Annotated in this window: 39 protein-coding genes and 1 tRNA gene; 21 read left to right on the top strand and 19 right to left on the bottom strand. The window is 62.1% G+C overall.

What is annotated here, in order from left to right; all coding sequences use genetic code 11:
- Positions 1 to 408, bottom strand: a 408-nt coding sequence (locus EWM57_RS16380; RefSeq protein WP_129922239.1) for a hypothetical protein, incomplete at its 3' end; no start/stop codon positions are given.
- Positions 409 to 458: 50 nt separating this feature from the next.
- Entirely contained in the window at positions 459 to 2,126 is a 1,668-nt protein-coding gene (locus EWM57_RS16375; protein WP_242510107.1) for an ABC transporter substrate-binding protein, read from the bottom strand.
- 82 nt (positions 2,127 to 2,208) lie between these two features.
- On the opposite strand from EWM57_RS16375, the gene EWM57_RS16370 reads away from it, so the two are divergent.
- Entirely contained in the window at positions 2,209 to 2,889 is a 681-nt protein-coding gene (locus tag EWM57_RS16370) for a metal-dependent hydrolase (RefSeq protein WP_129922237.1), read from the top strand.
- Between the two features lie 96 nt (positions 2,890 to 2,985).
- A complete protein-coding gene (locus tag EWM57_RS16365; protein WP_129922236.1) occupies positions 2,986 to 3,792 on the top strand; it encodes a ParA family protein in 807 nt (268 codons plus the stop codon).
- Between the two features lie 159 nt (positions 3,793 to 3,951).
- On the opposite strand, the gene EWM57_RS16360 is transcribed toward EWM57_RS16365, so the two are convergent.
- Positions 3,952 to 4,611 carry a hypothetical protein gene (locus tag EWM57_RS16360; RefSeq protein WP_129922235.1) on the bottom strand — a complete coding sequence of 220 codons (660 nt, stop codon included), beginning with the start codon at positions 4,609 to 4,611 and terminating at the stop codon, positions 3,952 to 3,954.
- A gap of 475 nt (positions 4,612 to 5,086) precedes the next feature.
- Between EWM57_RS16360 and EWM57_RS16355 the strand changes: the two genes are divergently transcribed.
- From EWM57_RS16355 to lepB, 4 genes are all read left to right on the top strand, one after another.
- Entirely contained in the window at positions 5,087 to 6,046 is a 960-nt protein-coding gene (locus EWM57_RS16355) for a ParB/RepB/Spo0J family partition protein (RefSeq protein WP_129922234.1), read from the top strand.
- A gap of 20 nt (positions 6,047 to 6,066) precedes the next feature.
- Entirely contained in the window at positions 6,067 to 6,735 is a 669-nt protein-coding gene (locus tag EWM57_RS16350; RefSeq protein ID WP_129922233.1) for a DUF5683 domain-containing protein, read from the top strand.
- Positions 6,732 to 7,451, top strand: coding sequence for a 4-hydroxy-tetrahydrodipicolinate reductase (gene dapB / locus EWM57_RS16345; RefSeq protein WP_129922232.1), 720 nt, complete (start codon positions 6,732 to 6,734; stop codon positions 7,449 to 7,451). The genes EWM57_RS16350 and dapB overlap by 4 nt, the downstream gene beginning before the upstream one ends.
- 149 nt (positions 7,452 to 7,600) lie before the next feature.
- A complete protein-coding gene (lepB, locus tag EWM57_RS16340) occupies positions 7,601 to 8,797 on the top strand; it encodes a signal peptidase I (RefSeq protein WP_129922231.1) in 1,197 nt (398 codons plus the stop codon).
- Between the two features lie 176 nt (positions 8,798 to 8,973).
- Here the strand turns inward: lepB and EWM57_RS16335 are convergent, their stop codons facing one another.
- A complete protein-coding gene (locus EWM57_RS16335; protein WP_129922230.1) occupies positions 8,974 to 9,639 on the bottom strand; it encodes a uracil-DNA glycosylase in 666 nt (221 codons plus the stop codon).
- Between the two features lie 120 nt (positions 9,640 to 9,759).
- Between EWM57_RS16335 and apaG the strand changes: the two genes are divergently transcribed.
- Both apaG and EWM57_RS16325 read left to right on the top strand, forming a co-directional pair.
- Positions 9,760 to 10,146 carry a Co2+/Mg2+ efflux protein ApaG gene (gene apaG / locus EWM57_RS16330; protein WP_129922229.1) on the top strand — a complete coding sequence of 129 codons (387 nt, stop codon included), beginning with the start codon at positions 9,760 to 9,762 and terminating at the stop codon, positions 10,144 to 10,146.
- A gap of 77 nt (positions 10,147 to 10,223) precedes the next feature.
- The gene (locus EWM57_RS16325; protein ID WP_129922228.1) at positions 10,224 to 11,054 is read left to right on the top strand and encodes an O-methyltransferase; all 831 of its coding nucleotides are present in this window, start codon (positions 10,224 to 10,226) and stop codon (positions 11,052 to 11,054) included.
- An 80-nt stretch (positions 11,055 to 11,134) separates the two neighbouring features.
- On the opposite strand, the gene kdsA is transcribed toward EWM57_RS16325, so the two are convergent.
- Entirely contained in the window at positions 11,135 to 11,959 is an 825-nt protein-coding gene (gene kdsA / locus EWM57_RS16320; RefSeq protein WP_129922227.1) for a 3-deoxy-8-phosphooctulonate synthase, read from the bottom strand.
- Positions 11,960 to 11,969: 10 nt separating this feature from the next.
- On the bottom strand, positions 11,970 to 12,569 hold the full coding sequence (locus tag EWM57_RS16315; RefSeq protein ID WP_129922226.1) for a methyltransferase domain-containing protein: 600 nt from the start codon (positions 12,567 to 12,569) through the stop codon (positions 11,970 to 11,972).
- 118 nt (positions 12,570 to 12,687) lie between these two features.
- Between EWM57_RS16315 and EWM57_RS16310 the strand changes: the two genes are divergently transcribed.
- Positions 12,688 to 13,635, top strand: coding sequence for a hypothetical protein (locus EWM57_RS16310; RefSeq protein ID WP_129922225.1), 948 nt, complete (start codon positions 12,688 to 12,690; stop codon positions 13,633 to 13,635).
- A 120-nt stretch (positions 13,636 to 13,755) separates the two neighbouring features.
- Here EWM57_RS16310 and cphA read toward each other — a convergent pair whose 3' ends face one another.
- The 5 genes from cphA to EWM57_RS16285 all read right to left on the bottom strand — a co-directional run bounded on the left by cphA (position 13,756) and on the right by EWM57_RS16285 (position 21,037).
- The gene (gene cphA, locus EWM57_RS16305) at positions 13,756 to 16,395 is read right to left on the bottom strand and encodes a cyanophycin synthetase (protein WP_129922224.1); all 2,640 of its coding nucleotides are present in this window, start codon (positions 16,393 to 16,395) and stop codon (positions 13,756 to 13,758) included.
- Positions 16,396 to 16,636: 241 nt separating this feature from the next.
- A tRNA-Cys gene (locus EWM57_RS16300) sits at positions 16,637 to 16,707 on the bottom strand.
- 207 nt (positions 16,708 to 16,914) lie between these two features.
- Complete coding sequence (gene rpsA, locus EWM57_RS16295) at positions 16,915 to 19,017, bottom strand: 30S ribosomal protein S1 (protein WP_242510106.1); 2,103 nt, start codon at positions 19,015 to 19,017, stop codon at positions 16,915 to 16,917.
- A gap of 266 nt (positions 19,018 to 19,283) precedes the next feature.
- Positions 19,284 to 20,252: a glycosyltransferase family 2 protein gene (locus EWM57_RS16290; RefSeq protein WP_129922223.1), complete on the bottom strand. Its 969-nt coding sequence runs from the start codon at positions 20,250 to 20,252 to the stop codon at positions 19,284 to 19,286.
- Between the two features lie 23 nt (positions 20,253 to 20,275).
- Complete coding sequence (locus EWM57_RS16285) at positions 20,276 to 21,037, bottom strand: class I SAM-dependent methyltransferase (protein ID WP_129922222.1); 762 nt, start codon at positions 21,035 to 21,037, stop codon at positions 20,276 to 20,278.
- Between the two features lie 337 nt (positions 21,038 to 21,374).
- Between EWM57_RS16285 and EWM57_RS16280 the strand changes: the two genes are divergently transcribed.
- Positions 21,375 to 22,244, top strand: coding sequence for an alpha/beta fold hydrolase (locus tag EWM57_RS16280; protein WP_129922221.1), 870 nt, complete (start codon positions 21,375 to 21,377; stop codon positions 22,242 to 22,244).
- A gap of 96 nt (positions 22,245 to 22,340) precedes the next feature.
- Here the strand turns inward: EWM57_RS16280 and EWM57_RS16275 are convergent, their stop codons facing one another.
- The 6 genes from EWM57_RS16275 to tsaD form a co-directional block, all read right to left on the bottom strand.
- Positions 22,341 to 23,405 (bottom strand): fatty acid desaturase family protein, encoded by a 1,065-nt coding sequence (locus tag EWM57_RS16275; RefSeq protein ID WP_129922220.1) that lies wholly within the window; start codon positions 23,403 to 23,405, stop codon positions 22,341 to 22,343.
- Between the two features lie 154 nt (positions 23,406 to 23,559).
- Entirely contained in the window at positions 23,560 to 24,786 is a 1,227-nt protein-coding gene (locus tag EWM57_RS16270) for a DUF3298 and DUF4163 domain-containing protein (protein WP_129922219.1), read from the bottom strand.
- 83 nt (positions 24,787 to 24,869) lie between these two features.
- Positions 24,870 to 25,364, bottom strand: coding sequence for an HNH endonuclease (locus EWM57_RS16265; protein ID WP_129922218.1), 495 nt, complete (start codon positions 25,362 to 25,364; stop codon positions 24,870 to 24,872).
- 133 nt (positions 25,365 to 25,497) lie between these two features.
- The gene (locus EWM57_RS16260; RefSeq protein WP_242510105.1) at positions 25,498 to 26,301 is read right to left on the bottom strand and encodes a C40 family peptidase; all 804 of its coding nucleotides are present in this window, start codon (positions 26,299 to 26,301) and stop codon (positions 25,498 to 25,500) included.
- 121 nt (positions 26,302 to 26,422) lie between these two features.
- Positions 26,423 to 26,896: an SsrA-binding protein SmpB gene (gene smpB / locus EWM57_RS16255; protein WP_129922217.1), complete on the bottom strand. Its 474-nt coding sequence runs from the start codon at positions 26,894 to 26,896 to the stop codon at positions 26,423 to 26,425.
- 94 nt (positions 26,897 to 26,990) lie between these two features.
- A complete protein-coding gene (gene tsaD, locus EWM57_RS16250) occupies positions 26,991 to 28,001 on the bottom strand; it encodes a tRNA (adenosine(37)-N6)-threonylcarbamoyltransferase complex transferase subunit TsaD (RefSeq protein ID WP_129922216.1) in 1,011 nt (336 codons plus the stop codon).
- Between the two features lie 199 nt (positions 28,002 to 28,200).
- Between tsaD and EWM57_RS16245 the strand changes: the two genes are divergently transcribed.
- The 11 genes from EWM57_RS16245 to EWM57_RS16195 all read left to right on the top strand — a co-directional run bounded on the left by EWM57_RS16245 (position 28,201) and on the right by EWM57_RS16195 (position 43,180).
- Positions 28,201 to 32,775: a translocation/assembly module TamB domain-containing protein gene (locus tag EWM57_RS16245; RefSeq protein ID WP_129922215.1), complete on the top strand. Its 4,575-nt coding sequence runs from the start codon at positions 28,201 to 28,203 to the stop codon at positions 32,773 to 32,775.
- A gap of 208 nt (positions 32,776 to 32,983) precedes the next feature.
- Positions 32,984 to 33,877: a cell division protein FtsX gene (locus EWM57_RS16240; protein ID WP_129922214.1), complete on the top strand. Its 894-nt coding sequence runs from the start codon at positions 32,984 to 32,986 to the stop codon at positions 33,875 to 33,877.
- A gap of 74 nt (positions 33,878 to 33,951) precedes the next feature.
- The gene (locus EWM57_RS16235) at positions 33,952 to 34,275 is read left to right on the top strand and encodes a DUF3098 domain-containing protein (RefSeq protein ID WP_129922213.1); all 324 of its coding nucleotides are present in this window, start codon (positions 33,952 to 33,954) and stop codon (positions 34,273 to 34,275) included.
- Positions 34,276 to 35,106 carry an undecaprenyl-diphosphate phosphatase gene (locus tag EWM57_RS16230; RefSeq protein WP_129922212.1) on the top strand — a complete coding sequence of 277 codons (831 nt, stop codon included), beginning with the start codon at positions 34,276 to 34,278 and terminating at the stop codon, positions 35,104 to 35,106.
- Complete coding sequence (gene truB / locus EWM57_RS16225; protein ID WP_129922211.1) at positions 35,103 to 35,921, top strand: tRNA pseudouridine(55) synthase TruB; 819 nt, start codon at positions 35,103 to 35,105, stop codon at positions 35,919 to 35,921. Before EWM57_RS16230 ends, truB begins: the two co-directional genes overlap by 4 nt.
- Positions 35,922 to 35,965: 44 nt before the next feature.
- Positions 35,966 to 36,919: a bifunctional riboflavin kinase/FAD synthetase gene (locus EWM57_RS16220; RefSeq protein ID WP_129922210.1), complete on the top strand. Its 954-nt coding sequence runs from the start codon at positions 35,966 to 35,968 to the stop codon at positions 36,917 to 36,919.
- 118 nt (positions 36,920 to 37,037) lie between these two features.
- Positions 37,038 to 38,492: a T9SS type A sorting domain-containing protein gene (locus tag EWM57_RS16215; RefSeq protein WP_129922209.1), complete on the top strand. Its 1,455-nt coding sequence runs from the start codon at positions 37,038 to 37,040 to the stop codon at positions 38,490 to 38,492.
- 65 nt (positions 38,493 to 38,557) lie between these two features.
- Positions 38,558 to 39,253, top strand: a complete 696-nt coding sequence (locus EWM57_RS16210; RefSeq protein WP_129922208.1) for a CoA transferase subunit A — start codon at positions 38,558 to 38,560, stop codon at positions 39,251 to 39,253.
- A 129-nt stretch (positions 39,254 to 39,382) separates the two neighbouring features.
- The gene (locus EWM57_RS16205; RefSeq protein ID WP_129922207.1) at positions 39,383 to 40,042 is read left to right on the top strand and encodes a 3-oxoacid CoA-transferase subunit B; all 660 of its coding nucleotides are present in this window, start codon (positions 39,383 to 39,385) and stop codon (positions 40,040 to 40,042) included.
- 131 nt (positions 40,043 to 40,173) lie between these two features.
- Positions 40,174 to 41,322 carry a T9SS type A sorting domain-containing protein gene (locus tag EWM57_RS16200; protein ID WP_129922206.1) on the top strand — a complete coding sequence of 383 codons (1,149 nt, stop codon included), beginning with the start codon at positions 40,174 to 40,176 and terminating at the stop codon, positions 41,320 to 41,322.
- 313 nt (positions 41,323 to 41,635) lie between these two features.
- Positions 41,636 to 43,180: a bifunctional GNAT family N-acetyltransferase/carbon-nitrogen hydrolase family protein gene (locus tag EWM57_RS16195; RefSeq protein WP_242510108.1), complete on the top strand. Its 1,545-nt coding sequence runs from the start codon at positions 41,636 to 41,638 to the stop codon at positions 43,178 to 43,180.
- A 126-nt stretch (positions 43,181 to 43,306) separates the two neighbouring features.
- On the opposite strand, the gene EWM57_RS16190 is transcribed toward EWM57_RS16195, so the two are convergent.
- Entirely contained in the window at positions 43,307 to 44,305 is a 999-nt protein-coding gene (locus EWM57_RS16190; protein WP_129922204.1) for a porin family protein, read from the bottom strand.
- 60 nt (positions 44,306 to 44,365) lie between these two features.
- Positions 44,366 to 45,748 (bottom strand): YCF48-related protein, encoded by a 1,383-nt coding sequence (locus EWM57_RS16185; protein WP_129922203.1) that lies wholly within the window; start codon positions 45,746 to 45,748, stop codon positions 44,366 to 44,368.
- Positions 45,749 to 46,009 lie beyond the last annotated feature (261 nt).

The following is a 46,009-nucleotide window of genomic DNA, read 5'->3' as shown; positions in this document are numbered from 1 at the left end:
GGCAAACGTGCCCGACCAGCCCGCGCTGGTTTTGGTAAGCGTGCAGGGCGGGGTGTCAGAACGGCTCGAATAAGAATAACCCTCGATGGGCATCCAATACACAACGAACTTATCTGCCGCCGCCCCGGCCGGCTTGCCGTAGATAATTACGGTACCTACCGTACCCGTTGCAGGGTTTGTCTCGCTGATTCTTAGCCAGTCGTCCGCCGGGTGAGGCGGCGTTGCGGCCTCGTAGCGGGCGCTGGCGGGGCGGCTAGTAACCACGCCATCCCGGTTGTAGGTAACATAGCCCGGCGGCGCCACCGGCGCCGAGTAGTCGATTTCGGGCGGCAATACCTCTTCGTCTTTCTTGGAACAGGCCGTGAGCAGCGTCGCGGCCGTCAGCAGCAGGGAATAGGGTAGCTTCATAAAGTCAATTAAATTGGGAATAATAGAATCGTTGCTTGAATATAGCTGCTTTATTCCTTGCGCACCCGCTCGAGCACCAGCTGGTTCATTGGGTTGGGAGCCAGGCCGCGGACGTTGTTCTGGGTCAGGCGCACCACCTCGTCGTAGTACAGGGCAATAACCGGGCATTCGTCCACGATGATACGGTCCATCTGCTGGTAGAGGGCGTAGCGCTTTTCCACGTTTTGCTCCAGGTTGGCCTGCTCGTAGAGCTTGTCGTAGGCGGCACTTTTAAAGTGCGTTTTGTTGGGCCCGGCCGGAGCAAAGTTCTTGCTGTAGAATAAGGCCAGGTAGTTTTCCGCGTCGGGATAGTCGCCGAGCCAGCTCTTGGTGAAAAAAGCGGCCCGGCCGTTGTCCACCATTTCCTGCTGAGCCCCGCCCTGATTGATGTCGATGGCGACCTGCACGCCCACGTCGGCCCAGTTTTTCTGCAGGTACTCGCACACTTCCTTGCGCTCCACGAGCGTGCTCAGGTGCAGGGTCAGCGGCTTGCCCGGGCCGTAGCCGGCGGCTTTGAGCAGCTCCCGGGCCTTGGCGGGGTTGTACGAGTAGCCCGGCACCAGCTTAGCGCTGTACGAAGGCAACGACGAGGGCACGAAGCCCGAAATGCCCGGCTGGCCCACGTTGTTGAGGAAATAGGCAATCAGCTCGGGCTTGTTCAGCGCGTAGTTCAGGGCCTGCCGCACCCGCTTGTCGCGCAAAGCCGGGCCCGCGGCGTCCCCGCGCAGGTTGGTCGGGTCGAGCTGGATGCCGAGGTACTCGGTGTTCAGGTAGGGCGTCTTTTCCAGCCGGAACTTTCCCCGGAAGTCGTCGCGCACCTGGCCGTTGGGGTACAGAATAAGGTCGCGGCTGCCGGCCCGAATCCCGCTCAGAAAGTCGAGCTTACCCTGCTGGAAGGTCAGAAACTCAGTTTTGCGGTCCTGGATAAAGCTGATCTGCACCGCGTCGAGGTAAGGCAATGGTTGGCCTTTTTCGTCACGCTTCCAGTAGGTGGGGTTGCGGTGGTAGATGATGGCATTGCCCTCATCCCACTCCTTGAACCGGAACGGCCCCGTGCCCACCGGATGCTCCCGGAAGTCCTTGCCATATTTTTCCACGGCCTCCCGGGGCACCACGTAGGCGTAGGGCATGGCCAGAATGCCCAGAAACGGGATAAACGGCTCCTTCAAATACACCCGCAGTGTGGAATCGTTCAGGGCCTTGAAGCAGGTATCCACCGGCTCCCCGGCAGCATTTTCGAGCACCTTGCCCCGGAAAATCCAGCCGCCGGGGCTGGCGGTGGTTTTATCCAGCAGGCGCTTAAAGCTGTAGACGAAGTCGGGCGCCGTCACCGGCCGGCCCTTACCCCCGGCAAACACCTCCGAATCGTGAAAGCGCACGCCGGGCCGCAGCCAGAACGTGTACTGCCGCCCGTCCCGCGACACCTCGTAGCGCCGGGCCACCGCGGGCTGGGGCTGCAGGGCCGAATCGAGCTCCACCAGGCCGTTGTAGAGCTGAGTCACAGCCCAGATGTTGGCCTGGCGGTTGGCAAAGGCCGGATCCAGCGACGTCAACGATTCGGGCTGGTTGTAGCGAAACACGCGCCGCTCGTCGGTCGGCTGGGCAGGACCCGAGCACCCGGCTAGGGCCGGCAGCAGCAAGGCAACATAAACGGCAGAACGGCGCGCAAACGAAAGCATGGGAACGGGGGAATCACGTATATTTGTAGGACAAAGGTATCCGGTTTGCGGCATGCGCCGCGCCGGACTTCATTGCGCTTCTATGAACCTGACCTATTACGGCCACTCCAGCTTCCTGCTCGAAACCGGCGGCCGCAAGCTGCTTTTCGACCCCTTCATCAGCCCCAACCCGCTGGCCAAGGACATCGACGTGGCCCAAATCGAGGCCGACTACATCCTGCTCAGCCACGGCCACGGCGACCATGTCGCCGACGTGGAGGCCATTGGCTCCCGCACCGGCGCCGAGCTCATTGGCATGGTCGAAGTCGTGGGCTGGTTTGGAGCCAAGGGCCTGAAAGCCACCTACGGCATGAACGTGGGCGGCACCTTGCACCTCCCCTTCGGCACGGTGAAGATGGTGGCCGCCCTGCACTCCAGCTCCATGCCCGACGGCTCCTACGGCGGCATTGCGGCCGGCTTCCTCATTGAGGCCGAAGGCAAAACCGTGTACTTCGCCGGCGACACGGCCCTGAGCTACGAAATGAAGCTGCTCGGCGAGCGGTACAACGTCGACGCGGCCCTGCTTCCCATCGGCGACCATTACACCATGGGCATCGACGACGCGCTGGTAGCGGCCGAGTGGGCCGGAGCCAGCCGCATCATCGGCATGCACTTCGATACCTTCCCGCCCATTGCCATCGACCACGCCGCGGCCCAGGCCAAAGCCCAGCAAGCCGGCAAAGAGCTCACGCTGCTGAAAATCGGCGAAACCATTACCCTTTAAAATTCTGAGTTCTGGATTCTGAATTATGAATTGGCCCGACAAAAGGGCGCCTTTCTGATTCGCAGTTCATGATTCATAATTCATAATTTACATCCCATGGGAAAAATCATTGCGGTAGCCAATCAGAAGGGCGGCGTGGGCAAAACCACCTCGGCGATTAACCTGGCGGCCAGCCTGGCGGCCCTGGAATATCGCACGCTGCTGGTGGACGCCGATCCGCAGGCCAACGCCACTTCCGGCGTGGGCTTCGATCCGAAGGACATCGAGAACAGCATCTACGAGTGCATGGTCGACGGCATCAACGCCCAGGACATCATCCTGCAAACCCAGGTGCTGCCCCACCTCGACCTGATGCCTTCCCACATCGACCTCGTCGGGGCCGAAGTGGAGATGATCAACCTGCCCAACCGGGAGGAAAAGATGAAGGACGCCCTGCGCCCCCTGGCCGACCAGTACGACTTCATCATCATCGACTGCTCCCCATCCCTGGGCCTGATTACGGTGAATGCCCTTACGGCCGCCCACTCGGTGATTGTGCCCGTGCAGTGCGAGTATTTCGCCCTCGAGGGCCTAGGCAAGCTGCTCAATACCATCAAAATCATCCAGAGCCGCCTCAACGAGGAGCTCGAAATTGAGGGCATCCTGCTCACCATGTACGACGTGCGCCTGCGCCTGTCGAACCAGGTAGTGGAAGAAGTAAAGCTCCACTTCCAGCAGCTCGTCTTCGACACCATCATCCCCCGCAACGTGAAGCTGTCGGAGTCGCCCTCGTTCGGCATCCCCGTCATTCTACACGACGCCGAAAGCAAGGGCAGCATCAGCTACCTGAACCTGGCCCGCGAAATCGTGGAGAAAAACGTAGCTGCCAGTGCGCCAGAAGCCGCGGAGGGCGAGGCGGCTTAAGGCTTCCAATTATCATTTCAATAGAAAGGGCCGGCAATAGTTGCCGGCCCTTTCTGCTTACATCAATTGGCAAGTCATGCTGAGCTTGTCGCAGCATCCCTACCGCCTCATTATGAAGTTCAGAAGAGCTATTGTCCACGCCATCTAGCCTATTTGCAGCTAATAAAGCCCTCTTGCCTTTAAAATCGTTTGTTGCTTAAGCTTAAAAAGATCGTCAACATAATTGCCATATATAGCTATTGCAAACCTACCTTTTACCAGATAATAGGGAGAGGGGTACCATTCTTCAATTTGGTCCTTGGTCATATCTGCAACAGGAAAACTAACTTTTTCCTTAAATATTATTCGCTCCGGTTTAACGGTTATCTGTTTTTTGTATGGATGCGTGTAATCTATTACTGAGTACGGACTTGCCCACTCACCGTTTTCAGCCTGATACAAAGCAAAAAACTGGTATTTTTCGTGATATAGCTTACCTGCCTCCCTTGACACAAACAGCAATACAACGTTATGCGCTGAAAAGCCAGGGATACCATAATGGTCAAAAGCAATGAAATCAATTGTATCTTTAGAATATTTTCCATTAATCAATTTTAATATTTTATATTTAGCTAGATACTTACCATCCATACTTATTCTGCGGCGAATCACATTTCTCCCTTTATCAACAATTGTATCCACTTGTTCTGTTTGCTTCGGCGCAAGCTCAACTTTAATTTTTTCACCAATAAAAACAATCAAATCACTATTATGCTTCTGTCCAAAGCCGTTTGCGGCAAAAAATAAATTAAGCAAACAGACAAACACTATTACTTTCATGTATTTTCTTTAAAATCAGCAGTATACAGCCTGTTTAATCACGACTGCCTCAGTTGGATTTTTGCCCTAAACTAGTAAACAAATAGTGTGACCCTGCCCTATCACACCCACAGCCATTGGGCTGTACCGAGTGATAACTACACCCCCGAAGCAGATCCGCTGCGAATTCGTCTATATCACCGCGCCAACCACCCGGTGCTACGCAGCCGACAAAACCTATAACGCGCCTGCCAATGCCTGTAACACTGCCGACATAGCCTATAACGCTGTTGACCGACCTCATAGCATGAGTGCCGCAAGCCATAACGCCTTCAACCCCACTGGCAACTTCCACTACCATCTCATCAACAGGCCTTACGGCCAACGTTCCACGCTTTTTTCGCTTCCGTGGAACATTTTTCCCGCCGCTTCCCGGGGGTTTGTGTATTTTTGACCTCCGCTTTCGCCTGGCATTGGGCGAGGGCAGCTTGTAGGTATGTCTGAGACGAACGAAGAGAAAACGACCCCCGCCGCGGCTCCTGCGGCCCCCAAACGCAAAATTGGCGGCCTCGGCCGGGGCCTCAACGCCCTGATTGAAGGCAGCTACGAGAAAAAGGGCGAGCGGCTCGTGTCGCACCCCATGAACTCGGTGGGCTTCATTCCCGTGGGCCAGATTGAGGCCAACCCCTACCAGCCCCGCACCCACTTCGACCAAGAGGCGCTGCAGGAACTGGCCGAATCCATCAAGGTTCAGGGCATCATCCAGCCCGTCACGGTGCGGCAGCTGGGCACCAACTCCTACCAGCTCATTTCGGGGGAGCGGCGCCTGCAGGCTTCCAAGCTGGCAGGCCTCGACACGATTCCCGCCTACATTCGCAAGGCCGACGACCAGCAGATGCTGGAAATGGCTTTGATTGAGAACATTCAGCGCGAAAACCTCAACGCCATCGAAATTGCGCTGAGCTACCAGCGCCTGGTGAGCGAGTGCAACCTAAAGCAGGAAGAGCTGGGCGACCGGGTGGGCAAGAACCGCTCAACCGTGACCAACTATCTGCGCCTGCTCAAGCTGCCGCCCGATATCCAGATTGGCCTGCGCGACACGGTTATTTCAATGGGCCACGCCCGGGCGCTGATCAACATCGACGACGCGGAGCAGCAGCTGGCCTTGTTTCACCGCATCGTGGCCGAGGAACTCTCGGTGCGCAAGGTGGAGCAGCTGGTGCGCGCCGGCGTATCGGTGCCCAAGAAGGCCGACGCTCCCACCGCCCAGAGCGTGCAGGACCAGCAGATTCACATTCCCGTGGCCGAGCTGCGCCGCACGGAGCGCTACCTCTCCGACCGGTTTGGCAGCAAGGTGCTCGTCAAGCCCGGACCGCAGGGCAATGGGGAGATTAAAATTGCGTTTGACTCGGTAGAAGACATGCAGCGCATTCTGCACATTCTGCAACCAGCCTAAACCTGACTACTTCCCGCACCATGATGGGGCTTCGCACCGCAACGGCCGGACTATTGCTGCTGGCAGCCTTCGCGCTGCCCGAGTCCGCGCTGGCGCAGGCCGAGATGACCGTGGGGCCCGACTCGGCCAAGGTGAATACCACCGCGGCCGTCACGGACTCGTCGCGGCGCACCGAGAAGCTGTTCGGCTTCCGGATGACGCGGCCCAAAAAGGCCGGGATTCTCTCGGCCATCCTGCCCGGCACCGGCCAGATCTACAACCGCAAGTATTGGAAGCTGCCGCTGGTGTATGGCGCCGTGGGCGGCACCATCTACGGCGAAATCTACTACCAGCGCCTGTACTCGGAGTTCAAGCAGGCCGACGCCAACCTCAACGACGGCGACAAGAACACGACCAAGGACGTCGGCCCTAACACCAAAGAGGTGGACAGCGTCAACATTCGGCGGGGCCTGATTCTGTACCGGACTCCGCGCGACCAGTTTTACTTCTACATCGGCATTGCCTACGGGCTCAACATCCTCGATGCCGTGGTGGATGCCCACCTCAAGGACTTCGACATCAGCGACGACCTGAGTCTGCACTGGCAGCCCACGATGATCTGGATGCCCACGGCCGTGCCCACGCCCGGCCTGTCGGTTACGCTCAACCTGAATTCCCGGCGCTCGGCGCGCCCTAAGCTTACTCTATGAAACTGCTCCTGATTGGCTACGGCAAAATGGGCCAGGCCATCGAAGCCCAGGCCATTGCCCGCGGCCACCAGGTGGTCGGCATCGTGGACCCTTCCCGGCCCGCTACCCGCATCACCGACTTCGACGCTTCCTCGGCCGACGTGGCCATTGAGTTCACCCACCCCGACGCGGCCTTTGCCAACGTGCTGGCCTGCTTGCAGCAGGGCCTACCGGTGGTGTGCGGCTCCACGGGCTGGCTCCACCACTTCGCCGAAGCCAAGGCGCTTACCCAGCAAACCAACGGCGCCCTGTTTTACGCTTCCAACTATAGCGTGGGCGTCAACCTGTTCTTTCACTTCAACGAGTACATCGCCGCCAAAATGCACCAGTTCGGCGGCTACGACGTGCAGGTCCGCGAAATTCACCACACCCAGAAAGTAGACCAGCCCAGCGGCACGGCCCTGACGGCCGCCGAAGGTATCCTGCGCCACTTCCCGAGCAAAAAATCCTGGCGCAACGAGGCCACCGAGGCCGCCGGGGAGCTAGCCATTCTCTCCGAGCGGGAAGGCCAAGTGGTGGGCACGCACATCGTGACGTACTCGTCGGAGGCCGACAGTATCGAGCTCAAGCACGAGGCCCACAGCCGCGACGGGTTCGTGCAGGGCGCTCTGCTGGCCGCCGAGTGGCTGCCGGGCCGCCAGGGCGTGTTCGGCATGAAGGAGCTGCTGGGGCTGTAGGATTTCTGGTTTTTGGTCGTTCGTTTTTGGTTTTTGGCCGGGATTCCTGAAAAGCCATAAACCAAAAACGAACAACCAAAAACCAATTTCAGATATTACGTTGTTCTAAGGCGGCTCCGGCTGCCGTATCCGTTTCACTTCGCCGACTTATGGCCGTCCAATCCTGGGAGGAGCGCGCTGCCGCCCTCAATAAAACCACCCCGCCTTCCGATCCAAATCAGAAGCCCAAGAGCTTTTTCCGCGAGTGGGGCGACGCCATCCTGTTTGCCGTGGTGGCCGCAACGCTCATCCGCTGGGCCACGTTCGAAGCCTACACCATCCCGACGCCCTCCATGGAGCACTCCCTGCTCGTGGGCGACTATTTGTTTGTGAGCAAGCTGCACTACGGCCCGCGCACCCCGCAGACGCCCCTGCAGGTGCCCCTGACTCACCAGACCATCTGGGGCACGAACCTGAAAAGCTACTCCGACGCCATTCAGCTGCCCTCCTACCGCCTGCCGGGTTTTTCGGAAGTGAAGCGCAACGACGTGGTGGTGTTCAACGTGCCCTTCGAGAATCAGCACCCCGCTGATTTGCGCACCAACTACATCAAGCGTTGCGTGGCCGTGGCCGGCGACGTGCTCGAAATCAAGGAGCAGCAGGTCTACATCAACGGCAAGCCCGCCGTAAACCCGCCCCAGAGCCAGAACCGCTACTTTTTGCAGGTGGCTGAGCCCGTGCGCGACAAGATTTTCCAGGAGCAGGGCGTGACGGACTTCAACAGCCCCAACGGTGTACCCCAGCCTCAGGTCACGGCCATGGGCCCGGCCTACGTGGTAGACATGACGCCCAAAACGGCCGACTACTTCAAGCAGCAGTTCTTTATTAAGGGCGTGGTGCTCGACAAGTCGGAGCCCGGCGTGGGCGAGCCGGACGTATTTCCCAACAACCCCGATTATCCCGCCAGCCAGCCCGACATGAGCGGCACCGGTGCCTTCGCCAAGTGGAACAAGGACAACTATGGCCCCCTGCAATTGCCCAAGCAGGGGCAGACCGTGCAGCTTACGCCCCAGAACACGCCTATCTACCAGAAAATCATCCTGCGCTACGAGCACAACGAGGGCATCACGGTGCAGAACGGCGTGATTCTGCAGAACGGCAAGCCCCTGACCAGCTACACCTTCAAGCAGGACTACTACTTCATGATGGGCGACAACCGCCACGACTCGCTCGACTCCCGCTACTGGGGCTTCGTGCCCAAAGACCACATCGTGGGCAAGGCCGTGATGATCTGGCTGTCGGTGAATCCCTACGCCGACTTCTTCCACAAAGTCCGCTGGAGCCGCCTGTTCAACCTGATTGACTAAAGCTCCCTGGGACTGCCAGTGCGAGCAACGCAAAGCAATCCGTCCTCTGAAATGTGAACAGTTCCTTAACTACAAAAGCCCCGACGTATGCTTACGTCGGGGCTTTTTAGCTTAGGGGAAGTTCTACTCGCAGTTCAGAACGGCTTGCCTCGCGCTGCTCGCACAGGCTTGGAGAGTTACCACTCAATCGGCTTTTCGCCGTGCTGCTGTAGGTACTGGTTGGTTTTGCTGAAGGGCTTGGAGCCGAAGAAGCCCCGGTCGGCGGCAAAGGGCGAGGGGTGCGCCGACTTAATGACCAAGTGCTTCCGCTCGTCGATAACCTCGCCTTTTTTCTGGGCGTAGGCGCCCCAAAGGATAAACACCACGTGCTCCTTGCCGGCGGAAATCTTTTGAATCACCGCATCGGTGAACTGCTCCCAGCCTTTTTTCTGGTGGGAGCCCGGCTCCCCGGCACGCACCGTGAGCGTGGCGTTGAGCAGCAACACGCCCTGGCGGGCCCAGCGGTCCAGGTTGCCGCTGGCGGCAGGCGGCGTGCCGGGCAAGTCGTCCTGGAGCTCCTTGAAGATGTTGAGCAGGGAGGGCGGGGTACGGATACCGTCGGCCACGGAAAACGACAGGCCGTTGGCCTGGCCCTTGCCGTGGTAGGGGTCCTGACCCAGAATTACGACCTTGACCTGGTCGAAGGGGCAGGCATCGAAGGCATGAAAAATGCTCGGCCCGGGCGGGTACACGGTGGCCGTGGCGTACTCCCCGCGCACGTAGGCAATCAGGTGTTGAAAATAGGGTTTTTCAAACTCGTCGGCGAGGACCTTACGCCAGCTTTCTTCTATCTTTACAGACATTTTTGTGGACATTGAGTCAGGTATTTTAGCGGGTTGGGCAAGCCACGGGCGGCCCCTTTTGCGTAGATAAACCAATTCCCGAAAACGGCTGTTAGTTCTCCACCGCTTAGCACAGGAGCCATGAATACCATCACCACGCAGGGCGTGACCGTCAGCGTTACGACCAACTATTTGCCGGATTACTCCAGCCCTAGTCAGGAACACTACGTGTTTGCCTACAAGATTGATATCCACAACGGCAGCGAATATACCGTGAAGCTGTTGCGGCGGCACTGGTACATCTACGATGCCAACGGCGTGGTGCGCGAGGTGGAAGGCGAAGGTGTGGTGGGCCAGCAGCCCGTGCTGGAGCCCGGCGAGTCGCACCAGTACGTGTCGGGCTGCAACCTCAAGTCGGGCCTGGGCAAGATGCGCGGCACCTACCAGATGGAGCGCCTCGTCGACGGCAAGGAATTCACGGTCGACATTCCGGAATTCACCCTTGTGGTACCTTACCGCCTGAATTAGGACTTAGCTGCTGGGCGCTGGCAGTTACACTCCAGCCGCCACTACCACCAGCTAACAACCCGTAACCAACTGCTCCCTTGCTTTTCCAGGCGCTCAGCTACATTCTGTTTTTACTCCGTTCGGGGAATGCGCACGGTCTGCATTCCCCGTTCGTTTTTGAACTATATACCCGCGTTATCCACGACGAAACGCCGGTTGCGGCCTATGGTCCCATCGAGGCGCGCCGGCAGCAGCTGCGTACCGACAACACGACCATCACGGTCCGGGATTTCGGCGCGGGTTCCCACACCGGGGCGGGCCGGCAGCGCCGCCTGCGCGACGTTGCCCGCACCGCCGCCAAGCCTCGCCAGTTTGGGCAGCTGCTGTTTCGGCTGGTGCGCCACTTTCAGCCCCAGGTAGTCCTGGAACTCGGTACTTCGTTGGGACTGACCACCGCCTACCTAGCCGCGGCCAACCCGGCGGCCCGCGTAATCACGTTTGAGGGCTGCCCCCAGACAGCCGCCGTGGCCGCCGATACGTTTCGGGAACTGAGCCTGACCAACATCCAGCAGGTCGAAGGCAACCTCGACGACACCCTGCCCACCGCGCTGGCGGCCCTGCCCGGCCCACTCGACTTCGCCTTTTTCGACGGCAACCACCGCTACGAGCCCACGGTGCGTTACTTCGAGCAGTGCCTGCCCTACCGCACCAACCAGAGCGTGTTCGTGCTCGACGACATTCACTGGTCGGCGGAAATGGCCCGGGCTTGGCGCACCATCCAGCACCACCCGCAGGTGCTGCTCACCATCGACCTGTTTTTCGTCGGCCTGGTATTTTTCCGCCCCAACCAGCCCAAGCAGCACTTCCGCCTGCGCTTCGATAACGTTCTGGATAAGCTGCTGAACCGGGTGAAGCCACTGTCGGCTTAAGTAATTCTTACCAACGAAGAAGGCCGCCGGGCCGGAGGTGCTCCCGACCTGGCGGCCTTCTTCGTTGTCCCCAAACTGCGTTACCGAATAGCTTCGCGCACTTTGGTGAGCTTGATGAGCAGGTCTTCGAGCCGGTCGAGGGCCAGCATGTTGGCGCCGTCCGATTTGGCCGTGGCGGGCGTGGGGTGGGTTTCGATAAACAGACCATCGGCGCCGACGGCAATGGCGGCCTTGGCAATGGTTTCAATGAGGGCCGGCTGCCCGCCGGTGACTCCGCTGGCCTGGTTGGGGCGCTGCAGGGAGTGGGTCACGTCCATCACGACCGGCACGCCGAAGCTGCGCATGGCCGGCAGGTTGCGGAAGTCCACCACCAGGTCGGAGTAGCCGAAGGAGTTGCCCCGGTCGGTCAGAATCACGTTGTCATTGCCCGACTGCTTGATCTTGTCCACCGCAAACTGCATGGACTCCCCGTTTAGGAACTGACCTTTCTTCACGTTGACGACCTTGCCGGTTTGGGCCGCGGCCACCAGCAGATCCGTCTGCCGGCACAAAAAAGCCGGAATCTGGAGCACATCAACGTATTCGGCGGCAAACGCGGCTTCCCCCGACTCGTGGATATCGGTCACGGTGGGCACCCCGATTTCGCGGCTCACCTTGGCCAGGATGCGCAGGGCCGTCTCGTCGCCGATGCCGGTGAACGAGTCGAGGCGGCTGCGGTTGGCCTTGCGGTAGGAGCCCTTGAAGATGAAGGGAATCTGCAGCTTGTCGGTGATGTGCTGCACCTTTTCGGCAATGCGCAGGGCCATGTCTTCGCCCTCAATGACGCAGGGCCCCGCCATCAGGAAAAACTGGCCGGAGTTGGTGTTGCGGAAATGGGGCAGCGTGTTGGCCAAAGAAGTCAGCATACGGAAGGGGTTATTTCTTTTTCAGACAGATGAACAGCTCCCGGCCCTGCCGGGGCGGCAGCGAATTATACGCCGTTTCGAAGTGGTGGAAGTTGAAGTAGGGCGCAAAGTACGCGCGGTACTCTTCCCGGGTGCCGCCGAAGGGAGGCTCGGAACTGGGGCCGAAGTCGGTATCGAACAGCAGCCCCATGAGCGTGCCGCCGGGCCGGAGCAGCTCGGCGCACTTCTGGGCGTAGGCAGGGCGCAGGGCGGGGTCGAGGGCGCAGAAAAAGGTTTGCTCCACAATCAGGTCGTAGGGCGGCTGGGCAGGCAGCGCGAAGAAATCGGCCAGCAACAGATGCTCGGCCGGAAAGCCCGGCACTCGCTGGTGCAGGGCCGCCAGCGCCGCCGGCGCGAGGTCGGCGACGAAAATATTTTTGTATCCTTGCCCGTGCAGCGCCTCAGCTTCATAAGCCCGGCCAGCCCCCGGAATCAGGATGCGGCTGTTGGCGGGCAACTCCAGCTGGCTGAAATATTCGCGCAGGGGGGGCGTTATGGCGCCGGCATCCCAGCCCGTGCGGCCGGCGGCGTAGCGCTCCTGCCAGTAGGCGGCATCCAGCGGCGAATCCATTTCCATGCAGATGTAGTATTTAAGGCTTAAACTTGCCTGGGCAGGCAATCCCTTTATTTTTGCCCAAAGGTAACTCACCCTCCGGATTGTTCCGGCTTCATTCAAAACCCCTCCCGCAATGGAACAAGATCAAAACCCCGAGCCCAAGAACAACAACCGCGTGCTGCTGATTGTGGCCCTGATTCTGGTTTTGCTCGGCATCAATGGCGTGCTGTTCTACATGAACCAGCAGAAAGGCAAGCAAAATGAGCAGCTCACGGCCGATATCAAGGTGAAAGACACCAAGCTGGAGGAGCAAATCAAGCAGTATGAGGCCCTCAAGGCTGATTTTGAGCGCCAGAGCCAGGAAGTCCAGGGCATGGGGTTGGCCAACGATTCGCTCGAAGCCAAGATTGCCTCCATCAACGCCGACCTGCTGAAGCTGCGCTCCTTCAAGGCGGGCAGCTTCTCCATCGCCGAGCAGCGCCGCTTCAAGCAGCGGGCCGCCAACTTCGAAAATCAGCTCCGCAAGAAGGATGAGGAAATTGCCCAGCTTAAGCAGGACAATGAAGCTCTCTACACCGAAACCACCACGCTGAAAGAGCGCCAGAACCGCCTCACCGACACAATTTCGACGGTGGTGCGCTCCAACCAGGAGCTGGCCGAGAAAGTCACCATTGCTTCGCGCCTGCAGGCGGAAAATATCCGCGTGGGCGTCATCAACGCCCGCAACAAGGAGAAAGACGACGAAGACAACGAGTTCAAGGCTAAGCGCGTGGAAAAGGTGAAAGTCACCTTCAATCTGGCCCGCAACGACGTGTCGCCGAAAGAAACCAAGCAGATCATGATGCGCCTGATTGAGCCCGACGGCGCGGCCCTCTATAACCTGAGCACCGGCGGCGGCACGTTCATGATTGACGGCTCCGAGGCCTTCTACACGGCCAAGCAGGATATCGTCTACGACAACACCCGCCAGCCCGTGCAGTTTCTCTACGCCAAGGGTGCCCCCTACAAAACCGGCCTGCACACCGTGGAGCTCTACGAAGGCGGCGTGATGATTGGCAAAACGACCTTCACGCTGAAGTAAGGAGTTAGAAACTAGGGGCTCAGACGTTAGAGCCCTTGTTTTCCCCGCATCCGATAAACAGAAAAGGCCCCGGCTACAACAGCCGGGGCCTTTTCTGTGCTGAGAGCTAAGCACTGAATCTTACTTCAGGGAAGCCTCAAACTCGTCGAGCTTTTTGTGGGTGGCCGTGATGTTCTCGGTGAAAATGACCACCACCGAGCCGGGTTTGGCCGTTTTGAGCACGTGGTCAATCGAATCAGGCTCGTTTTCGATGTAGGTGATGGGCAGGTCGGGCTTGTCGAGGCGCAGGCCTTTTTCCATCAGGGCCTTGATTTCCTCGGCCGTCTTGCCGCGCAGGTCCCGGTCCTGGCGCAGCACCACTTCGTCGAAAATCTGCCCGGCCACACGGGAGAAGCCCAACGTGTCCTCGTCGCGCCGGTCGCCCAGGCCCGACACGATGCCGACCTTATGGGTAGCGGGCGTGGCGTTCAAAAACTCGGCAAACTTCTGAATGCCGGCCGTATTGTGGGCGTAGTCGACGATGACCTCGAACTCCGGAAACTTGTAGATGTTCATCCGGCCCGGCGTTTTGGTGGCCGAGGGAATGAACGTGCGCAGGGCCGTCTTGATGTCGTCGCGCTCGAAGCCGGCCAGATATCCCGCCAGCGCCGCCGCCAGACTGTTTTCGATGTTGAAGCCGGCCCGTCCCCCGAAGGTAATCGGGAACTCCACGGCCCGGTCGATGCGCAGCTTGTAGCTGTTGCGGTAGATGGTCACGTAGCCTTCCTCGTACACGGCAGCCACGCCCCCGGCCTCCACGTGGTCGAGGATGCGGGGGTTGTTTTCGTCCATGCTGAACAGCGCCACCCGGCACTGCAGGCCCTTGGCCATGGCGTACACTAGGTCATCGTCGGCGTTGAGTACGGCCCAGCCGTTTTTGCGCACCGTGCGGGGCAGCACGCCTTTCACGGCCGCCATTTCCTCCACGGTGTGGATGTCGCGCAAACCCAGGTGGTCGGCGGCCACGTTGGTCACCACGGCAATGTCGCAGGTGTGGAAACCCAGGCCGGAGCGCAGCATGCCCCCACGGGCCGTTTCGAGCACCGCGAAGTTCACCGTTGGGTCCTTGAGCACGAACTCCGCGCTCTGGCCGCCCGTGCAGTCGCCTTTCTGGAGCTGCTTGCCCTGAATGTAGATGCCGTCGGTGGTGGTGAAGCCGACCTTATAGCCTTTGCTGGCCACCATGTGCGCAATCAGGCGGGTGGTGGTGGTTTTACCGTTGGTGCCGGTAATGGCAATAATCGGAATGCGGGCCGTGGCGCCGGGCGGAAACAGCATGTCCACGACCGGGGCGGCCACGTTGCGGGCCAGCCCCACGGTGGGCGAAATGTGCATCCGGAAGCCGGGGGCCGCGTTTACTTCAATCACGGCCCCGCGCGACTCATTCAGGGGCACGGCAATGTCGTTGGTGAGCAGGTCGATGCCGCAGATGTCGAGCCCGATGATGCCCCCGACCCGCTCGGCGAGCAGCACGTTGTAGGGGTGCAGCTGGTCGGTAACGTCGGTGGCGGTGCCGCCGGTGCTGATGTTGGCCGTGCTTTTCAGATACACCGTTTCGCCCTCGGGCAGTACCGTCTTCAGGTTCATGCCCGCCCCTTTCAGGATGTCGAGCGTGTGCTTGTCGGCCTTGATACTGGTGAGCACCTTTTCGTGGCCGATGCCGCGGCGCGGGTCCTTGTTGACTTCGTCGATGAGCTGCTGAATGGTGCTCTTGCCGTCGCCGGTGACGGCGGCCGGGGTACGCTTGGCGGCAGCCACCAGCTTGCCGTTGACCACCAGCAGGCGGAAATCGTGGCCTTCGATAAACTGCTCCACAATGACGGCGCGGGAATACACCTGCGCCGCTTTCAGGCCCGCCACGGCTTCTTTCCAGTTCATAATGCGGATGGTGGCGCCCTTGCCGTGGTTGCCGTCGAGGGGCTTGGTCACGATGGGGAAGCCCAGCTCCTCAATGGCATCGCGCAGGCCGTCTTCCGAGTACACCGTGGTGCCGTTGGGCACGGGCACACCGGCATCCTTGAGCATGGCCTTGGTGCGGTTTTTATTGCCGGCAATTTCCACCCCCGCGTGCGAGGTCTGCGAGGTGGTGGTGGCCCAGATGCGCTTCTGGTTCACGCCGTAGCCCAGCTGAATGATGCTGGTATTCTTGAGCTGGATGTAGGGAATGTTGCGCGAGGCGGCCTCGGCCACAATGCTCCAGGTGCTGGGCCCGAAAAACTCGTCTTCCCGGATTTCGTGCAGCTCGGCCACAATGGGCTTGATGTCGACTTTCTCCTTCTTGCAGAGCGCCTCCACAATTTCGACGGCGGCCTCGGCGGCCACGCGGCCGGCGCGCTCCTCCTGGTAGGCAAACACGACGAACTCCACTCCTACTTCCCGGGCCGGGTACGACTTGCCCCAGTACACGGGCATGCCCGCCAAGCGCTGCAATTCGAGCGCCACGTGCTGAATCACGTGGCCCAGCGGCTCCCCGTCGGTGAGCTGCTCCAGCGTCAGGGGTGGGTGCTTCACCGACTGCTTGTTGGAAATGTAGCCGGAGTTGGCTTCCTCAGGCTTGCCCAGACCGGGCAGCAGCTTGGTAAGACGGCCCGCGAGGCCGGGCACGGCATTGGACCACTTGTCGGCATAATCCCCGAGGTCCACCTTCATGACAATAAGCTTAAAGTGCTTCACGGACCAATAGCTGGGCCCGCGCATCGTGCGGAGGTCAATAATCTTCATACTGGGTTTTGGGGTGGAGGTCGACTGGTGCGCAGCTCTGCGCCGAAGCGGTTGTACGCGGAATTGAAATGTAGGGATAATGATTCAGAAACCCGCCGCGGAGCCGTTTTTTCGGGCTTTTGCTAACCCTGTCACGGTCTGGGAATTGGCTTAGCCAACCCGTGGGGCCTAAACGCAAAAAACCCGGTCGGGGCTAATCGACCGGGCAACAGGGCAAAATAGAAAACAGGAACTAAAAAAGAGGTGACGAGCGGATTCGAACCGCTGTAGGAGGTTTTGCAGACCTCTACCTAGCCACTCGGTCACGTCACCGGGCTTGGTTTGGGATGCAAAGCTACGCCACGGAATTGCTTTTACCAAACCGGCTGCTGGTTTTTCGCCGGCTGGGCCGGTAACGCGTTGGGCATCTGAACAAAGAAATTACCGGACCGGGAGCTCGGGGCCCGCGCGGATTACTACTGCGCAAAAAAAGGCCCCGACTTGCGCCGGGGCCTTTCTCTTACGCAAAGGTTAAAAGCACTAGGCTTTCTCCTCGTCCTTCTTGTCAGCGGCTTCGTCGCCGGCAATCAGGTCTTTGGCTTTGTCAACTACGTCGCCAGCTACTTCCTTGGCTTTCTCGAAAGCGGCGGAGTGGGTAGCAGCGTCGATGGCGTCGCCGGCAACTTCCTTGGCCTTGTCGAAGGCGGCGGCAGCGGCACCGGTTACGGCAGCCAGGATACCACCTTCGGCGGGAGCCTCAGCAGCTTCGTCGGCGGCCGGAGCAGCTTTCTCAGCTTTCGGAGCGGCGGCCAGCTTCTGCTCGCCAGCCTGACGCTCGGTGCCCATCATCTTGTCGCGCAGAGCCGACAGAGCGTCCAGGTCGCCGAGGGTCGACTTCTCAGCCGCGGCGGGCTTCTTGAGGTCGCTCAGCTTGCCTTCGCCTTGGGCAGCAGCGCCACCGGCAGGCTTCTTCTTAGTGAACTTCGAAGCGCGGCTTTCTTCTTCCTGCTGCTGGTTGAACACGGCAGTGTGCGACAGCACGATGCGACGGTCATCCTTCGAGAACTCCACTACGCGGAAGTCCAGCTGCTCGCCGTTCTCGGCGTTCGAGCCGTCCTCTTTCACGAGCGACTTGGGATACGCGAAGCCCTCGATGCCGTACGGCAGCTCGAGAACAGCGCCCCGGTCGTTTTTCTCCGTGATGGTAGCCTTGTGCACCGAGCCGGGGGTGAATACCGTCTGGAACGTATCCCAGGGGTTTTCTTCCAGCTGCTTGTGGCCCAGGGCCAGACGACGGTTGGTTACGTCCAGTTCCAGTACTACCACGTCCAGACGGTCGCCCACCTTCACCATTTCGGAAGGGTGCTTGATCTTCTTGGTCCACGACAGGTCCGAAACGTGCACGAGGCCGTCTACGCCTTCTTCCAGCTCGACGAACAGGCCGAAGTTGGTCAGGTTACGCACCAGACCGTTGTGCTTGGTGCCCACGGCGTACTTGGTGCCGAAGTCGCCACGGGTCCATGGATCTTCGCTGAGCTGCTTGATGCCCAGGCTCATCTTGCGGTCTTCGCGGTCGAGGGTCAGAATCTGCGCCTCTACTACGTCGCCCTGCTTGATGAAGTCCTGCGGGTTGCGCAGGTGCTGGCTCCAGCTCATTTCCGACACGTGGATCAGGCCTTCGACGCCTGGCACGATTTCCATGAATGCGCCGTAGTCGGCTACGTTCACAATGCGGCCTTTCACCTTGGTGCCTACGCCCATGTCGGCGGGCAGCGAATCCCACGGATGCGGGGTCAGCTGCTTCAAGCCCAGGGAGATACGCTTCTTGGCTTCGTCGAAGTCCAGAACTACTACGTTCAGCTTCTGATCCAGCTGCAGCACTTCCGATGGGTGCGCGATACGGCCCCACGAGATGTCAGTGATGTGCAGCAGACCGTCGACGCCGCCGAGGTCGATGAACACACCGAAGTTGGTCATGTTCTTGATAACGCCCTCGAGGATCTGGCCTTTCTCCAGGTTGTTGAGGATAGCCTCACGCTGCTTCTCGAGGTCTTTCTCGATCAGGACTTTGTGCGAAACGACTACGTTGTCGAAAGCGGCGTTGATTTTCACCACTTTCACTTCCATGCGACGGCCGACGTAAATGTCGAAGTCACGGATAGGCTTCACGTCAATCTGCGAGCCGGGCAGGAAGGCTTCTACGCCGTCCAGATCCATGATCAGACCACCTTTGGTCCGACGCTTCACGACGCCTTCGAGAATGGTGTCATTCTCCAGAGCGTCGTAAATCGACTTCCAGGCCTGCTTGATCTTCGCCTTCTTGCGCGACAGGATCAGCTGACCGTTCGAGTCTTCCTGGTCTTCGATGAATACCTCCACCTGGTCACCGATTTTGAGGTCGGTCAGGTCGCGGAATTCCGACAGGGGCACGAGGCCGTCCGACTTGAAGCCGATGTTCAGGATGACGTCGCGGTCGGTGATACCTACCACGGTACCTTTTACCACTTCTTCTTCCTGGACCGTCGTCAGCGTGTCGCCGTACATCTGCTCCATCTCGGCGCGCTGCTCGGGGGTGTAGTTACCGCCGAACTGCGAGGCACCGATGTTGTCCCAATCGAAGTTGTCTACTACTTCTACTGCCATAATACTGGTTGACCCTGCTGTACACGTCCGGCTCAGGGCCGACCACCGGAACGCGTTATGAGTAAGTTCCTGAGGCTCAGCCCCAGACCCCACCACCCTGGCGGGGCGGCAAAGATACGGAGTTGCGGGCAGGATTACTAGGCCCGCCGCGGCGCAAATTCCACGGCTTTTCGTCCGCATACTGGCCGCCGGCCCAGGACCCGGAAACGGCACCAGCCTGCCGGGAGGGCAGGCTGGCGGGTTGAGGGTGGCCACGGCCGAAAAAACTAGCGGCGCAGCGCGCGCAGGGCCGGGCTGGCCTCGTTTTCGGCCGATACGGGCACGTCCGTTTCGTCGATGATGTAGAGCGGGCGCTGGCGGGCGTTGGCGCCGAGGCGGGCAATGTACTCGCCGATGACGCCGACGGCCATCAGCTGCACGCCGCCCAGAAACAGGATGCTCACCATCAGGGAAGGCCAGCCTTCGGGGTTGCGCAGAAAAAAGTGGGCGTAGATGGCGTACAGCATCACCACAAACGCGGCGCCCGACACGACGAAGCCCCCGATGGTGGCCAGGCGCAGGGGCAGGTCGGAGAAGGACGTGATGCCGTCGAGGGCCAGCTTGATGAGCTTGCTGTAGGTGTAGCCGGGCACGCCGCCGGCCCGCTCCGAGCGGTCAAACTCCAGGAACGTCTGCCGGTAGCCGATCCAGGAAATTTGGCCCCGGATAAATTTATTCTGCTCCGGCATCTGCTTGAGGGCATTGACCACCTTGCGCGAAACGATGCGAAAGTCGCCGGTATCGAGCGGGATGTTGACCGAGGTGATGCGGGCCAGCAGGCGGTAGAAAACCTTCGCCGTGAACAGCTTCACCATGCTCTCCCCCTGCCGGGTGCGGCGCTTGGCGTACACCACCTCGTAGCCCTCTTTGAGCTTGGCGTACAGCTCCGGAATCAATTCCGGCGGGTCCTGCAGGTCGCCATCCATGACCACCACCGTGGCCCCGGCCGACAAATCCAGGCCCGCGGTGATGGCAATCTGGTGACCGAAGTTGCGGCTGAAGTTGATGAAGTGAATCCGCGGGTCTTCGGCCGCCATAGCCCGGATCAGCGCCAGCGAATCGTCGTGGGAGCCGTCGTTGACGTAAATCAGCTCGGTCTGCAAGGGCAGCGCGTCGAGCACGGCCCGGACGCGGGCGTTGAGGGCGGGCAGGTTGACCTGCTCGTTGTAGATGGGAATGACGATGGATAAGTCCACGGCGGGCACGGGGGAAGGACGGACTAGGCCGCCGGTGATTTACGGGCCAGGGCAAAGACGCTCACGCCAACGGGGGCATTAAGCAGGCGGAGCAGGCGGTTTTCGGCGGTGATAAAGCCGCGCAGCACGGAATTGAGCAGCGGGGGCGTGGCAAAGAAATCGTCTTGGAGCGGCTCCTCGGGCGTGGCCACGGGCGCGGGCCGTAGCCGCTTGAGCAGGCGCACGGCCGCCGTGGGAAAGAACAGGCCCACGTTCCAGTAGGAGCGGCGCTGCACCCGCAGGCCCGCCCGGCTTAGGCCCGCGGCCAGCTGGGCGGCGGTGTAGCGGCGGAAGTGCTGGTTGACCACGTCGTGCTTGCCCCACAGAAACGAAAACGCCGGCACGAACACCAGCAACTGCCCGCCCGGACGCAACACCCGGGTCCACTCGCGCAGGGCCTGGGCTTCGTCCTGGATGTGCTCGAGCACGTCGGAGGCAATGACCAGGTCGAAGGAAGCGTCGGGAAAGTCGAGGTGGGCACCGTCCATGCACGAGACATTGGCAATACCGCGCTGTTGGGCCACGGCAATGCCGGTTTCGCTCACGTCAATGCCGGTCAGGTCGGAGTAGCCGGTGCGGGTCAGGCGCTGGAGCAGCGGCCCACCGGAGCAGCCAATTTCCAGAATAGCGGCCGTTTTGGGCAGCTTCAAATCCTGAATCAGGCGAAAAACCATGTCGCGCCGGGCCTGAAACCACCAGTAGTTTTCCTCAATCTGGTGGTATTTTTCTTCGTACTCAAGATTCATTGCGACGCAAAAAACAGGTAATAGCCCGGCTCCGGCAGCCCGGCGCGGGGCTGAGGGAACGGCAAAGATAAGACGTCGGCTGCTGATTGCGCCCCGCCCGGCGCAAACCAACTTCTGACGCTTTGGCGGATGGTAACGTGCAAAATTTGGGGTGCCCCCGCCGGGTTTATCCCCCGTTCTCCCCGATTCACCGCCCAGCTTCCGGCGTTGGTCTGCCCATGCGGCTCCGGGCTAGACCGCGCCTGAGCCGGCCTGGGCAACCCGGGCCCGGTGGCTGGGGTAAGAATAGCCGCAACCCGCACCAATCACCAATTCTACTACTTCTTTCCCTTTCGCCATGAGCTACATTAAAGTCGGCCAGGATACCAATGGCCAGGACATTCGCCTCCACTACACCGACCAGGGCCAGGGCAGCCCCGTTGTGCTGATTCACGGCTGGCCCGCCTCCTACGAAATGTGGGAGTACCAGCTGGCCGAGCTGCCCAAGCACGGCAACCGCGTCATTGCCTACACCCGCCGCGGCTTCGGCCAGTCGACCAAAACCTGGGAAGGGCACGACTACGACACACTGGCCGATGACCTGAAAGCTGTGCTCGACGAGCTGGATTTGCAGGACGTGACGCTGGTGGGCTTCTCGATGGGCGGCGGCGAAGTGGCTCGCTACATGAGCCGGCACGGCGGCGCCCGGGTGGGGCGCGTGGCCTTCGTGGCGGCCGTGACGCCCTTTTTGCTGCAAACCGACGACAACCCCGACGGGGCGCCCAAAGCCACCTTCGACAAGATGGTGGAAGGCATCCGCAAAGACCGGTTCGACTTCCTGGCCACGTTCGGCAAGCAGTTTTTCGGTGTGGGCACCCTGAGCCACCCCGTCAGCCAAGCCACGCTCGACTGGATGCAGGCCATGTGCCAGATTGCCTCGCCCCGGGCCACGGAACAGGACGTGTACGCCTTTGCCGCCACCGACTTCCGCCAAGACCTGAAAACCATCCAGGTGCCCACGCTGGTCATTCACGGCAGCAGCGACGAAACGGTGCCGCTTAAAGTCAGCGGCGGCCGCATGAAGCAGTTTGTGCCCCACGCCCAGTACCTCGAGTACGACGGCGCCCCGCACGGCCTGTTTGTCACCGAAAAAGACCGCCTCAACCAAGATCTGCTGGCCTTTATCGGCGTGCAGGGGGCTGCCGGCACCGCCCCGCGCGGCTACTAAGCTCGTAGCGCCATAAAAAGTAAAAGGGCCCGTTGGCGAAGCACTGCTTCGCCAACGGGCCCTTTTACTTTTTACGCGGACAACCCGCCGCGGCGGTTAGGCGCGGCCCATTTCCCGCAGGTAGGCCACGTGCGAAGCCACGGCGTAGCGCATCTTGGGGTAGTCGTTGTAGGTGATGCCGAATTCCTCGCAGGCCTGGCGCACGATTTTGCTCAGGGCCGGGTAGTGCACGTGCGAAATAGTCGGGAACAGGTGGTGCTCGACTTGGAAGTTGAGCCCGCCCACCAGCCAGCTGATGACGCGGTTGTGGGTGGCAAAGTTGGCCGTGGTCTTGATCTGGTGAATGGCCCACTCATCTTCGAGCTTGCCGGTCGTTTCGTGGGGCACGGGGAAGGCAGCGTGCTCCACGGTGTGGGCCAGCTGAAACACGAGACTCAGCGAGAAGCCGGCCACGGCCATAAACACCAGAAAGCCCACCAGCCAGCTCACGAAGCCGACCATGTAAATCGGCAGGCCCACGAACAGCAGCAGGTGCAGGGCCTTAAAGCCCCAGAACACGCCTTCGTCGGAAGCCGTCATTTTCTTGATAGGCATCTCCCCGATCTTGCCCTTGAAGTACTTCTGGTAGTCCATGAAGAAAATCCAGGCAATGAAGAGCAGGGCGTAGAAAAACCAGAAGTACAGGTGCTGGAAGCGGTGCAGCTTGTAGCGCGGCTGCGTCGAGCTCAGGCGCAGCCAGGGCTGGGCATCGATGTCGTCGTCGACGCCCTCGATGTTGGTGTACATGTGGTGAATCAGGTTGTGCTTGGCATTCCACATGAAGCTGTTGCCGCCCATCACGTTGAGGGTGAAAGAGGCAAACTGATTCAGCCAGCGGCTTTTGCTGAACGAGCCGTGGGCGCCGTCGTGCATCACGTTGAAGCCAATGGCCGCGCCGGTCAGCCCCAGCAGCACGCACTCAGCCACGCTCAGCCACCACGGACCGGTGAAAAATACCAGGTGGGCGTAGAGGACCACGAAGGTCAGGGTCAGCACCACGGCCTTCACAAACAGGCTGGCGTTGCCGGTAGTGGATTTTTCGGTTTCCTCGAAATAGGTATTGATTCTGCGCTTGAGCTCGGCGTGAAACGAGCGGGACGCGGCAAACTTGGGAACTGCCATGAAGTGTTGTTGGGTGGAAAGCACAAAGATATCCCATTCCAACCTCAACCAGCCGAAGTTAGTTTACCGCCGCTGCCTGCACCTTCACCGAAAGCTCATCTTTAGCCCTGACCTACAGCAAGCTACTAGGCTCGCAGTAAACCGTATAGGCAGCTCAGCTGGCCGGGGCGCCGACCGGCAGGCCCGGCTGCAATAGCGGCTGCAGGGCGCGGAAAGGCACATAAACTTGTACTTCTCCCTGGGCATAAGAGGCAATTTCGTAGGGCCCGTACACGAACACGGCCCCGCCGCTGGTCAGGTACACGTTGTGGGTAACGGGCATCTGTTTTACGAACAGAAACTTTTCCAGCGGCGTACCCGGCGGCTGGGCCAGGCTGCGGCGCACGTAGCGGCCGAGCAGCTCCTGCAGCGCGCCCTTGACGCCGGGCCGGAAAATGTCCGCGTAGCGCAGGGCCCGGCCCGTGCGCGCGTTGAGGGTCACGACGCTGGTGTTGTAGTTGCCGTGGGCCCCGCCGCCGTAGCCATAGAACTGCACCCCGAAGCTGAGCAGCCCGCCCTGATTCCAGAAAACTTCGGTGGTGCGCTGGTCTTCGTAGTTGAGAAAGGCGGGGAAGGTGGCAGCATCGTTGGGCGGCAGCTGCTGCAGAGCGGCGTTGGCCTCCCGGCGGTAGTCTTTGCTGGAAAGCTGGCCCTGCGCCCGAAATAGGGCGTCCAGCGTGGGGGCTGGCTGGGAGTCGAGCGTGTCGCCGTGCAGGGCGCGGCGCAGGGCGGCGTCTACGGCGGCGGGGCCAGCTGTGGTTTGCAGGGCGTGCAGGCTCCAGCGGGCGTAGGGCGCCGTCGGCTCCCGGCGCTGGGGGAAAGCCGCCAGCGAATCGAGCCGGTAGATTGATTGCAGCACCAGGCTTCCCGCGGGCCGGGCGGCCCGCAGGCGCAAGGCCCGACCGGCGCGGGTGCCCACCAGCTCCGTTCCTTGCCACTTCAGCCGCCACACCGGGCTCTGGTCCCGGGCGTCGAGCGTGGTCAGGCTTTGGTCGCGCAGCACCACGCTGTCGGGGTCCGCCACCGTATTGCCATCCACGATGAGCGGCTCCCCGTCGGCGTGGCTGTAGCTGCCGAAAAAGTGCCCGCGCGAGTCGGCTCCCAGCAACTGGGGCCAGCGCTGCAGGTGCAGCGTAATACTGTCGCCGGGGCCCAGCGCGGCGCGGTAGGTGCGGTACCAGGTCCCGGCCGAGTCGGCCGAAGCTGGCACGGGCGCCGGAACAGTCGCCTTGGTTGGCGCGGCGGTTTGGTCGGCGGTGGCAGCCGAATCGGGATGACTCTGGCAGGCCGCCAGCGCGGTGAGGGCACCCAAGCTGGCCCGCAGGCAGGAACGACGAATCATGGCGTTGGGAAAAGCTGAACGGTGCTTTCTAACGCGAAACCGCACAAAATAGCCGACTGGAGGGCAGTCGGCTTGGTCGGGGGTCAATTCAGATAGGCGTGCCAGTTCTGGTCGAGAGTGCCGGCGCTGAGCTTGAGGAACCCCGAAAGCGTGGGTTTTTTGGGCTTTTGCCGGATGTGGAGCCCGGCCTCGTCGGGGGTGCGGTGGCCCTTGGCGTGGTTGCAGCGCGAGCAGGCCGTGAGCAGGTTCGTCCAGCTCGACTCGCCCCCGCGCGACCGGGGCAGCACGTGGTCCAGGGTCAGGTTTTTGGTCGAGCCGCAGTACTGGCACTCGAAATGGTCGCGCTTCATGATGTTGTGACGGCTCAGGGCAATGCCTTTGTAGGGCACGCGCACGTAGCGTTGCAACCGGATGATGCTGGGCTTAGGATAGGTGTGGGAGATGGTCCGCAGCGTGCCGTGCTCCGAGTTGGCTATCATCTCGGCCTTGTCGAGATAAAGCAACACGAAAGCTTTCTGCACGCTGCACAACGTAATGGCAGTATAGTCGCCATTCAGTACAAGCACTTTTTGGTCCATACGCTCGGGTGTCGAATCATCGGGGTACAGCGAAAGCTAGATGATTCTAAGCGTATTAACAACAGTTACCGGTTGCGAGTTGCCAGTTGCCAGTTTGTTCTGAAATAATAACCGGCAACCCGCCACCGGCAACTCAGTCGGCCAGCAGGCGCTTGATCAGACGCAGCTTGTGGGAGTACTTCTGGCGCTGGCGGTGGTAGATGCCGTTGTGGTCGAGCGGGTCGATGCGCACCTCCCCGCTGGCGTGCAGAATCTGCTGATCCTCGAGCAGAATGCCCACGTGCACGATGGCCCCGTCGGCATTGTCGAAGAAGGCTAGGTCGCCGGGCTTGGTCTGGGATACGAAGTGCACGGCCTGGCCGTGGTCAATCTGCTGGCGGGCGTCGCGGGGGAGCTGCACGCCAATCAACCCGTAGAGCTGCTGCATGAGGCCCGAGCAGTCGAGCCCGAACAAGGACTTGCCGCCCCACACGTAGGGCGACTTCAGATACACCTGCCCCATTTTCTGCACCAAAGCCAGACGCTTGTCGACGGGGCCGCTCGGGCCGTGGCCGTTGAGCGGGTTGGTGGCCGCGCCGTTGTAGAACATGGTTTGCGCGCCCAGGCGCAGGGTCATGCCGTCGAAGAACGGCAGGCGGCTGCCCAGCGTAACCGGAATCCGGGTGTGCGCGTCGCTGACCATCTGCACCACGTCGAGGCTGCGCGGGTGGTCCTGGGCACTCCAGGCCGCGAAATACTCGGCCGTAACGGGCAGGTGCTGCTTGAAATCAATCCAGCCCACGTACTGGTCGGCAGCAATGCGGATCTGGTGCCAGTTGCCCTGGGTGAGCAAGATGGTGTAGCACTCCCCGAAAATCAGCTGGGTGATGAGCTCGGCCTTGTCGGTGGGCTCGGCGCGTACCGGCACGGCGCTCAGCGCGCAGATTCCGTGTTCCAAAGTGGTGAGATGGTGAGTAGTGAACGGGTGAGCTAATGCAGAATCAAGCGGCAAGTTCGCGGTTTTATTGGCACAAACCAGAACGGCAAACGCACCATTTCACAATCTCACAAACTCCCTCTTAGTATTCCCGGGCGCGGTCCATTTCGCGTTTCTGATCCTTGGCCTTGATGTCGTCGCGCTTGTCGTAGAGCTTTTTGCCCTTGGCCAGCGCTATTTCGAGCTTGGCAAAGCCCCGGTCGTTGACAAACAGGCGGATGGGCACGATGGTCACGCCCTGCTCTATGGCCTTACCGGCCAGCTGGCGCAGCTCCTTTTTGGTGAGCAGCAGCTTCCGCTCCCGCTTGGGCTCGTGGTTGTTGTAGGTGCCGAGCGTGTACTGCGAGATGCTCAGGTTATGCACCCACAGCGAGCCGTCGGCGTGAAAGGCGCAGAAGCCGTCCTGCAGGTTTACGTTGCCCTCGCGGATGCTCTTGATTTCGGTGCCCTGCAGCATCATGCCCGCGTCGTACTTGGCCAGAAAGCTGTATTCGTAGCTGGCGCGGCGGTTTAGGATGTTGATGCGCTTGGGGGTATCGTCTTTTTGTTTGGCCATGGTCAAAGGGTGCCGCGGCCGGCAGCGCGGCGCGGCGGGTAATACAAGAAGTAGCGTAAGTACGCAAATTCGGCGCCGGCGGCGAGAAACGCGCTTACGTGAGTTTCAGGCGCGGGTCGGGGCTGCTGAGCTGGTCGGCAAACGCGCCGGCCTCGAACTGGAAGTGGGCCGTCATGGCCACCATGCCAGCATTGTCGGTGCAGAACTCGAAGTCGGGAATGAAGATTTCCCAGCCCCGCTCCTCCCCTAGCTGGGTCAGGGCCGCGCGCAGGCCGGAGTTGGCCGCCACCCCCCCGGCCAGGGCCAGCTGGGTCAGGCCATGGTCCTGGGCGGCGCGGGTGAACTGGCGCAGCAGGGTCAGGATGATGGTGTGCTGGATGCTGGCGCACAAGTCGGCCAGATTTTCCTGGATGAAATTTGGGTTCTGAGCCGTTTGCTGGCGCAGAAAGTACATAACGGCCGTTTTGAGCCCGCTAAACGAGAAGTCGTAGCCGGGCATGGCCCCCACCGGAAACGGGAAGCGCGTGGGGTTGCCCAGCTTGGCCTGCTTGTCCAGGTGGGGGCCGCCGGGGTACGGCAGGCCGAGCAGCTTGGCGGTTTTATCAAAGGCCTCCCCGGCCGCGTCGTCGATGGTCTGGCCGATAACCTCCATGTCGAGGGCGCTGCGCACAATCACCAGCTGGGTATGGCCCCCGCTGACGGTCAGGCACAGAAACGGGAACTGCGGCCGCGGAGCCCGGATGAAGTGGGCCAGAATGTGGGCCCGCATGTGGTTGACGGCAATCAGGGGCTTGTCGAGGGCCAGGGCGAAGGTTTTGGCGAACATGGAGCCCACCAAGAGCGAGCCCAGCAGGCCCGGCCCCTGGGTGAAGGCCACCGCGTCGAGGTCGGATTTCGTTACCTTTGCCCGGCGCAGGGCCTCCTGCACCACCGGAATCAGGTGCTGCTGGTGGGCGCGCGAGGCCAGCTCGGGCACCACGCCGCCGTACTGCTCGTGCACTTGCTGGGTGGCCACCACGTTGGACAGGATTTCGCCGCCCGCCATAACGGCGGCCGAGGTATCGTCGCAGGAAGATTCGATGGCCAGAATAACGGGGGTACTCATGTTGGTAGGTTCAGCGTTTGACAACGGGTACAAAGGTCGTTTAAATCAGTAAACCGGGAATTTTGCAGATAGTCTGACTTCACTAGCGTACTTTTTCGGACGACCCGGGTCTTTAGGCAAGCAGTTTGCCCCGGCCGCCGTTGACTAAATTCGCGCATCTTCGTATTCTGCCCGACTCCCCTTTCCCGTTTAGCTTCCCGTGCCGCGCTTTCTCTCCGTCACCCTTAAAGTTCTGCTGGGCCTGCTGCTGCTGGTCGGGCTGGCCGTGGGCGGAATCCTGCTGGCCCTGCGCATCCCGAGCGTACAAACCAACCTCGCCCACCGGGCCGCGGCCATGCTTACCGAAAAGCTCGGACAGCGCGTGATTATCGGCAGCGTGGACGTGCGACCGTTTTCGCGGGTCCTGCTCCAGGGCATTCAAGTGCTGGACCGCCGCGGCAATGAGCTCTTCAGCGTGGGCCGGGCCGACGCCGACATCCGCCTGTTTTCGGTGTTTGACCCCAGCCACCTGCACGTGGGCAAGCTCACCCTCGGCGAGCCCCGCTTTGCCCTGGTCACCTACCCCGAAACGCCCGATTCTACCAACCTGAGCGAGTTTCTGGGGGCCGTCAAGCGCCTGCTGGGCCCCTCGGATACCACCAAGAAAAGCAAGCCCTTCGACTTCAAGATCGAAGCCATCGGGCTGCGCAACGGCCGCTTCGTGCTCGACCGCCGGAACGTGGCCAAAGCGCCCGACTACGGCCGCACGATGGACTACGCCCACATGTACATCGACAGCATCTACGCCGATGCCAGCGGTTTGCGCCTGCAAGCCGACACGATTCACGCCAACATCGCCGGCCTGCGGGCCGTGGATACCCCCTCCCAAACCCGCCTGCGGGAGCTGACGGCCGACATGACCTACGCCACCCGGTTCTGGGAATTCAAGGACCTGAACCTGCGCGTGGGCAACAGCCAGCTCCACGACTACGTGCGCTTCGACTACCAGCACTTTCTCAACTTCACCGACTTCAACGACTCGGTGCGGGTGACGGCCAGCCTGAAGCCTTCGCGGGTATACTCCGACGACATCGCCAAGTTTGCGCCCCAGCCCTTCCTGCGCGACCTGAAGGAAACGGTGCTGATTTCGGGTCAGGCCAAGGGCTACGTCCGAAACTTCACCACCAAGAACCTTGACCTTACCTACGGGGCCAAAACCCACGTCGTGGGCAACATCGACGTGCAGGGCCTGCCCAACCTGAAGGAAAGCTTCGTCTCGATGCGCCTGAAGCCCTCGGTCATCGATGGGCGCGACATCAAGCGCTACATTCCGGCCTCGGGCTGGCCCTACGTGCAGCGCCTGGGCACGGTGCGCCTGAACGGGGAGTTTCTGGGTTTCTACAACGACTTCGTGGCCAACGGCGCCTTCAAAACCGCCCTCGGCGACGTGGTGTCGGACGTGAACATCAAGTTCAAGACCGACCCGCGCTACTCCAGCTACGAGGGGCAGGTGCGCACCACCGGCTTCCAGCTCGGCAAGCTGCTCGGCGACGAGAGCCTGGTGCGCGACATCACCATGAGCGGGCACGTGGAGGGCGTGGGCTTCCGGCCCGAGGGCGCCCGGCTCAAGGCCAATGCCACCGTGCAGAGCATCTGGCTCAACGGCTACCGCTTCCGCAACATCACCACCAACGGGCAGTTCAGCAAGCAGTTTTTCGACGGCAAGCTGGCCGTGAACGACCCCAACCTGCAAATCAGCGCCACCGGCACCGTCGACCTGAACAAAACCCGGCAGGCCTTCGACGTGCAGGCCCAGGTGAAGCGCGCCGACCTGCGGGCCCTGGGCTTCACCACCCAGCGCATCACGCTGGCCACCACCGCCGACGCCCACTTCCGGGGCCTGAAGCTCGACGACCTCATCGGCACCATCAAGCTCCGCAAGTCCCGGTTGGGCTACGAGGGCAAGATTGTGCCCATCGACACGTTCGACGTGGTCAGCCAGCGCCTGGCCGGGCAGCGCAACCTGCGCGTGCGCTCCGAAGTGCTCAACCTCGACGCCACCGGCAACTTCAACTTCACCACCGTGGCCCGCGACGTGCAGACGCTGCTGACCGAGTACCGCCTCAACTTCGAAAGCAACGAGGCCGCCACGGCCGCCTACTACCGCCGCAAGCGCCAGCGCCCCATTCCGGAGTACGAAATTGCCCTGAACCTCTACCTGAAGCGGGCCAATCCGGTGCTGCACATCTTCGTGCCCCAGCTCACGCTGTCGGACTACTCGACGGTGGCGGGCTCCTTCCGTAACGGGCTGACCTCGATTTTCCAGATTGGCGGCCACTTCGACGCCGTGCAGTTCGACAGCGTGAAGGCCGTCAACAACGACTTTGAATTCACGACGTCCAAGCTGCCCTACAAGCCCGAGGTGCTGGCCCAGGCCAACATCACCTCCGAGCGGCAGGTGCTGCCCGGCCTCGGCAAAACCGAGAAGTTCTACGTCGAGGGCGTCTGGGACCAGGAGCGCATCAACTTCTCGACTTCCCTGGCCCAGACTGGCACCACCAACAAAGCTACCATCAACGGGGCCTTGGCCTTTCTGCCCCGGGCCATTCAGGTGGTGTTCCGGCAGTCGGGCGTGAACCTGCTGGGCAAGGACTGGACCATTGCGGCCGACAACTCGGTGCTGATTTCGGGCAAGGGCACCGAATTTGACATTCAGAATCTGACCCTCAGCAACGGCGCCCAGAGCGTGAGTGCCCAGGGCTTTATTTCTGCCGACCCCGGCAAGCAGCTCCAACTCGCGCTGAAGGACTTTCAGCTGGCCACGCTCAGCTCGCTCACCACCCAGAAAATCGGGGGGCGGGTGAATGCTACGGGCAAAATCAGCGGCATTTATGGCCCTTTGGAAGTAACCAGCGCCCTGAATGTGGACTCACTTACGCTCGACAAAACCCTGATCGGGGACGTGCGCGGGCAGGGCAACTGGCACAACGGCACCAACCACCTCGACGTGGACCTGGACGTGATTCGGGGCGCGGCCCGGGTGGTGCGGCTGGCGGGCACCTACGCCCCACGCGAAGCCGAGCAGCAGCTCAACCTGACCGCCATCCTCGACAACGCCCCCGTGAAGCTGGCTGAGCCGTTCTTGAACTCGCTCTTCAAGGACATGAGCGGCACGGCCGTGGGCACGCTCCGCCTCACCGGCCGCCTGGCCGCCCCCATCCTGCTCGGCGACATCGACGTGAGCGAGGGCAAGCTCACGTTTATTTACCTGAACACGACTTACACCTTCGCCGACCGAATCCGGTTTGCCGACGACGGCATCGTGCTTAAGAGCATCCGGGTGCGCGACCCGCTGGGCAATTCCGGCGTTATCGACGGCACCATCTTCGAGAAGGGCTTCCAGGACATGCGCCTGGATTTGCGGGCTACGTTCACCAAGCTGCTGGTGCTCAACACCACCCGCAAGGATAACGAGCTGTACTTCGGCACGGCCTACGCCACCGGCGACGCCCGAGTGCGCGGCCCGGCTGATAACCTGGTGGTAAACGTGACGGCCCGCAGTGAAGCCGGCACCCGCCTTTCCCTGCCCCTCGACAACGCGGCCAAGGCCGAAAAGGCCAACTACATCAAGTTTGTCAACCGCAACGTGCCCGACACCGCCAGGGTGAAGGTGCCCACCGCGGCCAGCGGGCGAGTGGATCTGGCCGGCATCCGGCTCAACTTCAACCTGACCGTGACCCCCGACGCCTACATCGAAATCCTGCTCGACGAAAGTACCGGCGACGTGATTCGGGGTACGGCCACCGGACAGCTGCGCCTTAACATTGACACCCGCGGCGACTTCAATATGTACGGGGCCGTGGAAATCGTGCGCGGGGCCTACAACTTCACGTTGCAAGGGCTGGTCAATAAGGAATTTGTAGTGCGCCCCGGCGGCACTATCACCTGGAACGGCGACCCGCTCCAGGGCGAGATGAATGTGACGGCGGCCTACACCCAGCGCACCTCCCTGGCCCCGATTCTGCAAACCAACAGCGCCGTGGTGCCCGTGACGGCCGTGATGAACCTGACCGGGCCGCTGCTGCTGCCCATTATCCGGCTCAACCTGGAATTCAACGACATTCCGTCGTCGCTGGAAGGGGAGCTCACGCCGTTTCTGTCGGCCCTGCGCAACGACGAGCAGGAACTCAACCGCCAGGTGTTCAGCCTGATTGTATTTCGCCAGCTGACTTCGCCGGGCTCCCTGTCGTCGGTGGCCTCGTTCCGGGGTCAGGACAACGCCTTTGGCAACAGCCTGGGCCAGATTATCAGCACCCAGCTCGGTTTGCTCACCTCCCAGATTGACCCCAACCTGGAAATTTCCTTCAACTTCAACGGCATCACTGCCGAGCAGCTGCAGGCCCTGCAGGTGCGCCTGAGTTACAGCTTCCTCAACGGCCGCCTGCGCGTGACCCGGGAGGGCGGCTTCAGCAACAGCACCGCCGTGCCCACCGGCACGGGCGGCACGGCCACCACCGCCCAGGCCTCCCTGCTCGGCGACCTGAGCCTGGAGTACTACCTGCGCCCCGACGGGAAATTCCGGGCCAAGCTGCGCTACGAAACCACCCCGCGCGACTACAGCGACCTGTCGGGGCTGAGCAACCAGACCCGGGCCGGCGTCAGCTTGCTGCACACCGAGCAGTTCGACTCGTTCCGGGAGCTGTTTTCGCGCAAGCGCCTGAGTCGCCGGGCCGCTGCCACCCGCAAGGCCCGGGAAGTGCTCAACGTGGACGACGACCCACGCACGGTGATGTAGCCTTGAAATGCTGGGGGCTGGACGTTGAATGTTGAATTGGGAGCTTTGAACGAGGTTAAATAATGTTAAATCTTGCCCGGAGCTGTAGCGCCTGGTTGCCCTGCTGACGCTCTGCGGCGGTTTAACGGCCGAAACCGGCCAGCTCGGCCCGGGCCCAATTCGGAATTCATAATCCAACATTCATAATTCAACGGTACTTTTGCCCTCCATGCCCCAGAATCGTCCTACCCGTAAGAAAAAGCTCGGCAACTATCCGCACACGATGGTCGTGTTCAGCATCACGCTGGCCTTGCTGGTTATCGGGCTGTTCGGGCTGCTGCTGATTCACGCCCACAAGCTCTCCAACCTGGTCAAGGAGAACATCGAAATGCAGGTGTATCTGGAGCGGGACCTGCCCGAAACCGAGCTGCTGCGCCTGCAGCAGGACTTTGGCCGCAAGAAGTACATTGCCTTCAAGGACGACCAGCCCCAGGTGCGGTTTCTCTCGAAGGAGGAAGGCGCCAAGCAGTTTGTGGAGCAGACCGGCGAGGATTTCCAGCAGTTTCTGGGCGACAACCCCCTGCGCGACGCCTACATCCTGAAAATCAACGCCGACTACACCGACGCGGCCAATCTGACCAGCATTGAGAAGGACCTCAAGGCCCAGAAGGGCGTGTTCGAGGTCCAGTACGTGCAGAGCCTGATTACGTCCATCAATCAGAACGTGCGCAAGCTGAGCCTGGTGCTGCTGGGATTCGCCGTGGTTCTGACCTTGGTCGTGACCGTGCTCATCAACAACACCATCAAGCTGGCCCTGTTTTCCCAGCGCTTCCTGATTCGGAGCATGCAGTTGGTGGGCGCTACCTCGTTTTTCATTCAGCGGCCCTTCCTGCGCCGGGCTACCTGGCAGGGCTTCGTGAGCGGGGCCCTGGCCGCCCTGCTGCTGCTGGCCCTGCTACAGTACGCTTACCTGCAGGTAGACGAGCTGCGCCTGCTCCGCGACGAGCGGCTCATCGGGGCCCTGGTGGTCGTGATGATCCTGCTGGGCGCGGGCATCGGCTTTTTGAGCTCTTACCGCGCCGTGCGCAAGTACCTGGGCATGTCGCTGGATGATTTGTACTAAGCAGGCCTTGGGTCTTAGGTCTCTGGTGGGCTTAGGATTGATTTGCAAGGCCTGAGTCTTTAAAACTGAACTTTATGGAACAGAAACCCACTCCCCGCTTCGCCTTCGGGCCGCGCAACTACCGGCTGATGTTTATCGGTCTGGCCGTGCTGGCCGCCGGCTTCATCACCATGACCTTGGACTCGGCCCCCTACGGCGAAGGGTTCCTGGGCATCACCCTCGGCCCGATTCTGCTGGCCGTGGGCTTCGGCATCGAGTTCTGGGCCATTATGGCCCGCAACGGAGACCAGGCCGCGGTAGCCACCGACAGCGTGACGCGGGAGGAACTGGCGGCCAACCCCATTCCCGGCGGTGCCCCCGTGCCCACCACTTCCAGCCCCACCTACAAGCGCAACTAAATGAGCTACTGGCACGCCCTGCTGCTCGCCATTGTCGAGGGGCTGACGGAGTTTTTGCCCATTTCCAGCACCGGGCACATGATTATCACCTCTGCCCTGCTGGGAATTCCGGTTACCGCGTTTACCAAGCTCTACCTGGTCGTTATCCAGCTCGGCGCCATTCTGTCGGTGTTTGCCGTGTACTGGCGGCGCTTTTTCCAGAGCTTCGATTTCTACCTGAAGCTGCTGGCGGCCTTTCTGCCGATTGTGGTGGTGGGCCTGCTGCTCAAAAAGCACATCGACGCCCTGCTCGAGTCCGTGACGACGGTGGCCGTCATGCTGCTGCTGGGCGGCATCGTGCTCTTGTTTATTGACAAGTGGTTTCCCCAGGAAGACCCGCAGGAAGGCGGCCATCCGGTTACCAACCCCAGCTTCAAGGAAGCCGTGATTATCGGCCTGTTTCAGTGCCTGGCCGTGGTACCGGGCGTGAGCCGGTCGGCGGCCACCATCATCGGGGGCCTCACCCAGAAGCTCACCCGCCGCGCCGCCGCCGAGTTTGCTTTCTTCCTGGCCATGCCCACCATGGCCGCCGCCGCCGTCAAGGACCTTTACGACTACTACAAGGACGCCAAAGCGACGGGCACCGACCTGGGGCATTTATTTACTCCTGAGCAGCTCAAAATGCTGGCCTTGGGCAACGTGGTAGCCTTTGTGGTGGCCCTGGTCGCCATCCGCCTGTTTGTGGGCTTCGTCACCAAGTACGGCTTCCGCGCCTTCGGCATCTACCGCATCATCGTCGGGGGCCTGCTGCTGATTCTGCTGGGTCTGGGCACCAATCTGAACCTGCTATGAGTGATTTGACGCTGGCCGCCTTCAACTTCGAGGAGGGCGAAGTGCTGCTGCTCGACAAGCCCCTGACCTGGACCTCGTTCGACGTGGTGCGCAAGGTCAAGAACGCGCTGCGCATCAAGAAAATCGGCCACGCCGGCACCCTCGACCCGCTGGCCACGGGTCTGCTGATTTTGTGCACGGGCAAAAAAACCAAGCAGATTGACCTGATTCAGGCCCAGGAAAAAGAGTACACCGGCACCTTCCGCCTGGGCCAGACCACCCCGAGCTTTGACCTGGAAACCCCCGTCGATGCCGAGCAGCCTTTTGCTCACCTCACCGAGGAGCAGATCCGGGCCGCCACGGCGCAGTTTACGGGCCTGATTGAGCAGACGCCCCCGCTGTTTTCGGCCGTCAAGATCAACGGGGAGCGGGCCTACGAGGTGGCCCGCCGCGGCGGGGAGGCCGAAATCAAGAGCAAGCAGGTCACGATTCGGGCGTTTGAAATTACCCGAATTGAATTGCCCGAGGTTGACTTCCGCGTGACTTGCTCCAAGGGCACCTACATCCGCAGCCTGGCCCGCGACTTTGGCGCCGCCCTGGGCGTGGGCGCCCATCTGACCAAGCTCGTGCGCACCCGCATTGGGGAGTACGCCCTGGCCGACGCGCTGACTATGGAGCAAATTGAGGCCCTGCGCCCCCCGCGGCCGGAAGGCGAAGCCAGCCGCCCACCCCGCCAGCAGAAGCAGCGCCGCCCCGAGCGCCGGGCCGGGCTGGAGTTTTACAACGCCAACAACAGCGCGCCCGCTGAATCGAACGAGAATGAGGAGCCGGCGTAAACAGTGCTGACCCTCACCTTCCCCATCTCCCAATCTTACCGCTGATGCAAGTCGTTCGGGACCCGGCCCACTTTCCCGCCCTCACCAACGCTACCGTCACCACGGGCACGTTTGATGGCGTTCATGTGGGCCACCAGAAAATCCTGCACCGTCTGCGCGAAGTAGCCCAGCAGAGCGGCGGGCCGGCCGTGGTTATCACCTACTGGCCCCACCCCCGCCTGGTGCTGGGGCCGCCCCTGACCCACCCCGAAATGCTGGCGCTGCGCCTGCTCAACACCCTCGACGAGCGGATTGAGAAGCTCCGCGAGTTTGGCGTCGACGACCTGCTGATTGTGCCCTTCACCCGGGAGTTTGCCACCCTGACTTCGGAAGAGTACATCCAGCAGATCCTGCTCGACACCGTCGGGACCCGGCAGCTGGTGATTGGCTACGACCACCGCTTCGGTAAAAACCGGGAGGGCGGCTTCGACTACCTCAGCCAGCACGCCGGCCGCTACGGCCTGAGCGTGGAGGAAATTCCGCGCGAGGACGTGGACGCGGTGGGCGTGAGCAGCACCCGCATCCGCCGCGCCCTCGAAGCCGGCGACGTGCAGACGGCCTCCCGCCACTTGGGCTACCACTACCCGCTCACCGGCCTCGTGGTGCGCGGCCAGCAGCTGGGCCGCACCATCGGCTACCCCACGGCGAATATTCAGTGCCAGGAGCCCCTGAAGCTGATTCCGGCCCGGGGCGTGTACGCCGCGCTGGCCACTACCGCCGCTGGCACCCACCACCCGGCCATGCTCAACATCGGGGTGCGCCCCACCGTAGGCGGCGACCTGGCCCAGACCGTGGAAGCCCACCTGCTCGACTTCGAAGGCGACCTTTACGACCAGCCCCTGACCGTGCAGTTTGTGGCCCGCCTGCGCGACGAGCAGAAGTTCAACGGCCTCGAGGCGCTGAAAGCCCAGCTGGCCCTCGATGCCCAGGCCGCCCGCCAGCACCTCGTGGGCGGCTGAGGAGCGGTTTGCCCCGGCCCAGGTTATTGCTAAATTCGGACTGGCTGACCAGATCCAGTATCGGGGACGCCGACAATTACGCGTTAGGTCCAATTCCCCGCTTTCCCATCCGTTTAGTATGCCCGCTATTCTACTACGCCGCGCCGTATTGGCGCTGGTCCTGCTGCTGGGGTACCCGGCAGCCGCTCAGCCGACTTGGCAGCGCCTTTTCGGAACTACCGGCCACGAAACCAGCTCCCGCATCCTGCCCCTGCACGACGGAGGCTACCTGCTGCTGGGCTCCCACGCGGCCACCGACGAAACCTACAACGAGCTTTACTTGGTGCGGACTGATGCCCGGGGCAGCCTGCTCTGGACCCGACGCCACCGCCTGCCCGCCTGCACGGATGTGCGCCCCGGCGCGGCCTGCGAAAATGCCGCCGGCCAGGTGCTGCTGACCACCGTTACGACCCAGCCCGACGACCATCACCTGACTTACAGCACCGGCGTACTGCTGCTGTTGCAGCCCGACGGCAGCATCGCCTGGAGCCGCCGCACCGACCCGGTACGCGGGCTGGGCCAGGGCTACGCCGGCGTAGCCCTGGCCGCCGACGGCAGCTTCTGGGTAGGCTACAACGATACCGCTGGCTCGGCCCTGCTGCGCCTGAGCGCGGGCGGGCAGGAGCTCCAGCGCTTGCCGTTCGTGATACCGCGCGCCGCTACGCCGGCTTACCTGCCGTTTGTCAACGGCTCCATTGCCAACCTGTTTCGCCTGCCCTCGGGCCTGTACGTGTACGCCGGGGCCCGCCTCGTGCAGCTCTCGGAGCAAGGCGTGCGCGGCCCCGAAACCGAGCTCCCCCCGCTGGTAGCCCGCAACAACGAAAGCAACTACGCGGTGACGGACGTGGTAGCTCTGCCGTGCGACGAGGTGCTGGTCGTCTCCGAAGGACAACTCGACAAGGTGCAGCTGGGCTCATCGGCGGTGCGCTGGACCCGCACCCGCAGCCAGGGTACCCTGATGGTGTCGCCGGCCCACGCCGCCGGCCTGCCCGACGGCCACCTGCTCGTCTTTGGCACCACGTATTTCAATAGCCACGTAGTGCGCCTGGTGCTCACCCAGCTTGATTCTGACGGCCGCCAGTTGTATGGACCGCCCAGTCCCGGCTCGTCAGCTCCGCAGCCCCTGCAGCAGCTCTTGGGTGAGGCCCTCAGCGCGGCCCCGGCCGGGCTGGTGGTGCATCCGGCCACCGGGCAGGTTGTGGTGGGGGGGGTTCTGCGCGACTTCCACACACCCGAGGAAATATTTCTCAGCGCCGGTTCCTTCGCCAGCCTGGCCCCGCCCACGCTGGCCCCGCTGACGGCTTGGCCCAACCCCGTAACCGGGCTGGAGCCGCTGACGGTGCCCGCGCTGTTTGCCCAGCTGGGCCAGCTGGAGCTCCACAACCTACAGGGGCAGTTGGTACGCCGCTGGCCCACGCCCACCGACCAGGGCGACGCCCGGCTCCCGATGCAGGACGTGCCGCAGGGGCTCTACATCCTCACCGGCCGCCAGGCCAACGGGGCCCCCAGCCGGGTGCGCATAACCAAGCAGTAGGGCTGGACGGCCGCGTAAGACTGGGAGAAATTCTACCTTTCGACTTCAAACCCATTCCCCACCCGATGATCAATAAAGTTGTAGCCGATGCCCAGGCGGCCCTGCACGGCCTCACTGATGGCATGACGCTCATGCTCGGCGGCTTCGGCCTCTGCGGCATTCCCGAAAATTCCATCCAGGAAATCCTGCGCCTGGGCGTGAAAAATCTGACCTGCATTTCCAATAACGCCGGCGTCGACGACTTCGGCATCGGGCTGATGCTGCAAACCAAGCAGGTGCGCAAGATGATTTCGAGCTACGTGGGTGAAAACGCCGAGTTTGAGCGCCAGCTCCTCTCCGGCGAGCTGGAAGTGGAGCTGATTCCCCAGGGTACCCTGGCCGAGCGGTGCCGGGCCGGCGGAGCGGGCATTCCCGCCTTTTACACCCCGGCCGGCTACGGCACCGAGGTAGGCGAAGGCAAGGAAAGCCGGGAGTTCAACGGCAAGATGTACCTGCTCGAAACCGCCCTGCACGCTGATTTCGCCTTTGTCAAAGCCTGGAAGGGCGACACGGCCGGCAACCTGATCTACAAGGGCACGGCCCGCAACTTCAACCCCATGATGGCTACGGCCGGCAAAATCACGGTGGCCGAGGTGGAAGAGCTGGTGCCCGCCGGCGAGCTGGATCCCAACCAGATTCACACCCCCGGTATCTTCGTGCAGCGCATCTTCCAGGGCAAAAACTACGAGAAGCGCATCGAGCAACGCACGGTGAGGGCTTAGCCAGTATAAACCAGAACATCATTCCGAGCGAAGCCGAGGAATCTCGCGTGCTGACGCCGGAGTAGTAATTCAACGTCCGCACGCGAGGTGCTTCGGCTGCGCCTCTGCATGACTCCAAAAACAACGACTATGCTCGACAAACACGGCATTGCCAAGCGCATTGCGCAAGAGGTACAGAACAACTCCTACGTCAACCTCGGCATCGGCATTCCGACCCTGGTGGCCAACTATATTCCGGCCGGCATCAACGTGGAGCTGCAAAGCGAAAACGGCCTGCTCGGCATGGGCCCCTTCCCCACCGACGCCGAAGTAGACCCCGACCTAATCAATGCCGGCAAGCAAACCGTGACCACCCTGCCCGGCTCCAGCCTGTTTTCCTCCGCCGACTCGTTCGGCATGATTCGCGGAGAACACGTCGACCTGACTATTCTCGGGGCCATGGAGGTGTCGGAAAACGGCGACATTGCCAACTGGAAGATTCCCGGCAAAATGGTGAAGGGCATGGGTGGCGCCATGGATTTGGTGGCCTCGGCTAAAAACATCATTGTGGCCATGCAGCACGTGGCCCGCGACGGCTCTTCCAAGCTGCTGCCGGCCTGCACGCTGCCCATCACGGGCCTGCACTGCGTGAAGAAAATCGTGACCGAGCTGGCTGTGCTCGACGTGACGCCCGACGGCTTCGTGCTGCGGGAGCGCGCCCCGGGCGTGAGCGTGGAGCAGATTCAGGCCGCCACGGCCGGCAAGCTGGTAATTCCCGCGGGCGGCGTGCCCGAAATGCAGGGCGTGTAAGCCCTGGAATGCCGAAAGCAAAAAAGCGTCGTGCGGCGGCCCCGGGCCCGGCACGACGCTTTTTTGCTTTCGACACCGGCTTCCCTGCTTCCCGTTGTATCTTCGGCACCCGGACATTTTTCTCGCTGCCCATGCCCCGTTACTTCTACGCCTTTCTGCTGCTCTTCCCCGCTTTGTCAGCCCGCGCCCAGTCGCCGGTTATTGACCGCACCGACCTGCCGGCCGTGTCCGGTACCGTCACCGTGGACTCGTCGCGCCTGAGCCATGCGGCCCCCGCGCTGCCGGCCGGGGCGCCCCCGCTCACCCAGCGCGGGGCCAACCAGACCTGGAACTACCAAAGCTTGGTGCCCACTTCCCAGTCCGTGGACCGCTACGTACCCTTGGCGGCTACCAGCCTGACCTACCAGCTTTCTTTCGGGCCGTTCGGGGGCGTCAACCGGGCCACGGTGGCCTCGCCCGAGCCCCTGCCGGCGGGCGTGGGCGGCGTGCTGCCCATCACCGACCCCTACCAGTTCTACAACCTCAGCCCCGCCAACGCCGCCGCCCAGGACTACCGCTCCGTGGGCTTCGGCGGCACGCTGGCCGGCCTGCAGGTACCCGTGACCTACCGCAGCCAGGCTGAGCAGGACGTTATCTACCGGCTGCCGCTGAGCTTTGCCAGTGCCCCCGACTCCAGCAACTCCTTTCTGCAAACCCCGTCGGCCGCCGCGGCCACCGGCTATTTCAACCGCAAGCGTAAGCGCGTCAACAAGGTCGATGCCTGGGGCACGCTGGTCACGCCGTTTGGCTCGTTCCAGACCGTGCGGGTTGTCACCAAGCTCATCGACCACGACAGCATTGCCCTTGGCGGCGGGGCCGGCACCGGCTTCGACTTGCCCCTGACCCGGGAGTACAAGTGGCTGGCCAAGGGCTACCACGTGCCCGTGCTGACCATCACGACCCAGGTATTGGCCAACGTGGAAACCATCACGGCCGTGCAGTACCGCGACCGGTACCGCCGCCTCGTGACGGCCACCCGACCCGGCATGGCCCTGGCCACGGTGGAAGTATTTCCCAATCCCCTCGGCCACGGGCCGCTGCACCTGACGGGCTTGCCGGGCACGGCGGCCGCGCTGCGGGCCACCGACCTGACCGGCCGGGTGCTGCTGGAGCAGGCCCTGCCGGCGGGGCAAACGGAAGTCACGATTCCGGCGGCGGCTTTCGGAAGTTTCCGCGGTGTGGTGGTGCTGCGCGTACAGGCCGCCGCGGGCGTGGCGGTGCGCCGCCTGGTGCGCGACTAGCCCCGTACCGCCGGCCGCGGCGGGCCAGAATTGCGGGGCGCGTGAGCGTTTTTGATATCCCGGCTGTTGTTCAGCCGTATGACGGGCACCGGGCCTTAGACGGGCCGGGTACCTTTGCGTTTTCTTTCACGACACTGTTTTCCTAATTTATATGGCCACTTCTTCTTCCGCCAAAGCTGGCGGCAGCCACGCCAAGAAAGTACCCGCCGACAAAGCCACGGCCGCCGAGCGGCTCACGCCCACGGCCATTCCGGCCCACAAGCTGGTGTTGCGCACCCTGCGCCGCTCCGACTTCAAGGCCGTGAAAGCCATCATGGACAAGGTGTATTCCAACATGGAAGGCTCCTGGTCGGCCGAGGAGTTTGGGGCTTTGCTGCGCAAGTTTCCTGAGGGCCAGATCGGCATCGAGGACAACGGCACGCTGGTAGCTGCCGCCCTGGCCATCATCGTGCAGTACTCCGACTTCGGCGACCGGCACACCTACGCCAAAATCACCGGCAACGGCAAGTTTGACACCCACAACCCCGACGGCGACACGCTCTACGGCGTCGACGTATTCGTGGACCCCGAGTACCGCTCCCTGCGCCTGGGTCGCCGCCTCTACGACGCTCGCAAGGAAATCTGCGAGAACCTGAACCTGCGCGCCATGGTGGCCGGGGGCCGGATTCCGGGCTACGCGGCCTATGCCAACGAGATGACGCCGGCCAAGTACGTGGAGATGGTGCGCAACAAGGAAATCACCGACCCCATCCTCACCTTCCAGCTGGCCAACGACTTCTACGTCCGCAAGCTCATCCGCGGGTATCTGCCCTACGACTCCGAGAGCAAGGCCTACGCCACGCTGCTGGAGTGGATCAACGTGTACTACGACGAGGAATCGGACAAGCTCATCGGCAACCAGAAGTCTAACGTGCGCATCGGCATCGTGCAGTGGCAGATGCGGGCCACGAAGAACATCGACGACTTTTTCCAGCAGATGGAGTTCTTCGTCGACACGGTATCGGGCTACAAGGCCGACTGCGTGCTGTTCCCGGAGTTCTTTAATGCGCCCATGATGGCCCTGACCAATGAGGAGTCGCCCGCGGTGGCTATTCGCTCGATGGCGGCCTTCACCGAGCCCATCAAAACCAAGATGATGGAGCTGGCCGTGAGCTACAACATCAACGTCATTGCCGGCTCCATGCCGCTCTACGACGACGGCAAGCTTTATAACGTGAGCTACCTCTGCCGCCGCGACGGAACCGTGGACGAGCAGTACAAGCTCCACGTGACCCCCGACGAGGCCAGCTACTGGGGCATGCGCGGCGGCGACAAGCTGCGGTGTTTCGACACGGACTTCGGCAAAATCGGCATTCTGATCTGCTACGACGTGGAGTTCCCCGAGCTGAGCCGAATGCTGAGCGACGAGGGCATGAAAATCCTGTTCGTGCCCTTCTGGACCGACACCAAGAATGCCTACCAGCGCGTGCGTCTCTGCGCCCAGGCCCGGGCCATCGAAAATGAGTGCTACGTGGCCATCACCGGCTCGGTCGGCAACCTGCCCCGGGTCGAGAACATGGACATTCAGTACTCCCAGAGCGCCGTGTTCAGCCCTTCCGACTTCGCCTTTCCCCACGACGCCATCGTGGCCGAGGCGACGCCTAACACCGAGATGACCCTGATTGCCGACCTCGACCTGGACCTGCTCAAGGACTTGAACACCTCCGGGGCCGTGCGCAACCTGCGCGACCGGCGCAAGGACCTGTACTCGCTGAGCTGGAACATCAAGAAGACCGACCGCGACGACGAGCTACTGGCCCAGGGCTCCGACGACCGGCAGGTGCGGGCCAGCAAGCGCAAGGCAGTGGCGGCTGGCTAAGCCGGCCACCCAGCAGAAAGCCCCGCCTCCAATCAGGAGGCGGGGCTTTTTTAGTGGATAACAACCTGCACAAGTAATAGAATCGGCTGGTGAGAAAAACTGTATTACCAGCTGGAATAGCGTATTCTAATAGGCAACCCGACGTTCGGTCCGGGGGCGCGGCGCGGGCATTGGTACCGAAGGGCGGCGCCCAGGGGCCGGGCACCCCGCCCCGTACACGGGCCGCGGCCGGGTTTGATAATTGAGCAGGGATAGAATCGTGATTACGTCAATCACGCGGCGCACTTTCGGGTCGCGGTAGAGCGAGTCGAGGTAGGCAGGAGAAGGCTCCCGGGGCGGAACCGGCGGGTAGCGCCGGGGTTGGCTCGCCTGGGGTTCGGAAGCCGGGCTGGCCGGCCGGCTTTTGGCCCCGAACAGAAACCGTACCTGCAGCTGCACCACCCCGTTATGAAAGTTGTTGCGGGCCAGCGGCGCGAGGCTGCCAGCGCCGTAGCCGGGGCGGTACGCGCGAGTGAAGTCGCCGCTGTAGCGCAACTCTGCTCCCAGACCGTTGTCGAGCTGGTAGCCCAGCCCGGCCACGTAGCCCGCGGCCACCGGCGTCAGGGCGCGCAAGTCGGTGCTGAGCGTTTCCTCGTGCCCCCGGCGTGCCCCTTCCCCCGTGGGCCGCACGGCTTCGCGCTTGCCCAGGGCCACGCTCAGCTGCGGCCCCACTTCCGCAAACAGCCCCCGCCCGTTGCTGCCCGGCCCGAACGTGTAGAGTACCGGCACGTCGAGGTAAGTCAGGGAAGCCCGGTAGGTGCTCGTAGCAGCCGCCACGGCCGAATTCTGGTACACGTGGCGGTAGTTGGCCCCGGAGGCCCCCTTCTGGGAATAAAGCGCCTCGAGCTGGAGTCCGCTGCCCACCGACAGCGGGTAGGCCAGCACCAAGCCGGTGGCCCAGCCCGGCTGCCAGCCGGTTTGCCGGCCAATGGTTCCGCCCGTGTAGGTGGCCAGGTTGAGCCCGGTTTTTACGCCCCCGCGCAAGCTCTGCTGGGCGTGGGCCTGGCCCGCCAGCCCCAGGCAGCAAGCAAGACCAAGTGAAACTGCGCCCTGGCGGGCAAAGAAAAGTAGACGTGGGGTTTTCATGGGAAGGAGCAGAAAAGCAGGTGAAGGAAAGCAGGCAGCCGCGGGGCGGGTAGAGGTTATTTATTGCACACTGATAGTTTGCCGCACCGCCCCGGCTCCCGTGCCGACCTGCACGGTATAGAGCCCCCGGGGCTGGCCATCCAGGCGCAGGGTATAGCGGGGCTGGGCGGCGCCGGCCCAGGTATCGTGGGATACTTCACGACCCAATCGGTCAAACACTTGGATGGAAGTACCCGCCGTGATGCCGGCGGCTTCCAGCGTGAAGCGGCCGTCGGGGCTGGGATTGGGGTAGGCTTGCAGGCGATTCTGCTGGGCGGAGTGAGCCGCACGGACGGGCAGGGCCAGGCTGGTAAGCTTGCGGACCCCGTTGCTGTGGCCCGTGAGGAAGTCGTAGGAGGACGACCAGACGGCCAGCGGCCCCGCCGCCGTCAGTAGTTGGTGGTTTTCGGTGTTTTCCAGCGCCGTCCAAGTGGCGCCACCATCCCGGCTGTAGGACGAGCCCGCATCGGTCGGCACGCCGGGAACGGGCAGATTTTCGCCCACCGAAAGGTAGTTGCCGGTACCGGGCACCAGCACCAGATTGCCGCCGTGCAAGGGCCCGGAAAAGGCCGCCGTCTGCCACGTGGCCCCGCCGTCGGAGGTCTGGTACAGGGGAGCGTTATCGGTGAAGCCGTCGGTGCGGGAAAACAGCGCCAGCCCGTGCTGGGCATCGGCAAAAGCCAGGGCCCGGGGCCCGTTGGGTGTGAACGTGGCCCCCGACAGCACCTCGCTCACGCTCCAGGTCAGCCCACGGTCAGTGGAGTGAAACACCCGGGAGGCGGTGGTAGACACCCAGATGTTGTTGCCCACCACGGCCGGGCGGCTCACCGACGTCAGGTATTCATCATCCGTGAGCAGGGGCAGGCTGCGGTTCGCCGTCCAGGTGGCGCCTCCGTCGGCCGTGAGGTACAGCACCAGCCGGTCACCGTTGTCGGCGTCGCCGAGGCACAGGCCGTGGGTGGCGTCAAAAAAGCCCACGTAGTTCAGGCTGCGGTCGGCCGTGGCGCTGGTCAGCGTGAGCATAGGCTGCCAGGTAGTGCCGCCGTCGGTGGTCCGCAGAAGCTGGCTGCGGGTGGAGCCGATGGTCGTAACCCAGGCCGCGGCGGCGCTTTGGGCCGTCAGGGAAGTCAGAACTTCATCGGCGGCCAGGCCGGGCACCGTCCGGGTTTGCCAGGCGGACCCGCCGTTGATGGTGCGGGCCACTTCCTGGGTTCCGATGCCCTGGGGCGTAAATAGGCCGCTCGGGTTGCTGCCCACGGCCCAGGCGGCCGAGGCGTCGACGGCCTGTAGTGAGGCCGGATAATACGTAGTGCTGCTAAAGGCTACGGGTTGGCTGACCCACTGGGCATGGCTGGTCGACAGGCCCAGCAGGCTGGCACACAGGAAGAGGAAAGGCTTTTTCATAGGAGTTGACCGGAAAGGAAGTAGGGGGAGGAACTGTTGCAAAGGTCATGGCCCTTGACCGGTCCTGAAATCGCCGGAAAGCAGGATTTTCCTCTACTGGAAAACCAGTAATTTCATTTCCAGCGCAGGTTTTTCCCCAAATAGCCCGCATGTTTGCCTCCGCATGGCTTCACTGCTCTCCCTCCTTTGCACGCCCCGATTCTCCCGCAGCCGCCTGGCCCCAGGCTTGCTGCTGGCGGCCTTGAGCCTGCCCGCGGCGGC

The organism is Hymenobacter persicinus (genome assembly GCF_004167665.1).
GTDB classification, from domain to species: Bacteria; Bacteroidota; Bacteroidia; order Cytophagales; family Hymenobacteraceae; genus Hymenobacter; species Hymenobacter persicinus.
Note: the sequence above shows the minus strand (reverse complement) of the source record. Positions and strands in the feature narration are given on the sequence as shown.

Bases quoted from the DNA above. Each gene is read 5' to 3' on its own strand.
- EWM57_RS16375 (WP_242510107.1), bottom strand. From the start codon at position 2,126: ATGCTTTCGTTTGCGCGCCGTTCTGCCGTTTATGTTGCCTTGCTGCTG.
- EWM57_RS16370 (WP_129922237.1), top strand. From the start codon at position 2,209: ATGAACCTGACCTATTACGGCCACTCCAGCTTCCTGCTCGAAACCGGC.
- EWM57_RS16365 (WP_129922236.1), top strand. From the start codon at position 2,986: ATGGGAAAAATCATTGCGGTAGCCAATCAGAAGGGCGGCGTGGGCAAA.
- EWM57_RS16360 (WP_129922235.1), bottom strand. From the start codon at position 4,611: ATGAAAGTAATAGTGTTTGTCTGTTTGCTTAATTTATTTTTTGCCGCA.
- EWM57_RS16355 (WP_129922234.1), top strand. From the start codon at position 5,087: ATGTCTGAGACGAACGAAGAGAAAACGACCCCCGCCGCGGCTCCTGCG.
- EWM57_RS16350 (WP_129922233.1), top strand. From the start codon at position 6,067: ATGATGGGGCTTCGCACCGCAACGGCCGGACTATTGCTGCTGGCAGCC.
- dapB (WP_129922232.1), top strand. From the start codon at position 6,732: ATGAAACTGCTCCTGATTGGCTACGGCAAAATGGGCCAGGCCATCGAA.
- lepB (WP_129922231.1), top strand. From the start codon at position 7,601: ATGGCCGTCCAATCCTGGGAGGAGCGCGCTGCCGCCCTCAATAAAACC.
- EWM57_RS16335 (WP_129922230.1), bottom strand. From the start codon at position 9,639: ATGTCTGTAAAGATAGAAGAAAGCTGGCGTAAGGTCCTCGCCGACGAG.
- apaG (WP_129922229.1), top strand. From the start codon at position 9,760: ATGAATACCATCACCACGCAGGGCGTGACCGTCAGCGTTACGACCAAC.
- kdsA (WP_129922227.1), bottom strand. From the start codon at position 11,959: ATGCTGACTTCTTTGGCCAACACGCTGCCCCATTTCCGCAACACCAAC.
- EWM57_RS16315 (WP_129922226.1), bottom strand. From the start codon at position 12,569: ATGGATTCGCCGCTGGATGCCGCCTACTGGCAGGAGCGCTACGCCGCC.
- EWM57_RS16310 (WP_129922225.1), top strand. From the start codon at position 12,688: ATGGAACAAGATCAAAACCCCGAGCCCAAGAACAACAACCGCGTGCTG.
- cphA (WP_129922224.1), bottom strand. From the start codon at position 16,395: ATGAAGATTATTGACCTCCGCACGATGCGCGGGCCCAGCTATTGGTCC.
- rpsA (WP_242510106.1), bottom strand. From the start codon at position 19,017: ATGGCAGTAGAAGTAGTAGACAACTTCGATTGGGACAACATCGGTGCC.
- EWM57_RS16285 (WP_129922222.1), bottom strand. From the start codon at position 21,037: ATGAATCTTGAGTACGAAGAAAAATACCACCAGATTGAGGAAAACTAC.
- EWM57_RS16280 (WP_129922221.1), top strand. From the start codon at position 21,375: ATGAGCTACATTAAAGTCGGCCAGGATACCAATGGCCAGGACATTCGC.
- EWM57_RS16275 (WP_129922220.1), bottom strand. From the start codon at position 23,405: ATGGCAGTTCCCAAGTTTGCCGCGTCCCGCTCGTTTCACGCCGAGCTC.
- EWM57_RS16270 (WP_129922219.1), bottom strand. From the start codon at position 24,786: ATGATTCGTCGTTCCTGCCTGCGGGCCAGCTTGGGTGCCCTCACCGCG.
- EWM57_RS16265 (WP_129922218.1), bottom strand. From the start codon at position 25,364: ATGGACCAAAAAGTGCTTGTACTGAATGGCGACTATACTGCCATTACG.
- smpB (WP_129922217.1), bottom strand. From the start codon at position 26,896: ATGGCCAAACAAAAAGACGATACCCCCAAGCGCATCAACATCCTAAAC.
- tsaD (WP_129922216.1), bottom strand. From the start codon at position 28,001: ATGAGTACCCCCGTTATTCTGGCCATCGAATCTTCCTGCGACGATACC.
- EWM57_RS16240 (WP_129922214.1), top strand. From the start codon at position 32,984: ATGCCCCAGAATCGTCCTACCCGTAAGAAAAAGCTCGGCAACTATCCG.
- EWM57_RS16235 (WP_129922213.1), top strand. From the start codon at position 33,952: ATGGAACAGAAACCCACTCCCCGCTTCGCCTTCGGGCCGCGCAACTAC.
- EWM57_RS16230 (WP_129922212.1), top strand. From the start codon at position 34,276: ATGAGCTACTGGCACGCCCTGCTGCTCGCCATTGTCGAGGGGCTGACG.
- truB (WP_129922211.1), top strand. From the start codon at position 35,103: ATGAGTGATTTGACGCTGGCCGCCTTCAACTTCGAGGAGGGCGAAGTG.
- EWM57_RS16220 (WP_129922210.1), top strand. From the start codon at position 35,966: ATGCAAGTCGTTCGGGACCCGGCCCACTTTCCCGCCCTCACCAACGCT.
- EWM57_RS16215 (WP_129922209.1), top strand. From the start codon at position 37,038: ATGCCCGCTATTCTACTACGCCGCGCCGTATTGGCGCTGGTCCTGCTG.
- EWM57_RS16210 (WP_129922208.1), top strand. From the start codon at position 38,558: ATGATCAATAAAGTTGTAGCCGATGCCCAGGCGGCCCTGCACGGCCTC.
- EWM57_RS16205 (WP_129922207.1), top strand. From the start codon at position 39,383: ATGCTCGACAAACACGGCATTGCCAAGCGCATTGCGCAAGAGGTACAG.
- EWM57_RS16200 (WP_129922206.1), top strand. From the start codon at position 40,174: ATGCCCCGTTACTTCTACGCCTTTCTGCTGCTCTTCCCCGCTTTGTCA.
- EWM57_RS16195 (WP_242510108.1), top strand. From the start codon at position 41,636: ATGGACAAGGTGTATTCCAACATGGAAGGCTCCTGGTCGGCCGAGGAG.
- EWM57_RS16190 (WP_129922204.1), bottom strand. From the start codon at position 44,305: ATGAAAACCCCACGTCTACTTTTCTTTGCCCGCCAGGGCGCAGTTTCA.
- EWM57_RS16185 (WP_129922203.1), bottom strand. From the start codon at position 45,748: ATGAAAAAGCCTTTCCTCTTCCTGTGTGCCAGCCTGCTGGGCCTGTCG.